Here is a 57,671-nt window from a genome sequence, read left to right as displayed (position 1 = left end):
GGACATGAATTAGCTCAATCAGGGAGCGAGTTGAATGGAGTCGAAGGTGGATTGGAACAAACTGGATCGATTCAGACAGGAGACGGATCGGTTCAAACCGAAATCGAGTTCAACCAAATAGAAAATAGTGAGGATCCTATAGCGGAAGCAATGATGTCAGCAGAATCTGTTGCACAAACGGGCTATACAGGAAGCGATGCTGGGATCATCAGTGAAATTGGCGATTATCCTGTAGAAGAGAACATTGTAGACGGAGTGGAAGATGTGGCTATGGAACTGGAGGGTAATACCATAGAAAGTATGAGTAGCGGCATAGAACGTGAAGGTGTTTCTTCTGGAGCAGCCGGTGATGTATATGGGAATACAACATTAGCAAGTAGAAGCGGTATAGGAACTGGACGAAATACAGAAATGGCAGCAGGTGCGGAAGGGGCAATACACAGTACCGAACTATCTGGTACCCAAAATGACATGTTTGAAGAACTGGGAGCCGGATTTGAAACGGAAGGGCTTGAATTATACGGAAATCAGGATTTATCAGATGCAGCTACCAATGCTTTAGAAGATGACGGTGATTTTGAGCAAATGCCGAGAGCCTCTTTCAATTATATGGACGCTGCAGCTACTACGGATTCCTCTGTGCAGAATGAAAATGCGGCATCAGAAGAAAAAGGATTTTTTGGTGGAGAATACTCCGAACAAAATGAAAACGGAAATCCTTCTATGGGAGGAGAGCTGCTATCCGGTGAACCGACATTTAAAGCAGAAAAGTCGGAAGAATTTTCTGCAGAAATGGAAGGGCTAGAGGAGCCAGAAGAACAGCCGGAGGGTCAAATGAATCCATTATCGGCCGGTTGCATACCTTCCGGAGATACGAAAGCACAGGAAGATGGACAAGCATCCCGCGGATCATGGGAGGTTCCTAAATCGCGCAGGGATCTGCCGAAGAATCAGGAACACAGAAGCACGAAGGATAGTAACAGGATGTATTAGGGGGTGAGAATATGCAGGAAAACGGGACAGATTCTTCCCCATTGGAGAACAGTGTGAATATTGCGGCCCATACTGCGCAGGCTGCCTATGCGGTCAGTGCAGCTGCGCAAGGAGGAATGGCGGCTGCCGGCGCAGCAACAGGAACAGCGTTGGCAGGTCCTTTAGGAACCGTGGTTGGCGCTTTGGTTTCCAGTAAGATATTTTGGAAAATCGTTGTCGGTATTTTTTTATTTCTTTTCCTCTGGATGTTTATTATTGCGAACTTGATAGGGATTATACTTACGTTTTTAGGATTTGCGGATGCAGATTCTTTTGCAAATGAAGCCCAGTCAGCACAAATGTCCAATCTAAGGGCAAGGGTGGAATTGGTCATGGAAAAGGAATCATATGCGAAGGAAATTCATGCACTTCTTGTAGGGGAGAGGGACAGGAATTTACAGGAAATCCAGGCAGATCAGGCAGCTCACTATGCAGAACATGAGCTGGTAGTAGTAGATGAGTATGAAACGAAGCTAAAACGCAATATCAGCCATTATCTGGCCGTTATGCTGGCAGAAAACTGTGATCGCGGGACGCTGGATTCTTTTCTTGGATATGAAAACAGCCTTGGGCTTGATATGTCGACAAATTTAAGCAGTCCGTATGATGCGTATTTTCATGAGGCGGCACGCACCTATAATGTTCCGGCTGCGCTATTGATTGCAATGGCGAAGGTAGAATCTGAATTTATCCCAAACGTGGTGTCAGGGGCAGGAGCAATCGGTATTATGCAGCTTATGCCGTCAACAGCGGCTGGATTGGGTGTTTCAGACCCTTATGATCCATACCAGAATATCATGGGAGGGGCAAAATATATTGCCCAGAATATTGAGCAGTTCAGGAATTATTCAAACGGACTGGAACTTGCCATTGCTGCTTATAATGCAGGACCAAATGCGGTAGTCGAATATGGGTATCAGATTCCACCTTATAAAGAAACACAGGATTATGTAAAAAAAGTACTGGGGTATGTAAGCATACAGGAACAACGGACAGTTCCTGCAGATACCGGAGAATCTTCCGAGACGGATGGTGAAGTACAACGGGCATATGAAATATTAAAAGAAGAGGTGGAGCAAAACCTTGACCGTCTGTTTTCCTGGTCGGTTACGGATGAAAAAGAAACAGAATCTGTCCAGACGATATACTACACCCAGACAGAAAATGGCCGGATGGAAATAGAAAAGGCAATTTACGACCAGCTTTTGGCTGAGGGTGGGAATGTCTGGGAAGAAAACCAGCCTGTGCAGGCAAAACGCGTGGAATATACCCTTGCCCTGATGCTGAATGCACAGCCAAACAACAGTGTGAATGGTTATCAGTACCGATTTGTCACAAATGAAGGAACCTTTAATCTGATTATCCGTGTATTGGAACTGATGCAGGATGGGATAGAAGCATTAAGAAATGGATTTTTCTCACTGTTCAGATGGACGGATTTTATAACCGGAGGAAGTGGGGCAGGAGATTCTTATTTTGGAAATATTGATGCTTCGGGAGATATCATCACGTATGATACGGTAGAGAACTGCCAGAGACGGGTTGTATATTACAATCAGGGAGAGGAACCCTGGGGAAGTATGCCTTATGGCACCAGTACAATTGGTGCGGCGGGGTGCGGTCCCACATCCATGGCAATTGTAATCTCTACTCTGACCGGACAGACAGTAAATCCGCAGATGACCTGTGCGTACTCCATTTCAAATGGTGAATATGTAAGTGGCGTAGGAACCGCACATTCTTTTCCGACCAATGCTGCCCATCACTGGGGACTTACCTGTGAACGTGTGGGAAAGGATCGGATGGGATATGTGGTACAGTCCTTAAAAGAGGGAAAGATGGTGGTAGAAATCTGTGAAGCGTACACGATCACTGGAAGCGGCAGCGGGCACTTTATTGTTTTGACTGGAGTAACCAGAGACGGATATATTACGATTGCCGATTGTGCCAGCCGTGAGCGTACAGGTAAGGTCTACAGCGTAGAGACGATCACTTCTTATGGACGGGATTTAGCAGAAGGGGCGTTTTGGATCATCGGGAAATAACAGGGAGGAAAGACATGCAGACAAAAAAGAGGTTTGGTTTTGGAATTTGGATGTTTATGGGGATATTGCTTCTGTTACCAGTTTCTGTAAAAGGGAAGGCTGGGGAACTGCCTGTCATTACCCAATGGCAGGATGGATATGCTTATCAGGATGATGGAACAAAGATTACCGGAACGTGGGCGTATGATTCAGTCAATCCTGCCGGAAAATATGTCCAGTTTGGGGAAGATGGTTCTGTAATCCAAAAAACAGATGACCAAAAGAGAGAAAAACTGGAAGAAAACTATACCGGTACAGAGCAAATACCTGCTGTGATCGCGATTCGTGCAGAAGTATTTGAAGATTTTCACGGCACAATTTCATTGGTACTGGAAGAGAAAAGTGGATTGCAGAAAAAAGTACAGCTGAGTGAACAGGACTTTTACAGTAAAAATGTTGCTGTAAACAGCGGAGAGTATTTGATTCAATCGGTAAAGGCCAGTGAAAATGGAGAGAACTATGTAACCAAATTTTCCGATCAGGCTGTTTTTATTCCGGCAAAAGATATCCGGGTAATGAAAGTTGTGGTACACAAAAAACTACAGGATACTAAACTGGGGGAGAAGCAGGAAACAACGAATTCCGAAAAGAAAGAGCGGGACGTATCGAAAGAAAAAATGACAGGAAAGGAGGAGCGTAAAATGCCAGAAACAGGTAAGAAAAAAATTGTATTTTTGTTTGGTGGTATTTGTGTGATTTGTGCAGCAGGAATTATATTACTGCGCAGAAAACAAAACAAATATGAATAAAAAAGCGATGCAGGAGGGGTAATATGTCAGGGAAAGAACATACAGACATTTATACCATACCGCCCAATTTTGCAAAAGAGGGAACGATTTTGTCAGGAAGAGTAGAAACTAGAAATGCTGTGGAAGCAGTACTTCTGGTTTTTTTATTGTTTCAACTCTTGATGGCGATGAAACTAAGTGTAAGAGGACGGATATATGCAGGAGTCATCCTGATTCTCCCCACTGCCATTTTTGCAGTAATTGGTGTTCAGGGTGAGAGCATTTTTTCGTTTGTTTTTCATTTCATCCAGTACCTTGTGAGACGCCGGGTTCTTACAGTCCCAAACGGCCAGTATCGGTTAAAGCGGAGCAGGAGAATTTTGAAAAAACAGAAAAAACAGCAACGCCGGGAACAAAAGAGAAAAAAGCAGGGAGGTGTCAGAAATCGGAAGCGAAGTCAAAGAATTGAAACGGAGATTGAAACAGGCGAAAAAAGACGAAAAAGAAGAACTGAGGAATTCAAGGAAAAAACACCGTGAGGAACGAAAACAGTACCAGATGAAGAGGAAAGAAGCGGAATGGAGGCGAAAGGAAGACGAAAAAAGGGAGTACCACAGAATCAAAGAACAGGAATTGGAAGTACGGATTCTGAAAAAGGAGCTGGTCCAGATACCGGAGCAGGATGAATCGCAAAAAGCTGAGAAACCTGCGGCAAAAAGGGAAAAAGTACAGGAAAGGACAAAAGAATTGGATCTTCTGCCACTTACCTGGGCGTCTTCTTATCTCCCGATACGTCAAATACAACATGGAATTATCCGGACTACAGATAACCGTTATGTGAAATTTGTAGAGGTTTTGCCAATCAATTTTTTGCTGCGTTCGCCAACGGAGCAGAGAAATATCATTTTTTCTTTTATGTCCTATTTGAAAATCGCGCCAGTAAAAATTCAATTTAAAGTGGTATCAAAAAAGGCAGATATTCAAGAATATCTGGAAAATATCTGGCAGGAAGCCGAAAAGGAGACGGATGAACGATGCCGTCTCCTTCAGGAGGACTATGCCCGGCTGATTCAGACATTGAGCGCCAAGGAAGCAATTACCAGACGTTTTTTCATGGTCTTTGAGTATCAATCTTATCATGGGAATAAGAATCCGGAAGAAAAAGATGTATTCCTGTATATGAAATCTGTTGTCCAGACAGCAAAGAAATATATGGCCTTATGTGGCAATGTGGTTTTGGAACATGAAAATGAAACCAGATTTCTGGCAGAAACACTTTACCAGATGTTAAATCGGCAGACAGCCAGAAGCATAAGCTTTGATGAACGAATTCGTAAAGTGCGGGATTATTATCTGGAAGAAAATGGAGAGGATAGTATAAAGCTAATTCCCATAACAGAGTTGATTGCACCGAAAACAATAGAATTTCGCAGCAGGAATTACACGGTAATTGACGGGGTATATCATACCTATCTGTTCATTCCATCGCAAAAATATCGGACCCGAGTTCCGGCAGGATGGCTGTCGCTGCTCATCAACGCCGGGGAAGGGATTGATGTGGATATTTTTGTATTCAAACAGGATAAGGTAAAAAGTATGGATCGTATTGGGAGGAGAATCCGGTTGAACCGTTCAAAGATTAAAGATACCTATGATACGAACAGTGATTTTGATAATCTGAGCGAATCCATTCGTTCGGGTTATTATTTAAAACGTGGGCTTGGAGGCAGTGAAGAGTTTTACTATATGAGTATTCTGATTACTGTTACCGGATATAGTGCAAAAGAGGTTGAGTGGAGAGCAAAAGAAATGACAAAGCTCTTAAACTCTCAGGATATTGGTACTTCAACCTGCATTTTCCGCGAAGAACAGGGATTTTTATCTTCCCTTCCGCTGCTTTTCCTGGATAAAAATATTTACGAGCGTTCCAAGAGAAATGTGCTGACCTCCGGTCTGGCAGCCTGTTATCCGTTTGCATCTTATGAGATGTCAGATAAAGACGGTATTATGATGGGAGTAAATAAAGCAAATAGCTCACTTGTGATCGTAGATATTTTTAATACGCAGATCTATAAAAATGCCAATATTGCTATTATGGGAACATCTGGAGCAGGCAAGACCTTTACGATGCAGCTTATGGCACTTCGAATGCGACGCAAAGGAATTCAGGTTTTTATCATTTCACCGGATAAGGGCCATGAATTTTCCAGAGCCTGTAGCAATATCGGAGGCACCTTTATCCAGATTTCTCCGGCGTCTTCAAACTGCATTAATGTTATGGAGATACGTCCAACAGATACGGCAACCAGTGATCTTTTAGATGGTTACACAGAACGTTCTGCACTTGCCCTGAAAATCCAGAGCCTTCATATTTTTTTTAGTCTTCTGATACCAGATATGACACATGAGGAAAAGCAGCTTTTGGATGAAGCGCTTGTAATTGCGTATATGGAAAAAGGAATCACGCATGACAACCAAAGCCTTGAAGATCCAGGTCATCCGGGGTGCTATCGCAGAATGCCGATCTTGGGGGATTTATACGAGGTGTTGCTAAGAAAGCAAGAATGCCGGAGAATGGCAAATATTTTAAACCGCCTGGTAAATGGTTCTGCCTCTAGCTTTAATCAGCAGACCAATGTGGATCTGAATAATAAATATGTGGTACTTGATATTTCAGAATTGTCCGGGGATCTTCTCATTGGGATGTTTGTTGCCCTTGATTTTGTATGGACAAAGGCCAAAGAGGATCGGACAGTGGAAAAAGCAATTTTTGTTGATGAGGCATGGAAACTTTTAGCATCTAATGAACTTGCTGGAGAATATTTACTGGAAATCTTTAAGGTAATCCGGGCATATGGCGGATCGGCAGTGTGTGCAACACAGGATTTGGTGGATTTCTTTGCATTAAAAGGTGGAAAGCTTGGGCGTGGGATTCTCAACAATGCAAAGACGAAGATTATTTTAAATATGGAAAATGCTGAGGCGGAGCGGATACGGGAGGAACTGGATCTGTCAGAAGCGGAACTGAACGCAATCGTCCATTTTGAAAGGGGAAATGGTCTGATCTCTACCAATAATAACAATCTGGTTGTGGAATTTAAAGCAAGTCAGTTAGAAAAAGATTTAATCACGACAGATAGGAGAGATTTGCAGGAACTAAAAAGCAGAATCCAAAAATTTGGTTCAGAGGCATATGGAAAAAGGGGGGATACGGAATAGAAGTTGTTGTATAAAACACCTTTTAGGACGCATAAGGAAAAAGATTTGTTTAGAAATGTCTTATACGTCCTAAAAGACGCAATATTGGTGTATAAAAATTAAAACGGAAAGGATGCAAAAACTGATGGAGAATAAGCAAAGAGCGGTAGAGCAGGAAACTAGAGAACTGATTCAAAAGTATAACGTGCTTTATAAAAGCCAGATTTATGCATATTTTGCAAAAGATGGACGGGAACGGTTTGTAGGAAAGGCATTAAGTGTGCTGGAGAAAGAACGGGAGATTATCGTCAATCCGGAAACAAAGCTGGTAGCACTTAGCGAAGCAGCACAAAACGTAAGGGATTATGGAACGCTTCGATGTGTCTGGGCACTTTTGGGAATCATGGATCAAAAGAAGGTAGAGCAACATTTTCTGGCAGACAAAGAGGAATATCCGATAAGGATTATTTTTGTGGGTGATGGTGAACTATATGATATTTTGTATGTTTCACAGGAGGAAATTAGTCTTATCAATAACCTGTTTGCAAGGAAACGGATAGAAGGCTGCGGGCATATTGTAGTCGTGGAAAATCTGGAAGATATACCGCAAATACAGATCCCAGATGTAGTAGGTTTTTGCACGGTGGATGAGGATGGGAAAATTGAATATTACCGAAAACAAACAGGAGAGTAATGTTCTTGGAAAACTGAAAAAACAGTTAGATGATGCACAAAAAACAGCTACAGAGGTAGAGCATCTTTTGGCAGATGCACGCAGTATCCTTTTTGCCTGTACGAGAAAACAGACAGGTTTAAAATACAGCAGTTTTGCGGATATGATTGTTGAAGCTTCCAAATGCGGAGAAAAATTGACGGAAAAGTTAAGACGTCTTTCTATGGAAGTTATGCTGAACCCAAAGCAGTATGAACAATACCAGGTAGACCTTGTAGAAATTCACGGAATTACTATTTTAGAAGAGAACGGGAATTTAAGAGTATCCCTTCCGATGTTGATTCCGCATAGAAAAGAAGCCTATACAGATTATATCTACAAACCGCTATATATAGCCTGTCAACACTGGTGTATGGAGCAAAAAGCTGCTGGCATGCTGATACCAACATATCAAGCTTGCATGGTATGCTTCGTGCATATTTATGATAGAGAATTACCTATTGGACGCGTGAGAGATCATGATAATTTTGAAGAAAAACATGTGCTGGATGTATTATCAAATTTTTTTTTACAATCGGACAGCGGACTTTATGTAGATACCTGTCATATCACCAGATTGGGAGAAGCTGATAAGACCCTTATTTATATTACAGATTCTGCCAGTATTTCTGGAAATATTGTGAATAAATCATCTATTTTCGCTATCGAAAAAGGCGGAGATTTTCCGGTACCAGTAATCGACATGGGAAAGCCACCATAAATAACTGTAAAATCAGGAAAAACAGTATAGATTAATCGAAGCGAGTACCCAAGTATGCATCGTATAGGGTACGGATGGGCGGTGTGATCAGAAAGGGGGGGCTATTGAGAAAGCGTGACAGTTTATTGCGTATGATTGCCGTATGTGGAGAGATGCCGGTACAGCTGGTCGGTAAGGTTGTTGAATCGGACTCTTATGCGGCGTCCTTGCTTACCGGATTAAAAAAGGATGGGTATATTTCGGTAAGAAATAAAGATGGGTACAGGGGATATGTGTTGCGTGAAAAGGGACGGAGGCATATGCTGGAGTATTGCAGGGAAGATACGGCGTATTTTCTTCAAGAAAGCCTTCAGACGGCACACGTAAAAAGTGAGCTGAAAAAAAGAGTACGTCTCCATAGAATGAGCGAGGTATGGATTTTCTTTTGGAAAATGGGAGTTCGCATTTTTCGGAGCCAAAAACCTGTATGGGGAAAGGGCATTGAAAAAAACGGAGTGGAAACAGCAGCATATTACGGAAGTACAGAATATAAAAATGGCTGTGATGCCATCAATGGCTCCAGGGCATGTGGGGTGTTGCTGTCCGGGAAATCTGCTTATGTAGTCTATAATACGATGGAGCAAAGAATGAAGTGGGCAAAGAAGCTGGAACGCTCTATGCGTATTTGGACTGAACGGGAACTTTTGAAGATAGGAATGTTTCAAAGGGCAGATGCGGTCATTCTTGGGCGAAACATGGACTTTTTAGAAGAATTGCTGGAAAGTGACGGTGGAATCCGAGGAGAATTGTTTCAGGTGGATGATATCTATGAGCGTTATTATTATATTCCTATGTGTGAAGATGCGCGGCTACAGGTATGTCTATTAACAGATACAGGGAAACAAAAGAAATGGCATCAGTTTCTTGGCAATATGATCGTTCAAAAGAAAGAACGAGAGTACGATCTTAGTGAGGGATATGATGCACATGGAAATCCAGTATATTTTTGTTATGAATTGGACATGCAGCAGCTGCTACGCATAAAAAAAGAAATGCTCTGGAACAGGACGGGAACCATTGTATGCTTCGATTATCAGGCAGAAGCGTTGAAGCAGTATTTGGGAGAGACTGTAACTATACAGGCGGTGATAACACAGAAAGCTGTACTGTTTTTACAGGAAAGTATGGAATAAATGCCATTGCTAACTGCGGAAAGGGGCTGGTGGCATGGAAGATATGTTCAAGACCGGAAGTCCAGCGGTAGATAAAATGAGCCATTTGCGTATCACGGGAAATATCATTCCGATGTCATGGTTTCAAACCATATTAAAAGCGACGGGTAAACCCAATTTGAATGCAATCATTATTTTGGCAGATATTGTGTATTGGTATCGTCCGGTGGAGGTACGTGACGAAATGACTGGACAATTGATTGGTTAAAAAAAGCGCTTCCGGTCAGATCTCCTTCAGCGAAGCTATCAGCAGATGGCAGATCAGTTTGGTTTTACAAAACGGGACGCAACCAATGCAGTGGTAGAATTGGAAAAATTGGGTGTGATAAAGCGGGTATTTCGAACCATTGAAAGAGGTGGACATCTGGTATCCAATGTACTGTTCTTAGAACTGCATGTAGACATTCTGGAACAACTGACCTATCCGGAAAATTTTGGTGAGGAAAGAAAAGCATGTAAGGGCTCTCCCCGATTTGAGGGAGAGGTATCCCCAAAATCGGGGAGAGGTATCTCTGATACAGGGTATATGGTGTCCCCAGAATCCGTGAGAGATGTCACTCAAAAAAGTGATACAAATACAGATACTACAAACATAGATTACAACAAAGATTTCCGTTTCGTTTCTTTCGAGACTGCAAAGGAACGGATACGGAAGCAGATTGATTATGAGGTTCTTAAATTTGATTATCCTTATGATAAACGGATTGAGGAAATTGTAGGCATTATGACGGATGTTATGACATCGACTGCACAGGTAATACGGGTTAACAAAGAAGATAAACCAGCAAGTATTGTGAAAGCACAGTTTGCAAAGCTTAGCAAGGAACATGTGGAATATGTGTTGGAGCGAATGGATGAGACACAAACCAAAGCCAGAAATATCCGTGCTGTACTGATCACTGCACTTTACAATTCTGTACATACCATGAGCAGTTATTATGGAAACCTGTATCAATATTATCAATCACTGGATTAAAAGGACTGACACAAAGGGGGAAGGAAAAAGCGAAAAAACAGAAATGGAAGATCATGGTTTTTGTAACAGGGATGCTGTTTTTGGCTGCCTATGTTGGGGGATTTATGAACCTTTTCCTGACAGAGGCAAAGGTAGATTTAAATCCATTAACCTGTATCAGACGAGGCATCTTGACAGTGGCAGGAAGAACTGGTGCGCTAGTTGTTATTGTGATTTTTGTCGTTTTGGCAGTACTCATTGTATTGCGTGGAACTGGAAATGATGAGCAGGATGAACGGAATTTTGAGATTTCCAGTCAAGGTACTTATGGAACTGCTGGCTTTATGAAAAAAGAAGAATTGGCCAAAATTCTACAGACGGATATGGATACAAAAAGTGTGACAGGAATCATTTTTGGAAAAGAGCCGGAAACAGGAGAGATTTTAAGTCTGCCTACGGATTCCAGGTTGAATAGAAATATAGCTGTCTGTGGTTCACAAGGCTCCATGAAATCCAGAGCATTTGCGCGAGTTATGGCGCTGCAGTGTGTGCGGCGTGAGGAAAGCATGTACATAACAGATCCGAAATCAGAACTGTATGAAGATTTGTGCGCATATTTAAAGGAGGAAGGCTACACAGTTAAGCAGTTAAATTTGATTCAATTAACTCATTCGGATGCATGGAATTGTCTGGCTGAAATTGACAACGGAGAATTGATTGATGTATTCTGTGATGTAGTGATCCGTAATACCACAGATAAGTTCGATCATTTTTATGATAATGTAGAAATGGATCTTCTAAAAGCATTATGTCTGTATGTTTATGAGGAATACCCGGAAGATAAAAAAACTTTTCCGGAAGCTTATAAGCTTTTGCTAAATAAAAGCGTGGAAGCACTGGACTCTATTTTCGAACGTCTGCCAACAAATCATCCGGCAAAAGGTCCGTATCAGTTGTTTTCCAAAGCAGAGAAGGTGAAAGGGAATGCTGTGTTGGGGCTTGGTACACGACTTCAAATTTTACAAAATAAATTGGTACAGCAGATTACCAGCCATACGGATATCGATTTAACATTGCCGGCGAGAGAAAAGTGTGCTTATTTTTGTATTACTTCAGATCAGGATTCTACATATGATATGCTTGCAACACTGTTCACGTCATTTCTAAGTATTAAATTGGTACGGTTTGCAGACCGAACAGAGGCAAGAAAGCTTCCAATTCCCATGAATTTTATTCTGGATGAATTTCCAAATATCGGAGTGGTTCCGGATTTTAAGAAGAAACTGGCAACCGCCAGGTCAAGGGGAATCGGTATGAGCATCCTTTATCAGAATATACCGCAGCTTCAGAATAGATACCCAGATAATCAGTGGGAAGAAATTCTTGGAGGCTGTGATTTTTCTATTTTTCTGGGCTGCAATGATATGACAACCGCTACTTATTTTAGTGATCGTACTGGGGAGACGACGGTATCTGTTTCTTCTGTTCGGAAAAATTATTATACAATTCGGGCAACGGATTATGTACCGGAATATTCAGAATCATCGTCTGTTGGTAAACGCCAGCTTCTTTTGCCGGATGAAATCCTGCGCTATCCGTTGGATATGGGGCTTTTGATTATCAGGGGGCAGAAGGTGATGCGCTTTCGTAAGATGGATTATACGGAACATGCGGATGCAGGAAAGCTTACCATGGAAAAGGTGGAGCAGCATATACCAAAATGGTATGAAGCTTGGAAATGGGAAAAAGATGTATTTTCTGTGAAAGAAGAACCAAAGGAAGCGTATGAAACACAACCAGAGCAGGTGATTTTGGATTTGGGTATGATGCCGCCAAAGCGAGAGAAGAAAGACGACAGAAAGAATGGCGTAGTTACAAAAGTAGAAGATCTGTTTGAAAAATAGGAAGGGGGAATATAGGAATGCTTGTTCCTACAATAGAAATAAGGGAAAATTCCCTGATCCGTTATAGTTTTAAGAGAATGCTTGAAAGGGAATTTGACCTTAGTATTCCGGAGGATGATGTTTCACGTCTGGAATTGGCAAAAAGCTGTATCGAGATTTATGAAACGGAGCAGGAATTTTATGAGAAAACCGGATGGAAGAGAGATAATCCGGAAGCTGCTGGTTTTCCATACCTCAAAGAGCAGAGGATATGCCGAAAAATCGAAGGCAAAATATGGTATTTCTCAGAGCTTCGGTATGAAGAAGGGTTAAAAGAAATGATGCAACCAAAATGCGACCAAAACACGATAGAATTGCATTTGCAGCGATATTGACTTTCAATTCGCTCCATTATACAATGGTATTCGTAAAAGAAAAGCACAAAGAAAGCAGCTTTTTTATAAGGTTGTTTTTTTGTGCTTTTTCTTTATTATAAAAAAAGATGGGAGGAAGTTTATGGAGGAAACTAAAAAAATATCCGGAGTAATAACGCCGGAAAAGAAAGTGCCAAGAGCGGTGGTTGATGGCATACTTACCATTGAGGTAGATTCAAAGGTGGAAAGCATGGAAGAGCAGGAGGATGCCAGGTGGCATCAGTTGTTAAATGCACACCGTACCAGAAAGATTTTAACGGGAGAGTTGGGAGGTGTAGAAAAGCTGGAAAGTGGCTGGGTTGTTGCGGTCACATATTTTAATGGATTTCGCATTATTATTCCCATGAATGAAATGATGATAAATCTAAGCGGGGATGGAAGAGAAAATGCTGATACATTAAATCGGCAGACCAGAATCGCAAATAACATGCTAGGATGTGAGATTGATTTTATTATCAAAGATCTGGATACGAAAACGAAAAGCGTTGTGGCATCACGAAAAGACGCTATGTTAAAAAAACGCCAGATGTTTTATTTCCCAGAGGAAGAAGGGGCGCAGCAGATGATTTATCCAGGGCGTCTGGCTCAGGCACGTGTGATTGCGGTGGCGCCGAAAGCTGTACGATTGGAGGTGTTTGGAGTAGAAGTATCTGTTCGGGCAAGAGATATGGCGTGGGAATGGATGATTGATGCTTCAGAAAAATTTCAAATAGGGGATTTGGTGCTGGTAACGGTACATGAAATTCATGGGGATTCTCCGGAAGATTTGGCAGTATCGGTGGATGCCAAAAGTGCTACGGCAAATGTCAATAAAGATAATTTGAAAAAGTGTCACAAACAGGGAAAATATGTGGGAACCATTACCGATGTTTATAAGGGCACATATTTCATCCGGCTGGATATTGGTGTAAATGCGGTAGCTCATTCCTGTAATATGCCGGCACTGCCTGCGAAAAAAGACAAGATAGGCTTTGTAGTTACCAGAATTAATGACAACTATGAAGTAGCAGAGGGAATCATTACAAGGTTGATCAAGCGCGGAATGTAAAAAATTTCAAAATACTGTTGTCACAGGAAAAGCGAATTTTATAAAATGCAGGTATTAAAGGAAGGGAGGATGTGTATGGCAAGAAAACATAAAGAAAGACAAAAGCCTGTGATCTGTCCGTATTGCCGAAGGACAGCCGTTCTTCGGTCGGCTTCTTACGTGTATGGAAAGGATACTCTGAATCCAAATTCCTATTTGTATGTCTGCAGCGGCTATCCTGAATGTGATGCTTATGTAGGGGTGCACGAAAAGAGTATGCGTCCCAAAGGCACCCTAGCAAACAGTGATTTACGGAATAAACGGATACAGGCTCATAGGGCACTGGATGCTTTGTGGAAAGAAGGCTATATGACCAGGCACAGCACCTATATCTGGCTGCAGAACCGGTTGAATCTCAGGGAAAGAGATATGCATATCGGAATGTTTTCCGAATATCTATGCGGAGAAACCATTCGGGAATGCACGGAATTTGTGAAACTGCACCAAAGATTAAGGAAAGGGGGACACAATTTTGAAACCAGGAAACAGAATTCAGCATAGAAGGGGTGGATAGCATTGCGATTACAAGCGACGGAAGATGATGTATACAGGCTGATGGATCTTCGGGAGCGGTACGACATTCTTGTGGCGCTTATAAGCGTAGCGGAAGGAATTTGCCTGTATCTTCTTTATCAGAAACAGTCCTGGGATAGGATTTATATATGCAGTGCACTGGCAGTAGTATTTTGTTTATTCATTCGGCAGATTATCCGTATGAGCCAGAAAATTATGGAAGCACAATACTGTTATCTGGAGTTGGATGAAGACAGCCTTGCAGTCTGCCAGCCGGAGAAAAACGGACATTATGAATCCTGCCGTATTTTCTATGATGAAATTGATAAAATCGTAGAAGGGGTTAGACGCGGGATACCGGAATTTTATGTGGTACTGATAGAACGACAGGAGGAACTGGAAAGCTTTATATTGTTGGATGAAGAAGAACAAAAGAGACGAATTTTCTGTGTCCGTTCTTTTGGGTTTGATAGAGAAAAATTCATACAGTTTTACCGGACTTTCTGCTGGAATGTGCCTGGACGGGTACGGATTATAGGAACAAAGCATCAAACTGTCTGGAGCATGCGAAAACCAAATGTGAGTTTCTGTCTTGGCGTAGCTTTGGCTCTTGGATATGTACTTCCTAAAATCATGGAAGTTATGGAACTATTTTAGGAGGAAAGGATTATGAAATGGTACACGGCAATCGGTGTGAAAAAAAACACCTATGATGGACGATTTTGTGTTCGAATCATGGAAGAAGAAAAAATTTTAACAGGTATGGAAACAGAAATATGGAGTGCTCTCTTATGGGCCTTCTGCGAAGAGCAAGAAATTCGAAATCGTGTGGAAAGCCTTTTACGGATTGCTTTTGGAGAAAATGCAAAAAAGCTGGAGGAAGTAGAAGTTTTGTATTGCCTGCGTCGGTTAGAGCGAAGAGGTTTAATCGCCGCTGTGGAAGGGGAGCAAGCCAAGACCGCAATTGACAGATTGATATGTTCTGGAATTATGACCTGTGTTTCTTATCATTTTATACAACGGATTCCTGTTTTTCTAAATAGTATGTCTATGGGGAAAGGATTGCGTTTTTCTATGCGGGCATTTAAAAAAGAAATATTGACACAACAGGAAGAAAAATTTTTAAAAATGTTGGAAACAGAAGGAAGTGTCCGAAAGCATCTGGAGCGCTTAGAAGGCAAAGGAAAAAAGCAGGAATTCTTAAAAAGCATTCGTATCCTGTATATCAGAAAACAGATTTTATTTAAAAATATTGAGGAGGTACCTATTAAATGTGAAATTCCAGAGGTCGGATAAGAAAGCGGTTGCAAGAAGACATTTTGAAAGTATGCAGAACATACCTACTATTTTTTTAGACAGGATACAAAAACTTGGTATCCTGTCTCTTTTTTTCCTGATTTCGGGTATATTTTTTGGAATTCGATGGCAAAACGCCGGATTTTTTGTATGGTCCGTTTTTTTAAGTGTAGCAGTTGGGATTCAGGCTTTGGTGGTCTTTCGGGATGCGGTAAAAGGCCGATATGAAATGGTAACAGGGATTGTGGAAGAAATAAAAAAAGGGATGCCGGGGCAGTTTCAAAATCTGAAAGTTTGCCAAAAGGACGGATCGTATACAGAACTTTTATTAAGTAAAAAGCTTTCAGTAGAACAGGGTAAGAGGTATCGGTTTTATTTCAGGGAAAAAAACAAGACCCTGCTAGGAATTCGACAAGTAGATGCAATGTTTGATACAGGTTCGTTCTTGGGATTGGAGAAAATTAGAGATAACCAGGAAATAAAAGATAGTATGGGGAGGTGAAAATAAAACGTCGGTATGCGGTTCAGAGACAGAAAGGTATGAGGAATAAAATCACAAAAACAGTAATCGGAATCTTAATATTAGTGACGGGCATAGCTATTTTCCTTTACCCAGATTACAGGGAATGGAGAAATCAAAGAGAAATCCAGCAGATTGCAGAACCGCTTTTTACAGAGGAAGGGGATGACAGGAAACTCCAAAGAAAAGAAAATGCTGAAGTAGGATCGGAAGCACAGGTGGGAGATAAAGAAATATCTACTTCCGGTTCTTTGGATTTTTTGAAAGCATTACAGGAATACAATACTCATTTATATTTAGAAGGCCAGGATATTACAGATGCATGGAATTTTAGACAAACACCAGTAAATATAAAAGAGTTGAATCATGGCTCCAGCGTGGTAGGGCATATTGAACTTCCGGATATTTCCGTATCGCTTCCGCTTGCTATCGGGGCGACAGAATCAAATATGAGTAGTGGAGCTGTTGTTTTAACAGAAACAAGCATGCCAGTAGGAGGGAGGAATACAAACTGTGTGATAGCGACTCATAGAGGCTGGAAAGGAAGTGCTTATTTCCGTGATATCGACCAGTTAAAAATTGGTTCCAAAATCCATATCCGAAATCTTTGGGAAAAACTGACTTATCAGGTAACTGGTACGGAAATTATCCATGCGAGCGAATGTGATATTTTGAATATTCAGGAAGGAAAAGATATGGTCACGCTTTTTTCCTGTTATCCTTATATGTCGCCCGGAACAGAGTACCGGTTAGTGATCTATTGTGAGAGGGAAGTAAAGGGAAACACAGAAAAGACTGTCACAAAAAAATTCAAGGAGCAAGGGGTAACCGTAAAAAAACTGGCCGAAAAAGAGCTTGCTGGAAAAGGTATTGTTTTGGAAAACCGATTTACGGAAACACTTGCCGAAAAAGAGGACTTGCTCCGAGTGTTTCTTCCGGTAATCTGCATTTTTGTTACCGTATTAATTATTATCCTTCGTCTGAAAAAGAAAAGGTAACTAATGAAAAAATATTTGGAAAGGAGCTTAAAGCTTATGAGAAAATTTGTGATAAATTTAAGTGCAGTATTATTAGCTGTGGCATGTGGGGCTTCTGGTGTATTATCCGTTTCTGCAGCACCAAATGATTTGATTGATACCGCAAGAAGTGCATCCGTTACAATTCATAAATATGATATGACTGCAGCAACAGAAGATGGGATTGACATTTATCAGTATACGGCAAATGGAAAACAAGATGCGCAAGCGGAAGCAACATTGAAAGATTATGTAATAGAAGGCGTTGAATTTACATATGCGAAAGTAGGAGACATCCATACGGAAAGTGTAAATGGAAACATAAAGGTGCTCTATGATATTCCTCCGGCATTGGAAGCCGCTATGAACCTCACTGATACAAGAGGGGATCATAAGCATACGTCAGATGAACTGAACCAAGCGATGGCAGATACTCTTACGGATAATACGGCTGGAAAGAATATTTTGGAAAATTATATTGTATCGGCTAGCGGTTCCACGCGCATGCCCCTTACAAAAGCAGATGGGACTACATCTGCCACCGGGCTTTCCGTAGGTCTTTATCTGTTTCTTGAAACGAAGGTTCCGGCAAATGTGCATACAACGGTAGATCCGTTTTTTGTTTCCCTTCCCATGACAGATCAAGATGGGAACAATTGGTTCTATGACGTCAATGTGTATCCCAAGAATCAGACCAATATTCCAGATTTGGATAAGATGGTACGGCAGCATGATGATGCAACGTTGTATGATAAGCCGGAGTATGGGGATATTGCCACCGGATCGCAAGGGGATGTGATGGATTATATTTTTGTCAGCCACCTGCCTAAGATCACATCAGAATCCACATATTTAACGCAGTACACGTTTGTAGACAAGATGGATAAAGGGCTTACCTATAATAAAGATGCTGCGATTTATTTTTATAATAACGAGGCAGATGCCAGAATGAATCATACGGCAAATGCGATTAAAACATGGGAACATGGAAGTTCTGCGTTTGAGGAAACCTATACTGGCAGTAACAGCGATTATAACCAAATGACGGTTTCTCCGACCCAGGAAGGGCTAAAAGAGATTGATCCGACACTTTCCCAGTGCTGGCTGGTCGTTTCTTATTCCGCAACCATAAATTCAGATGCCACTTCGGTTCTGGGAGATGCCGGTAATACCAATGACGTTACCCTTACCTGGAAACGAACCAGTATGGATTATATGGACACGCTGGAAGACCGCTGCCGCGTATATACCTTTGGTCTGCATATCAAGAAAGAGTTTACAGACACCAAAACAAAGGGAGATCCTACGAAGGTGCAGTTTGTCCTGAAAAATGAAACAGACGGCCATTATGTCGTTGCAAAAAAAGCAGAGGACGGATTGTATTATGTGACAGATGCAAGTAAGGGAGCAAAAGAAGAGGACGGCACCATATTCAGTCCGGATGGAACTGGAAAGCTGCTCATCAATGGTCTGGAAGCAAATACCTATCTATTAACGGAAATCCATACGTCTGCTGGATACTCCTTGTTAAAGGAGCCGATTACAATTGATATTAAATGTACGGTAGACGAGTTTGTTCCCTCACGTACCACACTTTACGATGCAAAAGATATTGCCGGTAATGCACATAAACATATGATTGAAACTGCCGGCGAGAGAGCAAGTGCTACGGTAGATGGTAAAAATACAGCTATGAGTGTGGATGGGGTGAAAGATGTGAATTCAACCAATGCACGTGTAGATATGACGGTTGTAAATACTTCTACATTTGAACTGCCGCAGACAGGCGGATATGGAACGATTCTCTTTACTCTTGCGGGCTGTTCCGTTGCGCTGGCAGGAGTTGTGATACTGGTAAAAAAATCTAAGAAAGAGGCTTGAGTTTGATGAAAAAACGGAGCATCACAAAATTTTTGCTGGTGCTCCTGCTTTTCCTAAGCGCTGCTGGTTTGATTTTATATCCTTATGTTGCGAACTATGTATTTGAGCATCGGACAGATTCGTTGGTCCGGTTGGTGGAGAAGACAGCGGAAACGGTGGATGATTCCAAAAAGCAGTTACAGATGCAACGGGCTAAGCAATACAATGAAAGGCTTGCAAGCGGTTATGTGAGATTGTCCGACCCTTTCTCGGAAGAAGGAGATGAAAGTCTGGAGGAACATTATGATTCTATCCTTTGTATGACTGCAGATGGGGTTATGGGGTTTGTCAAAATTCCGTCAATTAATATTTCACTGCCAATCTATCACGGAACCTCGGAGCAGACGCTGGAGGCGGGCGCAGGGCATCTAAAAGAAAGCTCGTTTCCCATAGGTGGTGCCAGCACACACTGTGTAATTACAGGGCACACTGGGTTAAGCCATGCAAAGCTGTTTACAGATCTTGCAGAATTGAAAGTGGGAGACCTCTTTTTTTTAAGCGTTTGTGGAGAGACACTGGCTTATGAAGTGGATCAGATTAAAACTGTGTTTCCATCTGACTTAGAAGAACTTGCTATTATACCGGGAAAAGATTTGTGTACCTTAGTGACTTGTACCCCTTATGGTGTAAATTCCCATCGATTGCTGGTAAGAGGAAAACGAACAGAACGCACAGAGGATATGGCAAGCGAGGCATTTTCGTCACAACCAGTAGAATCAAAATGGATGCAGGAGTATAAAAGAGATGTCTTGATCAGTATTGGAATTTTTACGCTAGGAATTGTTATATTTATGGGAATTCGTTTTGTTTTTAAAAGTCGAAAAGGAGGACTACTTAAATGAAATGGAAATTGGAAAAATTTATTTCCGTTACCCTTCTGATGTCGCTGGTGTTGTCAGTAATATCGCCATCGACCTTAGCAGTTTATGCGACTGCGCCACAAGTGGAGAGTGAAGCGGAAAAAGAAACTGTTAAAATAGAAGAAGGTCTGATTTCGGAAACAGAAACCCAGAAAACAGAATGTATGGAACCGTTAGAAACAGAGGATTTCGAGCCAGAGCTGCCAAAAACAGAATTTTCGGAAATAGAACCAGGGAACGATTCTTTTACAGAGACTGGACAGACGGAAGAGAAAACAGAGCAAACACAGGAAATAGTAGGACAGGCAGAATCTCAGACACCGGAGAAGGAAACAGAGGAAATACCGGATATAGAGGGAGAGATCTCCGATGAAAAGGAAGAAGACACAGAATCATTAAAAGAAGAAATCGGAGAAACTCTTCAGAAAGAACCAGATATGGATGCGCCTGATAAGCAGGATTTCGATACGGAGTCAAACCATGAAGAGATACAGATGACAGAACTTGTTGAGATAACGCTTACACGGGAACTTTTGGAATCAAGTGATGAGGTGCCAGACCCAGAGGCGGCAGGTACCGTTCAAAATCTAAAGGTAGATGCGTTTAATCCTATGCAGGAGGATATGAAACTTCGGATTTATTTCTGGGATTACCAAGGAAGTGAAACGAATGGAAAAATGATACCAGAGGAGTTGCTTACAGAAGCTTGCAACGAAATAACGTTTCCAACCTGTAATGAGGATGGAAGTTTTCCAGTGATGATTACAAACCAAGAGGGCAATATTTGGAACGCTTCTGCTTATCTTTGTGAAACCAGAGAAGCAGAGAAGCTTACCGCTCGCTACATTGAAATGGATATTCCAAAAGGGGATATGCTTACCGGTACGTTTCCGTTGTTAAACGATCAGGCAGAAACGGTAGTGGCAAGTGCAATTGTTTCGCCGGAAAACGCAACGAATGTATTTGAAAAGTGCATCATTGGATGGAAGGAAAAAGTGGCAGAAGAATCCAAGGAGAATACGGAGCCTTCCGCTGCGCCGGAAAAATCGGATGAACTCCAAGAGCAGGAAGAAAAGGAAAAACTTCCGGAAGAAACGCAACAAAAAGAACCCACGCAGGAAGAAAAGGATATTCTATCAGAAATTGTACCCCAAAATCTTTGCATTGAAGATTTTTCCTCCAGAAGACTTCTCGTTATGACCGCAGATCCTCAAAACATCCTGTCGTCAGATGCTGTGATTGGAAGTTATGGAAATATTTATCTAATCGAGTATGAGACCGTAGAACGGTGCATGGCTGCATATGTGTACTATAAAGAAATCGTGGATGCAGTAGAACCAGATGCCTTTTTGGAAATTGCTTCTGATATATCGGACATGGAGATAGAAGAAATTCCAAAAGAAAATGCATACAATCCGGTAACAGCGCTTTCCGAGATGGAAGGCGCTGTTTTTCTGCCCGATGGGAAAAACAGGGTAATTGCACTTTTGGATACCGGCGCTTCTGCATCTGAAAATGTGATTGGCAGAGTATCCTTAATTGATGATGTCTTGGAAGGACATGCTCATGGGAACGAGATGGTTTCTGCGATGACTGGAGCAAACCCCAATGCGGAGATTTTATCTATAAGAGTGATGGGAAATGATGGGAGAGGTACGGTTTCCGCAATTGTTGCAGGAATGGAATATGCAATAGAACAGGGTGCTTCAATTATCAATCTGTCTTTATCCTCAAAAAGGAACCTGATGAATGCAGTTTTGGAGGCGGAAATCCAAAAAGCAATATCCATGGGTATTATTGTTGTAGGCGCAGCAGGAAATAACGGAGCAGATGCTATAGACTATATGCCTGGATCGGTTACAGAAGCAGTGATCGTCGGCTCCTGCAATGAAAAAGGCGTTCGTGTTTCTTCTTCTAATTATGGGGCAACCGTAGACTACAATGTGGTTGCAGGTACGACATCTGAAGCTGCGGCAAAGTTTAGCGGACAGGTATCTATGACAGGATTGGAAGGCATTCCGTTAAATAAAGGTCTGGTGTATACAACTGATTATGTAGCAGCTCCGCCTAAGACGGAAGAAATGGAAATGTCTAAAACCGAAGAGAGTGATCTCATGGAGGAAGAAAGTTCTGATATGGCTGGTATGGAAGAAGATGGTCCATATCCTGGAAAAGGTTCTACTGTTTCTGAGACACACAAAATTTGGGTCAGAGATACCGAATTTGATTTTGCAGGATATAATCCATATCAGGAAGATGAGAGGGTATCTGTTTCCTGCGCAGATGAGATACCGGAGCATACCATAGCGGTAGGAGAAAGATTTCAGGTTCCCTATATCTGTACGCGTAAAGATGTGGAGAATTATAGCTGGAATTTGTTTGTAACTTTTGAATATACGGATGATCGAAGCCTTGCAACACAAGGCTCTGCTTTGTTGGAGAATCTGATGCCATCTTCTGTAACACAGGACAGAAATGAAGGGTATGGTGGTATTGTTCCAAAATATCGGGGTGAAACGGTTTCAGGAAGGGAGTTTACGGTTTTAAAAGATGACTCGGAGTTTGATATTTACGGACTTTTGATTGATTACAACCCGGAAACATTTAAAGTAAATAATCTGGCAGATGATGGTGGGTTTGACGTAGCCAAAGAAGGAACCTATACGGTTACTTATGAGATGTCATATTTTCTTTATCCGGAATATACCTGGTATGTTGCCAATTCTGTAACCGTTGTTGCAAAAGAAAATTTGGAACCGGGCATTTATTTGACATCTACAGAATCCACGATTTTGTTTCGAAGAGAAACAGACAGCCATTTCAGTGGATATGGGGATCTGGTAAAAGTAGGAACGGAGGATCTCTTTACTATAACGTGTATTGATCCGGAGTATGATGTGAAGCTTACTTCTTCCTCCAAAGAAATGACAACAGATTGTTGTATGATTTCCGATAATGGAGACGGTTCCAGAAATCTACGTGTGGAACTGCCAAAGGATTTAAATGAAGCGGTCATATTTTCTATGTACCGACCGGATTATCAATCTGCTAAGTTTTTTACTGGAGGCGGCTGGGCAAGCGGGGATGACTTTCAGCTGGAAGAGCTTTCCATTAGTCAATTGTCGGATACAGATATGGAGCATTTGGAAGACATCGCACTTGGAAAAACAGAAAAAGATGGTGATGCATACTTGGAAACTGCGGCCACATGGTCAACGGTAGATAGTAAAAAAATTAAAGGACAGGTTACAACAGGGGATGCAAATACCACAAACCATTCGTATGTTTCAGGAAGTGTAGGTGGATGCAATACTGGTACGGCACAGATTTCTCAAAAACGTAGCGAAATTGATGCTTGGATTACGGAACAGGGGTATGATATTGATCCTGAGAAACTGACAAATTTTAATGTCAACTGTGCTAGCGGGCATGACTATCTGGGATTGTGGCCACATAGCTCATATGATGTGACGTTTCGGTGTTATATTCAGAAGCGAGGAGAAGATTACCGTTTGAAAATTATCTGTAGTTTGCATCCGGGAAGCGACCAGCATGGAAATTATCAGGGATTTTATGGGTCCAAAACTTATTCTTCTTTGACAAATGGGGCAAAATTAAGAGTTTATAAGAGATTTGCTTATCCAGAATTTATGGAAATAAATCCGGATAAATATGGCTATTTGAAGACAACTTTTGCCATTTATCCAGAATCTGCCTATAATCCGACGACAAAAGTACTGGATACATCGGTTACACCAGAAGGTACTATCATTTTAAATGAAAAAGAAGATGATACCGTTTATGGGGATTCCGATATTTTAGATCCAGGGACATATTACGTCATAGAGACAAGACGTATTGCAGGATGTACACAAAATACAGATATTTATGGGCCAGTGGTAATTACAGAAAAAGACAGCGGTGTAGTAAAGCTTCATGAAAAGGTAAATAATGCAGATTATGATTCCATGGCATCCAATAACTGGATTTATAATTATCCGATGTATTTTAATGGAAAGCTTTTGACAAAAGTAGATGATTCTGGATTGCCGGTAGAGGGAGCTATCTATAAGGTAGAGTATAGTACAGAAGGCAGTGACGCATTTTCACCGAAAAGAACTTGGTATTTTAAAACGGATAAAAATGGCGTTTTATCTTATGATCATGCACATTATGTAGAGTCGTTTACGGATCAGGGAAAGACATATCAGAGTGATGCGATTATTGAAAATCCCAAAAAGACGGTTCCTATGTTACCGTTTGGTTTTGTGCGTATCAAGGAAGTTAAACCGCCATCCGATGTTTATGAGTTAGATCTGAATACGTATATGGTGGAGTTGGTTGCACAAAAAGATGCAGCAGGAGCTTATACCATACGGAAATTGGCTGTAAAGGGAGATATTCCTACTTCGGTAGATTCTTTGCGTTACTGGAAATTGAAAGTGGAAAAGGCATCGAAAGCGAGTCCAGAAATTTTAAATTTGAAGCCCTATAGTCTGGCAAATGCAACTTTTGGCGTATTTGCTGATTCGGCATGTACCAAACGGGTGCAGCTTTATTCGGATCAGAAGCTAACAGAAAAAGTTGCAGACAATGTGCTTCGGACAAATGAAGAAGGAAAGACGCCAGTCTATTATCTGAAGGCAGGAGTAGGAACGTCTACTTATTATGTTAAGGAATTGACGGCTCCTGCTGGACATCAGGTGGCAGAAAAGACGGTTTCCGTAACGGTTACAATGCCTGCGGATGCATTAAAACAAAAAACGGCTTCCTTTACAGAAGGATTTAGTGAACCTTATGACTTTATGGAACTGGATGCATTGGTAGAAAAATTGTCCATGCATGGAAAACCGATTCCAGGTGTAGTCTTTAAAGTTTGCTATTACGATGATTCTACGGCAAATGCTGGACAGTTAAAGAAAACCTGGTATTTGAAATCAGATACAAAAGGAAAAGTATATATGGATCCTAAGCATGTCTATCAGGAAGATGCAGCAATGAAGAGTGATACTTTTTATACGGATCCATCTTCTGGAAAAATTATCCTTCCGATAGGGGGTTATGTGACAATACAGGAAGTAAAAGCACCGGCAAACTACCAGATTGATGATACCATTCATGGATTTGCTACCAAGAAACAGAAGTTGACCGTGAAGCGGCTTTACAATGAACTGGTGCCAGGAAAAATTCGTATAAAGAAATATGATAAAACGGGAACAAACCCATTAGCAGGCGTGGAGTTTGAAATAAAATTTGTAAAAGCGGCAGAAACGGATACAGGATTGGCCAAGCCATATAAACGGCTGTTAAAGGAAGGGGAAACGAAACGCTTTCAGACAGATAAAAAAGGTGAAATCGCTTTTGAAAATCTGGATCATGGAACGTATGAAATCACAGAGGTAAAGACAGTACCGGGACAGACCTTATTAAAAGATAAAATCACAGTTAAGCTTCCGATTACCATGACAAAAGCAGAGGCAGAAAAATATGGAAATGTGGATTTCAAAAGTGCCAAGGAGGATTCCGGTTACACGGGAAAATGGTTCTTTTATGACTGTCTGTATGAGATTACCAACGAGCCGCAGTTTATCCTTCCGCAGACGGGAGGATTTGGTGGATGGAGTTATGGATTCATTGGAGTTGCACTGCTTGCTTTGGCAGGTGGCATTCTCCTGTTTACAAGAAAGAAATCAACCGCTTAATGGATTTGCTTACAGGAAATAAGCATATTTGTTTCTTTCAAGTGATTTAAAAGGAGGTCTTATGCATCAGATTCGTGCGCCATGCGCAGCAGGAAAGCAGAAATCATTACATTAAAATAGCAAAAAACTATACATGCAGAATTACCAAGTAAAGGAGATAGACATTATGGAAAACAGAGTAAAAGGAACTGTAAAATGGTTCAGTGCAGGCAGAGGCTATGGTTTTATTACAGATAAAGAAGGAGTGGATTATTTTGTACACTTCTCACAGATCCAGCAGGAGGGATTTAAAAAACTTTCTTCCGGGCAGTCTGTGGAGTTTACCGTTGGTGAGGATGGAAACGGACGGAAACTGGCAAGAGAGATTACACCATTGGAGAAAAGAGAAGTAAAAAAAGAATAGACAGGTGGGAGTGCCGGAAATAAACGGTTTCAAAATATAGATTTGAGATAGGTCATAACGGCGGTTCGGAAACCGGAAAAAGAGAATCAATACACTATTATATATCCATTTATTCCTAAAACGGTAGGAAATAGAGCTTTCAACCGGGTGAGGATGGAGTTAAAAAACCCCTTGCCCGGATTGATCCTTATAGTGTTACTATTTCTTTCTGAAAATAGAAACTGACACAATATATAGATTAAAATATTTGACATTTACAATATATTGTGTTAGTCTGAAAGTGAATTAAAACTTTTGCTGTCTATGATAAAGACAGGAGTTTTCATTTTGTTCCGGACATTCCGGAAGCATAATTTTTGGGGCAAGTACCCGAAATTGGAAAAGAAAATAAAATGTGCAGGAAGATACAAAGGAAGAATGATTCTTTTGTGTCTTTTTTTGTGCGGAAAAAGAGAGGAGGAACCATTTTATTTTATTAAAGAAACTAAACATACAAATGATGTAAAGGAGGAGCCTATGATAATGGTCGAATGGGAACGCGCAAATGAACTGGAACTTGAGACACTTCTGGAAATGGCAGAAGACGGATATTGTTTTTGCGTTGGTGACGGAAGAATATGCAGCATCGGAATCGCTTTAGGTACGCCGGCCTGACGGGAAGGGAGGCTTTATGTACTATAAAGATGATTTTGAAAAAGTTTTTGAAGACGAAGTAAAGTTTCATGAATATCTGGGGGAGGTGGAAGATCGTTCAGATTGGATACGGGTGCCAAGTCAGAGCATTACCGTATTGTCGGCAACAGAAAATGCAGACGAATGTACAGCAGTGGAAGGTGCAGATATGGAAGCACTGCTGCAGGATACCAAGAAGCATACTTCTCTTTTACTGAAAACTCCAGGGTGTGTATATCTGCTCGGAACAACGGCACTGAAAACTTTAAAAGGACGTGCTAGAATCGAAGGGAGTGCCCTTTCGGATGTCAAAACAGATGTTTTTGCAGACATATTAAATAAGTGCCTCAAGGTTGCAAAGGGAAAAGCACTGCTCCGGTTTTGTGAAGGAAAGGTGAGGGCAGTATTGTCCGGGGATGAAAAAGATTATTCCATCCTTTCCATGCCGGAAATCTATATGGTTTCTTCTGCTTATGTAAATGGGGATTATGAAAATGCCCGTTTTGTAATGGGATATGCAGATCATACCAGAACAAGTGCTGTATGGGAGTTGGAGGATGCTAAACTGACAAAAGTATATCAGGAATTGATGAAACAATATGGGAAGAATGCTCCCGAAAAGTTGTTTGCCGAGGTCCGTATTACCACGTCAGATGTGGGAGCCTCCGGGGCAAATATCTTTTATTCTCTGAAAAGTCCCGGTCAGGTGCTTATTTTGGGAGAAGCCATGAAAGTACGCCATAAAGACTGCAAAACAATCCGAGATTTTGAGGATAATATGGAATTGGTATTCGATTATTATCGGGAAGTTCTTCGGGATGTGATGCGGCTTTGCAGCATCCACATCAATTATCCCATTAATACCATGGCAGGAATTATGAGCAAAGCAGGATTTGGTAAAAAGTTGGTTGCAGAGACTGTAGAGAGCTATAAAGCAGTAGCTGGAGAAGAGCCCTGCAGTGCATATGAGGTTTATTGCGGCATTTGTGAGGTATTGTCCATTGCAAGACAGGAAGGTGAAACAGAAAGCGGGCTCTTGCGGCTGGAAGAAAAGATTGCAAAGTGTATCTCCAAACGGTGGCATGATTTTGACCTGCCGGGCGATATTAAATATTAAAATGCAGGGAGGCCTGGAGATGAAACAACTTTTACCAGACTGGATTACAAAAGAGACACAGACGTTCTTTTCTTGGCTTACGGGGAAAATACAAGCCTATCCGGGATTGAGGAAAACAGAAATAGAAAAGTGCACATTGATCTATGGAAATTTCTCTTTTGAACAGCAAGGTAAGATGCAAGAGCCGAATCTGTATGGGGTATTCCGGAAAACGGATGATACACTCTATGAAGTAAATGCTTTACTTTACCATATCGCAGGGATTTCAACCGTGTTTTCTTTTCCTGGAAAGGATGATATACAAAGGAAACTGGAGTGTAAGGTATCAGCAAAAGGAAGAATTATTATTAAAAATTTCTGGGATGAGCTGGTAATTTCCTGTGGATACACGGTAAAAGACTTAATTCCGGTCATCGACCGGGAGCAGATCCTTACAGCGGCGGAGAAATACCAAAAACGGGGAAAACGGTCACTGGATATAGTGTATGTACCGTATTTTACATTCACTTCCCAGAAACATCTCTTTTCTGATGCGGAATTTCTGCAGTATTTAAATTATGAGGATTCATATGTGGATAAAACCGCATGGGAATGGATCAAAAAAGACCTTCCGCAAATTTCTCAAAAACGCATTTACTATGGTTGTGTCAGAGAGGAAATGAGGCGCATGGAATCGAATATGTGCAAAACAGGACGCATTCAGGGAACACAGAAAATCGCATGAATACAAGAAATGGAGGAAACGAATGAAGAAATACAGTTATTTAAACTTGAACCAGAAGATGATTAAAATAAGGAAGAAACTTCCGGCATTGATCCGTAAACGTTACAGTGAAGAAGTGGATTATGATTTTGTAAAGCTGGATGACATCAACCAGTTTCTGACGCCGGCTTTAAATAAATATGGTGTGGATTTTGACATTATCCGGGAGATCGCAACACAGACGGATGAATCCGGCAGACCTGTTTTTCTTGTTCGGGATGGAAATATCTGGAGGTACGAAGCAGATCTGGAAATCTGCTGGATTAATGCAGATCATCCGGAAGAGAAGCTCACTTCGGTCATTCATCTGGTGGGGAGCAATGATGTGGCAGATAAAGCAAAAGGGACTGCGATAACCTATGGCCTGAAATATTATCTGCTCAATAAATTCAACATTTCGCAAAATGGAGAGGAAGATCCGGATATGCACGGGAAAAAGGAAGCCTCCACGAAAAAGGAAGAGGCTTCTAAAAAGCCAGAGAGAGCCAAACAGACAGAAAATCCGAAAGTGGAAAAGCGCTCACAAAAGGAAAATCAGGTGAAACCTGCAAAAACAGAGAGCGTAGCTGTTCGAGCCTTTGTTCCGGAGGATGATCTGGATGACCGGCCGGAAGAGATAGAAACTGTAAAAAATCCACAAGTCCGTAATGGGAATGCTGTATCACTGGCTGGAAAGGCGCAGGAAGAAAAAGCGGTCAATCAAAAGAAAGAAGAGGCGGAACCAGATACCGCTTTGCCAGAGGAAGAACCCTTTGATGCGGATATTGAAGCAGAAGAGGAGTTTACGGTAGAAGAGGAAACGAACAGTGACGGGTTCCGAATGGTAACAGCGAAAGACGAAGTTCCTTTTTCTGAGGCGGAAACGTTTGAAGCAGAGGTACCATCCGTTGATCAGGAAGTGGAAAAGGCCAAATCCAAGATTTGTGATTTTGGACCGTATATGGGGCACCCGCTGGGAGATATGGCAAAAACACCGAAAGGCTGGGCAACACTGAAATGGATTGCAAACAGCTATCGAGGAGGGAATAAAGAAATGAAGGAAGCTGCCAGAGTCTTGGTGGAGGCAGAGGTTTATGCGGCAGCATAGAGACTGGAAGCGCACTTAGGTGCGCTTCTTTTTATAGAAAGGAACAATTATGGCCTATGCGGAATTATTTACTATAGCAGATGTAGCGGATCTTTTCGGCATTCACCGGCTGGGAAACCGACGGGATGAATTCCGTGTTGTCTGCCCTTTTTGCGGTGATACCAGAGGAAAATGTAGTTTTTGTGTCTGTAAAGACGGAGAAGTGAAAAACGTCTATCATTGTTTCCACTGTGGGGCTTCTGGAAATATGCTTACCCTGTATGCGGAACTGAAAGGCTTGTACGGAATCGACCAGTATAAAGAAGCGTACCGCCAGATTCGAAGCGAGCTGAAAAGAGAGACTCCTTTTATTCGGCAAACGGAATACAGGAAAGAAGAGAAAGCCCTGGACCACGCACAGGATCTTTATTATTTGGATGAAGTGTATCGTAGGATGCTTGCCATGCTTGATCTCAAAGAAAAGCATCGTGCGGATTTGTTAAAGAGGGGATTGTCTGAAGCGGCAGTGGAGCGGATGAAACGTGTGGGCTATCGGAGTACACAAAGCAGTGATTCCGAAAGGATTGCCAGAAAGCTGCTTTTGGAAGGGTATCACCTAAAAGGCGTGCCAGGTTTTTACGTCAACAGAAACGGGGACTGGGAAACCGCATTTTATCCAGCCAATTCCGGCTATCTTTGTCCGGTTTATTCGGCAGAAGGGATGCTGTGTGGGTTTCAGATCCGTTTGGATCATCCTAAAGATAAAAGAAAATATGTCTGGTTTACCAGCAGCGGTTTAAAAGGAGGAACTTCCAGTAAAAGTCTGGCAAGCCTTTCCGGAACCTTTTCCGGGTCTACGATCCGGGTGACAGAGGGAATCTTAAAAGCGGAGATCGCATACCAGATGACCGGACAGGCATATATCGGGGTTCCGGGCGTTTCCAATTATAAAGGACTGCAGGGGATTCTGGAAATGCTGAAGAAAAAGGGCTTGCGGACAGTCCTGGAATGCTACGATATGGATAAGATGCTTTCTTTGACGTGTCGGCAGGATTACAATGACACGTGCAAAAGCTGTGAAGAAAGAGCGGGCTATGTTTATGGCGTGGAATGTCCGAAAAAGAGACAGAAACGGGATATGATCCGCAGCGGATGTCTGAAGCTTTATGAAATCTGTGAAGAACTGGGACTGCAATACCGGCGGCTCACCTGGGATACGGATCAAAACGGCATATGGAGGGGAAATTATAAAGGAATTGATGACTGGATGCTCTGCCTGGAGAAAAACCGAAAGGCAGCAAAAAGTGCGTGAGATTTTACAGGAAATATAAACTATGCTATAATTCATTTAATGGAAAGCATACGGTAAAACAGAACAGATTTTCTTGTAGGGCAGATTCACACATGGTAAAATAGTAAGAGAGAATAGATGGAGGTGCAGTAGCTTATGGGAGTTTATTTGAACAGTAAAACTGCATATACCTTATACAAAAGCGAGACAGAAAAAAATTTTTTTGTAGATAAATCTAAAATACTGGAGGAATTATTTCCTCTGGTTCAGACTGGAAATAATCATATCTGTATTACCAGACCAAGGCGGTTTGGAAAAACAGTAACGGCAAATATGATTTCTGCCTTTTTTTCCGATGCCTGTGATGCAAGGGATATTTTTGATCCTCTGCTGATTTCCCAAACAGTGGATTATGATAAATTTCTCAATCAATTCCCAGTGATCCATATTTCATTTAATGAGCTTGGAAGCAGATGCAGTTCTTATAGAGATTATATTGATCGAATTGAAAATAGGCTACTGCGTGATTTCAAAAGGGAATACAGGAAACTGGACCTGGAAGGGATTGATAATGCAGCGGATGCTCTTTTGGAGTTGTATTCACAGGATGAAACGGCAAGGTTTATTTTTGTTCTGGATGAATGGGACTTTATTTTTCATCAGGACTTTATCACAGAGCAGGATAAGAAAGAATATCTGATGTTTCTTCGGAACCTTTTAAAAGACCGGCCTTATGTTCGGCTTGCCTATATGACAGGTATCCTTCCAATTGCGAAATACAGCAGTGGATCGGAATTAAATATGTTCAGTGAATTTACCATGGCATCGGAGGAGCGGTTTTCTGAGTATTTTGGCTTTACAGATCAGGAGGTGGATGCTTTATTTGCCCGTTACGAGAAAATGGGGATTGAATCTGCACAAGTAACCAGAGAAGGACTGAAAAAATGGTATGACGGATATCATACCAAGGGCGGAGAACGGTTATATAATCCCCGTTCTGTAGTCATGTCCTTATCCAATAATAATCTGGGAAATTACTGGACCAGCTCCGGACCGTATGACGAGATCTTTTATTACATTAAAAATAATGTAGATGCGGTAAAAGACGATCTGGCACTAATGGTATCCGGGCAGTCGATACCTGCAAAAATCTGGGAATATGCAGCAACCTCGCAGGAGTTAAAGACAAAAGAACAGATTTTTTCCGCTATGGTGGTTTATGGATTTTTGAGCTATGAAGACGGGGAAGTATTTATTCCGAATAAGGAATTAATGGATCAGTTTTCCGATATGCTAAAGCGGGAAGAGTCCTTGGGATATGTGTATCGCCTGGCAAAGGCGTCGGAAAAGATGCTGGAGGCAACCCTTAGGGGAGATACCGAAACCATGGAACAGATCCTGGAAGAAACCCACGAGATAGAAACTCCAATTCTCTCCTATAACCATGAAACAGAATTAAGCGCAGTGGTGAATCTGACTTATTTAGCTGCGAGAGATTATTATCGGGTGGAACGGGAAGAAAAAGCAGGCAAAGGATTTGTAGATTTTATTTTTTATCCGGAGATGCCTTCCGTAAAAACCGGGATGATTTTGGAATTGAAGGTAAATCACTCTCCGGAAGAGGCGATTGACCAAATCAGAGAGAAAAACTATCTGGTTCGTTTTACCGGAAAGAAAGCCAAAAACGAGAAAAAGATTGAGCGGATTTTGCTGGTGGGTATTGGATACGACAAACAGACGAAAAAGCACAGGTGTAAAATAGAAGAACAAAAACTGGTTTAAAACAGAAACCACAGCTGTCAGCAAAATGAAATCTCTCTGAAAGCAAAAATGTTGACAGAGAGATTTCATAAGAAGGGGTGTGATGTCATGAGTGAAGAAAAAAAACGACTTCCGGTAGGCGTGGAAAACTTTGAGCAGCTTATAAAGGATGGCTATTATTACGTAGATAAGACAGGACTGATCTCGGAACTGCTTACTAACGGCGGGATAGTAAATTTATTGACCAGACCAAGACGTTTTGGGAAAACCTTAACGATGAGTATGCTGGAATATTTCTTTTCGATTGAGGGGGATCCGGGCATATTTGATGGTTTGGGAATTTTAAAAGATTCGAAGCTGTGCGATGAATATATGGGAAAATATCCCGTGATCTCTGTTTCCTTAAAAGGAATTAATGCAGCTACTTATGAGGGCGCTTTTGATTTTGCTGTGCAGATTATGAAAACTGCAGCTGGCAGCATGCAGTTTCTTCTCGACAGTGAAGTTTTGAGTGACTATGACAAGTCGGAATATAAAGCACTTTTGGACAGCAGCATGAGTGAGGCTGTTTTTTGCGGCGGGTTAAGAAGGCTGTCGGAATTGTTGGAAAAGCATTATGGTACAAAAGTGATTTTATTGATTGATGAGTATGATGTTCCGTTAGCAAAAGCCTTTGCAAATGGATACTATGACCAGATGGTATTTCTGATTCGCAATCTGTTGGAACAGGCGTTAAAAACAAACAGCAGTCTGAAGCTTGCAGTGCTTACTGGATGTATGCGCATCTCGAAAGAAAGTATCTTTACAGGACTTAATAACTTTACAACCTTTACGATTGCAGATGTCGATTTTGATGAATATTTTGGATTTACAGATCAGGAGGTACGTGACCTTTTAACGTATTATGAATGTACGGATAAGTATGAAAGTATCAAAGAATGGTATGATGGATACCGCTTCGGAAACGTGGATGTATATTGTCCGTGGGATGTGGTTTCCTATCTTCGAAGTCTGCGCACAAACAGGGAAGCAATTCCTCAGAATTACTGGATCAATACAAGCAGCAACGCAGAAGTGAAGGAATTTATCCGGCAGTCGAAAAATCTGACCACAAAGCGGGAGATTGAGCGTTTGATGGCCGGGGAGAGTATCACAAAAACCATTCATCCGGAACTGACTTATAAGGAAATGTATGAGTCTATCGAGAATATCTGGAGCGTATTATTTTCAACTGGGTATTTAACGCAGTCCGGTCAGGTGGATGCGAGAAAGTTCAAGCTGCGGATACCGAATTTGGAAATCCGGGATATTTTTAAAACCCAGATTATGGAGTATTTCAAAGAAAGTGTTGCAAAAGACGGGGATACGTTGGGCAGATTTTGTGAGGCACTGAAAAATGGAGAGGAAAAGAAGGTTGAAGATATTTTTGAAAGTTACCTGAAAAAGACCATCAGTATACGGGACACCTTTGTAAGAAAGGAAATGAAAGAGAACTTTTATCATGGTATTCTGCTTGGAATTTTGGGCATCAAAGAAGAATGGGGGATATTTTCTAATCAGGAAACTGGAGAAGGCTACAGTGACATTCTGATCGAAATGGAAAACAGTGAGACAGCAATTCTGATCGAGGTGAAATACGCAGGTGACGGAAACCTTGACGCTGCCTGTGAAAGAGCTTTAAAGCAGGTAGAGACAAGAAAGTACGACGAGGAGCTACGGGAAAACGGAGTGAATGAGATTTTAAAGTATGGGATTGCATGTTATATGAAACGCTGCAAAGTAAAAGTACAAAGAAACGGAGTGATATAGTGACAAAGGTATTTAATGTTACGGGACCGTGTATACCAAAAAAACATTATATGGCTGATATGACAAGGCGTATTCGGCAAATCCAAAAGTTGGTAGATGCCGGATCGTATTTTACGATAAACAGAGCAAGACAGTATGGAAAAACCACAACGCTGGCCGCTCTGGATAAAGGACTTTCAAAGGATTATTTTGTACTCTGGCTGGACTTTCAGGATCTTGGAAGTATGGCTTTCCAGGATGAGGCGACTTTTTCTAAGGCTTTTTTGGAATTGCTTTTGCAGGAAATGCAGCGGCGCAATGCAGAAAAAACGCCGGATATGGCCGCGATTATGAAGGAGATGTACCATGCGGCAGAAACGTATACAACGGAAATGAACCTGATGGTCTTATCCAGATTTCTGCAGCGTGTCTGTAAGTGCAGCGAAAAGCCTGTCATCCTGATGATTGACGAAGTAGACAGCGCTTCTAATAATCAGGTGTTTTTGGATTTTCTTGCCCAGCTGCGCAGCTATTACCTGCAAAGAGATACCAAAGGAATCGTCACCTTCCAGTCCGTTATCCTGGCAGGGGTATATGACATTAAAAATCTGAAACGTAAAATCCGGAAGCCGGACGATCATAAAACGAACAGCCCGTGGAATATAGCGGCAGACTTTGACGTGGATATGAGTTTGTCCGAAGAAGAAATAGAAGGAATGCTCAGGGAATACGAAAAAGATCATGATACCGGTATGGATACCGGAAAAATGGCTGCGCTTTTGTATGCGTATACCTCGGGCTATCCGTATCTGGTGTCCAGACTTTGTAAGCTGTTGGATGAAAAAATCGGAGACGGAACCAAAACGAACAGTGCGTGGAATAAAGAAGGTTTTTTGGCGGCAGTACGGATGCTGCTGCTGGAAAATAATACACTGTTTGAGTCCCTGATTGGTAAACTTACCGATTATCCGGATCTGGAGCAGATGTTAAAAGAGCTGTTGTTTTTTGGAAAGCCGATCACGTATAATCCAACAAATCCGGTGATTTCCCTTGCAGAAATGTTCGGGTTTGTAAAAAATGCAGATGGCAGGGTGATTCCGGCAAACCGTATTTTTGATACGCTGCTTTATAATCATTTTCTTTCCCAGGAGGAGCTTCGGTCTTCGGATATGTATAAAGCTTCCCTGTTGGACAAAAATCTGTTTATTCGTGATGGGCATTTAGATATGAGGCGGGTTTTGGAAAAATTTGTAGAGCATTTCCACGAGTTGTACGGAAATCAGAAAGATAGTTTTCTGGAAGAGGAGGGTCGGCGCTATTTTCTTCTTTATCTGCGCCCCATCATCAATGGAACCGGAAACTACTATGTGGAAGCGCGTACCCGAAGCCTTGGAAGAACCGATATTATCGTGGATTATCGGGGAGAACAGTTTGTTGTGGAAACAAAAATCTGGCGGGGCAATGAATACCATTCCCGTGGCGAGCATCAGATAGCAGAATATCTGGAAGATTATGGATTGCAGACCGGGTATCTGCTTAGCTTTAATTTTAATCAGAAAAAGCAGATTGGAGTCCGGGAAATGGAAATAGAAGGCAGGAAGATTATAGAGGCTGTTGTTTAAACGAAAGTGCTGTTTAACGAACAGAAAAATCGGACAATCGAAAATATACAAGCGCCGTGTTACGGAATACAGAGAGCCGCCAGCAATGGCGGTTTTCTTCTTTTAAAATAGCGGGGTAGTCAGACAAAAGGGAAGCTGGAGAGGACAGCTTCTTTTTTGTTTGCCTATCATTGGCGTAGGAAAGGAGGGAAGACATGCAGATCCGGGATAAACCGAAAAAATCAAAACCAGAAAACAAAGCAGGCTATGAAAGGAGAACGAACATTTGGAAAAGAATCACAGAAAAAGATGGATTGCGGGTGCACTGGCTGTTGCTATGTGCTGCACTACGCTCTTTGGCTCAGGCGCTTTTACAAAAGCAGCCGGGACCGGTACCGCCTATGAGATACAGGAAACGGAAAAAACGGACAACACGGAGCTTTTTTCGGAGGTAGAAGTTATGCCAAAGCTGGAGCTTACTCTGGCAGCCGGAACGCCTTTTGCGGTTGAGACAGATTTTACGGATTTAAAGCTTCCGGAAGGGGAAACGGCAGAGCTAAAAATAGCAGCTATGCAAGATGGGAGTGCGTTTGATGTAAATGTTCCCGGAATTTATAAGTGTGTCTATCAAGTCACACAAAAGACAGGGGAAACGTATCTGCTTGCCAGAAATATCATAGTCACATCAAGGGAAGCAGAAACATCAAAAGAGCAGCAAAACAGCAGTCAGGAAACAAGCACAGAAGAGACAGAACCAGCGACAGAAAAGGCGACTGGGATAGTGTCAGGAACGGAAGCCGGTGTTTTTCAGGAAGAATCTTCAGATGCCAAGGAACCGGAGGACACTCCTTCAGATGAGGAAAGGATAGAAGTACCGGACGAAATATCGAAAGGGTCCATGCAGATATTCAAAGAAGGAGAAGTTTTGAGCGGGGCACAGGCAACAGAAGGCGGCGTGACGTTTCGATATACGAAACAACCGCAAAAAGACGCTGTTTATCATGTTTATGCAGAGACAGAGGTAAAAGGCACTGATGGGAGATTGATTTATAAAAAAGGCGAGCTTGTCAAAGAAGCGCTGGTTACCGGGGAGGAGGGCAGCACAGAGCTTTTGGAGCTTCCTTTTGGCACATACCGGGTAATAGAAGAAAAAGCTCCAGATAATTTTATCTGCATGGGAGAAGCAAAAGTGATTACGCTTGCAGATGGAAAAGAGGAAGGACAGGTTTCTTTTACAAATGAAAGACAAAAAGCGGAAGTTTCTGTAGCCGGGGAGGATAAAGAGACAAAAAACACACTTGCAGGAGGAATTTACGGATTATACGCGGCACAGGACATAACTGCTTCCGATGGTTCCGTGGTTGTAAAAAAGGATACCCGGCTGGAAACGGTTACAGCGAATGAAGAGGGAAAAGTAGTCTTTCAGTCAGACCTTCCCATCCGGCAGTCTTACTATATAAAAGAAGAAAAAGCCCCTGATGGATATTTCCGCAATACCAAAGATGTTTATTCGTTTTCGTTTTCCTATACCAATGACAGGGAAGCAAAGCTATTTTTTACCCATATATTTTCCCATGAACGGGTGGATGCGGCCATTTTGTTGACAAAGGAAGATGTCGAAACGAAAAATGTACCACAGGGGGATGCGAAATTTCAAGGAGCGGAATATGGCATATTCGCAAGAGAAGATATTGTCCACCCAGATCAGAAATCCGGTGTGCTTTACCAGGCCGGGGAACAGGTAGCCACCATGACCGTAGATGAAATGGGAAATGCAGAAGCAAAGGACCTTTATCTGGGAAAATATTATGTCAAAGAACTGACACCGCCGGAAGGGTATTTACCCGATCCCAAGGAACACAATTTAAACTGTGGATATGAAGGGGATATGACGAAAACGGTGATCCGCACGACTATTTCCAAGACACAGGTAAAAAAGCAGCCTTTTCAGTTGATTAAAGTAGTAGATAACGAACAGACAGATCTTTTAAAAGGAGCTGGATTTTCTGCTTATTTGGAAAGCAGCCTTAAGAAAAATGAAGAGGGAACCTACGATTTTTCCAACGCTGTACCTGTTGTTTTGACGCCAGGTGGAAAGACCGAACTCATTACAGATGAACGTGGCTATGTCTGTTCTGTTGCGATACCGTATGGAAGCTATATCATACGGGAAACAACTGTTCCCCATAACCTGACTCCGGCAGAAGATTTCAAAATTGTGATTTCGGAAAACCAAACGGAACCGCAGGTTTGGAAGATACTTGTGAAATCGGAATTTCAGGCGAAACTAAAAATTGTTAAGTTGGATGAGGACACTAAGAAAAGCGTGCTTTTATCAGGCACAGAGTTTAAAATATATGATCTGAAGAATGAAAAATATGTGGAGCAGGTTACCTCTTATCCGTCTACGGTCGTCCATAAATCTTATTTTACGGATGAAACCGGCTGTCTGATCCTTCCGGATGCGTTGCCCTGCGGATCCTACCGCATTGAGGAAGTAACCGCGCCAGAGGGATATACGCTGAATCCGGAATATATAGAGGTCAAGGTAGACAGCAATACCGCCCATGAGACAGAAGAAATCAGCAGCGAAGCTGTCATTACCGTGCCTTATGCCAATCGTGCCACCAAAGGAAGGCTTGTTATAAAAACAGTGGGAGAATCCCTTGAAGCTTACAAGAAAACCTTTCATTATGCAAAAAAATCGTTACCCGGCGCTGCGTTTGATCTATATGCAGCTGAAACCATCTACACACCGGATCACCAGAAGGATGCACAGGGAAAACGGTGTGTGGAATATGAAAAAGATGTGCTGGTTGCTACGGCCGTAACAGATGAGAACGGGGAAGCAGTAGTAGAGGATCTGCCGCTTGGCACGTACCGTATTGAGGAAAAGAAAGCGCCGGAAGGCTTCGTATTAAAGAATCCTGCACAGGAAGTAACCTTTTCCTACGAAGGCCAGAATATGCCGGTGGTTGTGAAGGAAGCCCTTTTTGAAAATGAGCGGCAAAAAGTAGAGATCACCGTAGAAAAACGGGATGCAAAGACCAGCCATGTCCTATCTGGCGCAGTGTTTGGACTGTATAACCAGGAGCCGATCCGAGCAGGGGAGAATATTTTGGTAAAAGAAGATACGCTGTTAGAAAAAGTCACAAGCAACGAGCAGGGCAAGGCGGCATTTGAGACAGACCTGCCATTTGGTACTTATTATGTCAGGGAATTGAAACCGCCAAAAGGGTATGCTTCTTCTGACGAGATTTTGGAGTTTTCTGCAACATATCAGGGGCAGGAGATTCCGGTTATCAGCCTTTTTGCAGTAAAGAAGAATAAACCAACGCAGGTAGCGATTACAAAAACAGACCTTGTAACCGGGGCGGATCTGGACGGGGCATCTTTGCACGTGCTAGACGATACCGGTAAAACAGTGGATTCCTGGGTTTCTGTCAAGGGGAAACCGCATGTACTCAAAGGACTGAAAACAGGGAAAACATACACCCTGTGGGAAGAGACCGCACCATATGGGTATCTGCTTGCGGACCAGATTACTTTTACTGTTGCGGATACAGAAGAGATACAAAAAGTCACCATGACCGGTACGGTTCCGACTGCACAGCTACTTATTAACAAAAAAGGGGAATTCTTAGATAAAGTGACATTTTCCGAACATTCCAAAAATATAGTGGAGCATTTTTTTGAATATATCAGCGGCAGTTTACAGAACGTAACCTTTGAAGTTTATGCAGCTGAGACGATTAAAGCTGCAGATGGGGTAAGTCCGGATTATTATGGGGCAGACGAACTGATTGCCACGATCAAAACAAACAGGAGCGGAATTGCTTCTCTGGAGCAGCTTCCTCTTGGAAGGTATTATGTAAAAGAAGCGGCTACAGAATACGGGCATGTGCTGGATGAAAAACGAAGATATGTAGATTTGACTTATCGCGGTCAGGATACGCCAGTGGTTTTTTATGATGAAAACTGGCAGAACAGTCGTCAGCGGATACAGATTGAAATCCTGAAAAGGGAAAAGGGATCAGATTACAATCTTTCCGGTGCAGTGTTTGGACTTTTTACAAAGAAGGACATTCTCTCCCATACAGGAGCTGTACTATTAAAGGCAGATAGTTTGATTGAGCTAAAGACCACTGGGGAGGATGGAAAAATACGGTTTGTGGCAGATCTTCCGGTGGGAGGAAGCTATTATGTCAAGGAGCTTCAGGCCCCAGAAGGATTTGCAAATCGTGGAGAAACGCAGGAATTCGTATTTGCAGACCAGGGTGGAAATACTTCCTATTCTTTTGTATTTGAGGGGGAACCTACGGTAGTAGAAATCCATAAAATAGATCAGACGACAAAAAAAGCACTTCCGGGTGCTACTTTGGAAGTGCTGGATGTGGCTGGGAATGCAGTAGAGACATGGGTTTCTGAAAATAAGCCCCATGTGATACATGGACTGATGGCGGGAAAGACGTATAAGCTGGTAGAACAATCTCCGGTAAACGGTTATGCTACCGCAAAAAGTATGGAAATTGTGGTGGAAAACACGGCAGCTGTCCAGAAATATGTGATGGAGACAGATATGATAAAGGCAGAATTTTCTAAGACTGATCCGACAGGCTCCTGGGGAATATCGGGAGCAAAGCTGATGCTTCTTGATGAAGCGGGCAAAACCGTAGAAAGCTGGACATCTACAGGAAAAACGCACCAGATTGAAAAACTTCCGGTTGGAAGTTATATCCTTCATGAAAAGCAGGCGCCAAAAGGATACCTGCTGGCAGAAGATTTAAAATGCGAAGTTAAAGATATCGGCGAAACTCAGGTGGTAACTATGAAGGATTCCCGTCCCGTGGGACGATTGGTAATTAAGTGTACGGATAGCAACAGCAAACAAGCGCTTGCCGGCGTCACATTTGTTTTACGGGAAAAGAAATCAGGGAAAGAGGTGGGAACATTGGTAACAGATGCGACCGGCACGGCAAAGAGCAAGGCACTTCCAACGGCTGTTTACGAGGATGGAATTTATGTTGAAGATCTGGAATATGTGTTGAAGAAAACAAAAATGCCAAACGGATATGGTGTGGATGAGAAGGAGATTTCGGTTGTTTTTCCATATAAGGATTCCCAAACCAAAGAAATTATTGTTACGAAGGAGCTGACAAGCATAGAAGGATCTGAAAGTGAGAAGCAGCATGCTACAGACAGCGGTGCAAAGATATGGTTACCAGCAATGCTGGCTCTTTTTTACCTTGGTGGGATTATAGCAATTATTTGGTATCAGAAAAAGAAAAACTGATTGTAAAAGGACGGGGCTACTGCATTGGCAGTGGCCCTTTTTTTCGTTAGTAGGAGAAATGAACATTGAAGCGTTAAAAACAGTTATGATCATAGCGGTATTGCTAACGCCATTGAATTTTAGTGTTTGTGTGTTATTTGGAATAGGACGTATGTGTGAAAAAGGTATTCAAGTTTGAATATCTGGATGAAATGGAAAGCAAGAAATAGGAATTTATATTTAAAACTGGAAAGGCATTTTGTGTACATTACTTATGGAAATAAGCCTCAAATGTTTCAGAAGAGATATTACGTTTACCTGTGTTATAGATGGAACTCTTTTGAAGTGGTTTACCATTAAGATTTTAATGTGGTCCTATGTCAAGATTTAGTACAAGTTAAAATGAGGTTTTCCTCATCTTAACCTGCCATCTGCAATTCGCCCTGCTGAAGCCTACGATACAGCTCTTCATAATCATTTGGTGACATATAATCACAGTGACTATGAATTCGTTTCGTATTGTAGAATGCTTCTAAATATTCGAAAATCAAACGATATGCATGATCATAATCTCGAATCTTAAACCGATTCAGCCATTCTCTCTTAATCAGGGAGTGGAACGACTCAATACATGCATTATCCCATGGATATGCCTTTTTAGAATAACTACACTGCATGGTTGCGGTTACACGTTTGTATTCTTTTGATACATACTGGCTTCCGCGGTCTGAATGCAAAATTAAAGGTTTATCGATATTGCGTCTTGCTTTGGCTTTCTTTATTGTTTCAATCACGCAGGATACTTCCAATGTTTTGGAAAGTGTCCAGGCAATGATTTTTCTGGAATATAAGTCCATAATACTGGTCAGATAAACAAATCCGTCTATCGTCCAGATATATGTGATGTCAGAACACCAAACAGCATTTGGTCGTTCTGGATGAAACTGTTCATCAAGGATATTTTTTAATTCGCTGCTGAAGTCAGAATCTTTGGTCGTGATGGTCCATGGCTTGCTCCATTGAGCTTTGATGCCCATTTGTTTCATATACTTACCAACGGTACGCTCGGAGATGATTTCTCCTGATTTACGCAATTCCCTGGTAATTTTAGGGGCACCATAATTCTGTTTAGATTCATCATAAATATCTTTGATTTTAGCTTTTACGGCTTCACGTCTTTTTTCTGTATTAGAAGGAACACGTTTTAGCCATGCATGATAACCAGAACGAGAAACGCCAAGATGTTTCAACATTCCGGAGACAGAAACCCGGCGTTTTGCCTTATGGGCAGTTTCTGCCATCTCCTTAACTTCGAGATAAATGGCTTCCGTCATTTTCCCAGAATGTTGATTGCTTTTTTTAATACTTCAAGGGCATCCTGTGCATCTCGTAATTCTCGTTTTAATCGTGCGATTTCTTTTGCTTCATCAGAAGCATAGTTACCGGAACCACGGCTTTCAATATCACCTGTTTCACGCAGTTCTTTCTGCCAGCGTGATAATGTCTGCTGACTGATTCCTAAGTTTGTAGCACAGCCTTGCAGTCCTAAGTTCTTGTGATCATGATAATACTGGACTGCATCCAGCTTAAATTGTTTGTCATAGTGCTTTGCCATAATGAGTTCCTCCTTCAGTGCGGTACCTACATTGTACCATGATTTTTCTTATAAGGAATTCTCATTTTGACTTGTACTATTTATATTCTAGCACCAATGCTGATGTAAGAAGAAATGGCTATTTTATAAAGAAAAAGACAGTTTATGAAATAAAAAAGACGATTTATGAAATAGCTATATAGATTCAGGAAAATAATGTTAGGATGTTTATATTCAGATTTATTTGAAAAAATTTTTGATTTTATTAAAAAGAAGGAGGAGAGAACATTGTTTTTTAGAAAAATTTAAAGCTGGCACAAGAAAGGAGGTTTCATTCGTAATCAGAAGTGGAATTAATGGAATTTCTGTAATTATGTGAGGACAAATAGCAAATGAAAATTTTTTGATTTGCAAAGTTTCCAATGGGCTAATTGAACTTGCAAAGATTGTAGTGGAGTGTTACGGAGAAAAATGGAGAACGTATAGTACGATATAAAAGGAAAGTGCTGTACTTTTGATTTTGTGGGATTGGAAGAATAGACTTTAAAGAATTTGGTCAGAGATGAGTAATGGAAGAGAGAAAACTAAACGGCTGCATTTTTCAAAAATGAGATGGGAGAGAGTAATAATGAAGAAAAGAAAATGGGTATTACCAACAATAATAGTGATTATTGCGACTTTAATGTTAACTTTTGCAACAGTTAAGATTTACAATTTAATGTTTGGAGGTGGTTTAGGGATTACTACTACCGATCTTATGGATGCATTGAATGCCTGCAAGATTCCACTGATTATAGTGGGAGTGGTAATTGTTGCAGGGATTGTTGTAATAGTGTTAGCGAGTAAAATGGAAAAGATAAAGAGAAAACTGGTTCGGATTCAAGCTCCGATTGCAATGATTTTATCTGTTCTGATTGCTGCAAATTGGATTATGTTGGATATTGAATATTCTATATTTAATAGTATTTTTAGCGAAGAAACAAAAGTATCAGAAGAAACGTTGGAAACCGGGCGGAAAATAGCTGATCAGATTGCTTCAGAGGGAATTGTTTTATTGAAAAATGATGATAATGGATTGCCGATAAAAAAAGGAACAAAATTAAATTTATTTGGATGGTCGAGTGTTCGCCCACTTTATGGGGGAACCGGATCGGGTGCAACAAGCGAAGAAAAGTCTACAACATTGATACAGGGATTAGAGAATGCAGGATATGAAGTAAATACGGAACTGATTGATTTTTATGAAAAATTTCGTTCAGAAAGGCCAGTTGGGACAATACGTTTGAGAGAATTGGGCTCAAAAAAAGGTGATTGGACAATTCCGGAACCTACTATAGAAGAATATGAAGAAGCAGAAATTTTTAAAAAAGCAGTAGAATTTTCCGATACGGCGCTGATTGTTATCAGTCGTACTGGTGGAGAAGGGTTTGATGTGCCTCAAAGTTTGACAAAGACCGATGAGCACAATGTTCAATATGGAGAACTTGCCCAGTACTATACTTTTGGAACTCAAGAAGATGATTTGGATGCAAAAAAAAGTTATCTTGAATTAAGTAATCGAGAGAGTAAAATGGTAGAACGAGTTTGCAAAGAATTTGACAATGTGGTTGTGGTGGTGAATTCATCTAATGCGATGGAACTTGGATGGCTTGAAGATTATGAGAGTATTAAAGCAGCAGTGTTATGTGCTGCACCTGGAGAAGTAGGATTTGATTCATTAGGACGGGTACTCAATGGCGAAGTCAATCCTTCAGGACATCTGGCAGATACATATGTATATGATTTATTAAATACGCCTACTGTAAATAATTTTGGCGGTACATCTTATGATAATTATGCAGAAGTAACGGGCAGTGAAGAGAATGTAGCGAAATTCTTAAACTATTCCGAAGGTATTTATGTGGGATATAAGTTTTATGAAACAGCCGCTGAAGAAGGGTTAATAAATTATGAAGAAGTTGTGCAGTATCCTTTCGGATATGGAATGAGTTATACAACTTTTGAGTCGAAAATTGCAGATGTAAAAGACACAGGAGACGATATTACGCTTAGTATAGATGTGACAAATACAGGTGATACGGCAGGTAAGTATGTGGCGGAAATTTTTTATAATCCACCGTATACGAACGGAGGAATAGAAAAGGCATCTGCAAACTTGATTGAATTTGCAAAGACAGAATTGTTAGAACCAGGGGCATCTCAAACATTAGAGATTACATTTGCATATGAAGATATGTCTTCTTACGATTCGGAATGTATTAAGAGTGAAAATGGTGCATATGTGTTAGAAGCAGGAGAATATGAAATCAATCTTTGCTCAGATTCGCATACCATAATTGATACATATGTTACTGTTGTAGAAGAAGATATTATATATGATGAAGAACATGAGGGGGCGCGATCTTCCGATAAAGAAGTAGCACAGAATCATTTGGGATTTGCAGAAGGTGATGTGGAGTATTTAAGTCGAGCCGATGGGTTTGCAAATTATGAAAAAACGATAGCTGCTCCGACAGAGTTTAGTATGAATGAAGAAGCACTTGAGAATTATACAAGTTTTACTACGTTTAATGCAGCAGATTATGATGATGAAGATATCGAAATGCCGATAACTGGAGCAGATAACGGAGTCATGCTTTCGGACTTGACTGGAGTAGATTATGATGATCCCAAATGGGATGCGTTATTAGATCAGTTGACGGTAGATGAAATGGCTCAATTATCAGCTGATGGAGGATATCATACAATTGCGATTGAAAAAATCGGACTTTCAGCAACGGAAGACTGTGATGGGCCTACGGGTGTTCATAGCAATTACAATGCAGCTGCAGGTGTTGGATATCCGGGGCAGGTTATGTTAGCATGCACTTGGAATAAAGAATTGGCAAAAGAAAAAGGAATTCAGATAGCGAAAGAGTGTGCGGAAATTAATTGTGCAGGATGGTATGGCCCGGCTATGAATATCCATAGGAGTGCATTTGGTGGAAGAAATTTTGAATATTATTCCGAGGATGGATACCTGTCGGGCGTTATTTCGGCAGGAGAGGTAGCAGGTGCAACAGAAAATGGACTTATTTGTTATGTCAAACATTTCGCATTTAATGAACAGGATAACTATAGACAGAATGGTATTTGTACATGGACAAATGAGCAGGCTGCTAGAGAAATTTATCTTAAAGCATTTGAGTATCCGGTAAAAGCAGGGGCAATGGGTGTTATGACTTCAATGAATGCTATTGGAACTATTTGGAGTGGTGGTTCAGAAGCGTTATTGACTGATATCCTACGAAACGAGTGGGGATTTAATGGTTCTGTTATTACTGATGCGATGGCTGGAGGCTGGTATATGAATCAAAATTTAGCTATTCGTACCGGAGGTACAAAAATGTTAGCGTTCAGTATTACAGAAGATTTTTATATTGACCGCGATTCTGCAGGTACAGTTAATGCATTACGAAATGCAGCACATGGAACACTATATGCATTGGCAAATTCTAATGTAATGATGAGAACAGTAGAAACACCTAATTGGGTAATTGCTCTATATGTAGTAGATGTAGTTGTTATTCTTGCACTAGTGGCATGGGAAATAATTGCCTTTAACAGATATCGTAAAAATAAGAAAAAACAACAAGAAGGATAAAAAACGAATGTTATGATGAGGCAATTAACATGCTGGTTTGAATACGCACTATAAAATATGAAAAGGAAAAAGATGGTTGTCATTAGCCATCTTTTTCCTTTTCATGAAAAACTTAGAGAGGGCAGAAATGTCCTTGTAAGAGGCGCAAACTGTGATTTATCTTTCGGCGTTTGATTGGAAACAGTTATTTATTATGGTAGGATAGGCGGATGAAAAATTCAACCGCTACTCTATGAGAAAAGAATATTGCGGCATCTAAAACAGTTATGATATAGCGGTATTACTGATGAGATTAGGTGCGTGCGTCTGCATACTGTTTGGCATGTGGTGTATAGAATGAAAGAAAACCAAAAGCAGGAGGTCAAAGCAGAAGAAATGGGAGGATACAGGGAGAGAATGCAGAAAATAGAATGATAGTTTTATTGACAACTGCATATTATTTCAACGTAATTCAATGTGTAGCGGTCCATATCGTTTTGATAGATAAATTTGAAGTAAATTATAGAATCAAACACCACAAAGAATAGAAATGGTATTGCCAATGGTGGATATTGAGAAGGTATTGCAAAAACGCTTGAATCAGCTTATAATATAGCTATGCTGGAACTGGTATAAAAACACATATTAAATATGTAAGAAAATATAGAAGACTGTAGCTTCTATATCAGTGACAGTACCTTTCTTACGAAAATATAGAAAGGAGATACAAAAGATGCAGCAAAAAATACAGTGGCATCCTGCTTTCTGTAGTGCCATGGAACTTGAGTTCTTGGATGATTCTGAAAATCTGTTGTTTGACCGGGAGTATAACCTCAGCTCAAAACCATTGCAGATTGACCTGCTCATTGTGACGAAGAAGAAAGATCTTGTACTAAAAAGTATTATCGGAAAAATCTTCCGCAGCCATAATATCATGGAGTTTAAATCTCCACGTGATGGATTGGGAATCGATGATTATTTCAAAGCGTTGGCGTACGCCTGTTTGTACAAATCTTTTGGAACGTCTGACAATGCAATTTTGGTAGAGGATATCACGGTCACGTTAGTCCGTGACCTGAAGCCGAAAAAACTGCTTGCATGGTTTACAGAAAATGGCTATGCAGTAGAGAGACCTTATGGTGGGATCTACTACATCAGAAAAGAAGGGTTTTTCATAACGCAGGTGGTAGTAACGTCTGAGGTCAGCCGTGAAGAATCGCGATGGTTAAGCCGGCTGACAGAAAATCTCACGCAGCAGGATATGCGGACAATGGTGTCGGATATGCAAAAGACACAGGGGAAACATGAACGTGAGTGCGCAGACGCTGTTTTGGAAGTCGTTATGCGTGCAAATACTGAACTATTTCACACAGCAAAGGAGGAGGCAGATATGTGTAAAGCGTTAGAAGAACTGATGGCTCCTGAAATCGAGGCGATAAAACAAAAAATTCTTACAGAGGGACTTGCAGAAGGCCGAGCAGAAGGCCGAGCAGAAGGTCGCGAAGAAGGTCGAGCAGAAGGTCGCGAAGAAGGTCGTGCAGAAGGAGAAAGCAGGCTTAGCAGCTTGATAAATGTACTTCTGAAAGCGAGACGTTTTGCCGATGCTGAGAGAGTAACCGAAGATAAAGTTTATAGGCAGAAATTATACCAAGAGTATAATCTTTGAAATTCAAACTCAGCCTTGCGCTGTTTTCCACACAGCAAAGAATGAGACGGATATGTGTAGAGTATTAGATAAATGGCAAGATTCCTTTTCCGGTGAAGCATGGATTACAATGTCGTTAAGACGATCTGCTGTGACTTGTCGGTGGAAGGAAAAATATGTTCAGAAGTATCAAAATAATAAGGCTGCGCTGATAGTAAAAAAGGTCGGAGAAATCCGGCCTTTTTTATAAAGGACAAAAGAAAACTTTTCTGTGTGTATTAGGTATAATATAGATAGAATATTGCTATCTAATAGGCGCAAGGAGGTGTTGGCATGAATATTTGTCCATTTGTAGCAATTCGCCCAAATTGCAATAAGATTGATTGCAGAACTGGTTTTTCTTACTAAGAACGGCGCGGGAGATTTGGTCGTTATGGATATTGAAACTTATAATTGGAAAGAAAAAATGTTGAAGTTCCGTGAGGAATTCTTAGGAGTTGAGAAAGACAGAATAGTAGGCAGAGTCGGTTGTATCCCTGATGAATTGGACGTTGACCTTGATGAGGTGATTGTAGAGGTGTAGCCTATGGCAGAGAACAAGAGATACAAAGTCATTGTTTGTGACAGAGCCAAGAGGATGTTGGGAACACATATCTGCTTTATGGCACATGGCAACAAGGGGTAATTTATTATTGAAACAGTTATCGTCAAACAGTAAAGGCTTGAGCCTTGACAAATTTGCTTGATTTCAAGAGTAAACCAAGAGTCGGTTTACTTTTTTTTTAGTTGAGATAAAATGATGTTGAAAGGGGGAAGACGATGGATGCGAAAAAAACTGGTAGATATATTAGTGATAATAGAAAAAAGCATGGACTGTCACAAAAAGAACTGGCAGATAAATTAAATATTACTGATAAAGCTATAAGTAAATGGGAAAGAGGTCTGTCGTTTCCTGATATATCCTTACTTATTCCGCTTTCAGAAATATTGGAGATAACTCTGTATGATTTATTGACTGGAGGAAATAAAGATGAATAAAAGTGAAGCTGAATATGTGATTAAAGATACAATTGAATATGCTAGTAAGGAAATCGAAAAAAGTAAAAAGAAAGCTCGAAATGGTATAATTATTACAATATGTAGTTTTTTGTTTATTATTGTTGCTGCATATCTTTTTGGGGGAATGGAGATGCCAGTAAAATATACGGAAAATATTGTTTCTGTGACTATACCAGAAGATAAAGGTTTAGATATTTCAGTGAATTTAAAAAATTATAAATCTGCAAAATGTGTTTTGGTAAACCAAAGTAATGATACATATGATTTATATATTGGAATTACACAAACGTTTTATACAAAGATGGTTAAAAGTGATGAACACCTTATAAGGGCTGGAAATGGACTTATCATAGATTTTAACTCAGGAAAAGTAATTAAATCTATGCCGGGAAATGACTTTGCAGAGAAAATTATGCATGTATATTATATTGATAATTTGACCGATAAAATGATCAATATGGATAATAGTGAACTCGTTAATTATGATGAGAAAACACTTGTTTGGACAAGATAATTTAACATTGGAATATACAAAAAATATGAGGAAATAAATCGTGTTTTTTCAAAAAACCAGAGAAAATTTGATGGTTTATTGACATATGCCATAAACGATGTATAATGAAGACAGAGGTGGTGGTATGCCAAGACCAAGAAAGTGTAGGAAAGTATGTAATATACCTGAAATTCAGGAATTCCGCCCGGTAAGGGAAAAGTTATATTCGTCTGTTATTATCTTGTCGGTAGATGAGTATGAAACCATTCGCTTGATAGATAAAGAAGGGTTTTCTCAGGAAGAATGTAGTAAGTTTATGCAAATTGCAAGGACGACAGTTCAAACGATTTATGATTCCGCTCGAAAGAAGATGGCGGAGGCTCTTGTAAGTGGATATACATTAAAAATCGAAGGCGGAAGTTTTAGAGTATGTGATGGTAAGGATGAGCAATGTCGGTGTATGGGATGTCCCAAACATTATCGGAATCAGATTGGCATACAACGAGAGGTAGATGGTAAAATGAGGGTTGCGATTCCATTGGAGGACAACAAAACCGATGTCTGTAGTGTTTAGCAAGAGCACCGCATTTTCTTTTTCAGGATGGGAATATCGGAAGAATTGTGGAAAATCCGGCGGCAGAAATCCAAGGCGGAGCCGGGATACAGGCAGCTCAGTTTTTGGTAGATCAGGGAGTAGATGTGCTAATTACTGTGCGATGCGGACAAAATGCCGCAGATGTATTTGGAGCAGCTGGAATGAAAATATATAAATCAGAAGGAAAAGTAGCAACAAAAGTTCTGGAGGATTTTTATGCCGGTAGGTTGAAAAAATTGACACATTTTCATGATGGTTTTCAGGGAAACATGTAGAGTGAGTTGCAAATGGAGGTTTGCAGAAAAGAGGTTTATTATGAAGATAGCAATTCCTATGGAAGAAAAGAGTATTAATACTAATATTTGTGTGACTTTTGGACGTGCTTTGTTTTTTTTGATTTTTGATACAGATACAGAGGAAGAAAAATATATAGAGAATCCAGCGCTATCTGCTCAGGGCGGAGCTGGAATTAAAGCGGCACAAGCTGTTATTGATGCAGGTGTGGAAGCGGTGATTCTTCCAAGATTGGGACAAAATGCAGCGGAGGTTTTTCAGACTGGACAAATTGTATTATATAAAGCAGAATTTGGTTCTGCAAAGCATAATATTGAATTATTGAAAGAGTGTAAATTATCAAAATTAACAGAATTTCATTCTGGTTTTCATGGACGTGGAGGTAGATAATGAATATAGCAGTTTTAAGTGGAAAAGGTGGAACCGGGAAAACTTTCGTTTCCTGTAACCTGGCTTCTGCGATTGAGAAATCTGCTTATATTGATTGCGATGTTGAAGAACCAAATGGACATTTATTTTTTAAACCTACAGATGTTTGTTCTCAAAAGGTATGTGTGAAAATACCACAGATTTTAGCAGATAGATGTAATCACTGTCGCAAATGTGTTGATTTCTGTCATTTTAATGCTTTGGCATTCATCAAAGAGGAACCGATGCTGTTCCGTGGGGTCTGTCATTCTTGCGGAGGCTGCAAAATTGTATGTCCAAATCAGGCAGTTGTAGAAAAAGATTATTCAATAGGTGAGATTCGTACTGGTAAGCATCGTTCTATTATTGTAAAAACAGGAATTATGAACATAGGTGAAGAAAGCGGCGTTCCGATTATTCGAGAATTGATAAAGAATTTACCTTGTAAGAATAATATCATAGACTGTCCACCGGGAAGCGCTTGCACAGTGATGGAAAGTATCAAAGAAGCAGATTATTGTGTGATTGTTGCGGAGCCAAGTATTTTTGGAGTTCATAATTTTCAGATGGTTTACAAGCTTGTAAAAATATTAAAAAAACCATTTGGAATTGTGATCAATAAAGTGAATGATTTGAACAATCCGATGCAGGAATTATGTGAGAAACTTCAGTTGCCTGTTTTAGAACAGATTCCTTTTGCGTGTGAGATTGCAGCACAGAATGCAGCAGGAAATCTTGTATACGAAACGAACCAAAAGGCAAAAGAAATATTTGAACGATTATATGCCAAGATATCGGAGGTGGTAAAATGAAAAAACTTCTGATACTAAGTGGAAAGGGCGGGACAGGAAAAACAACAGTTGCAGCGTCAATGATTGAACTTTTTGCTGCAAAAGCATTTGCGGATTGTGATGTAGATGCACCGAATCTACACCTTGTTGAAAATAGGAATGTGTTACCGGATAGGAAAGACTTTCATGGTTCTCAAAAAGCTGTAATTGATAAGTTACGCTGTATGTTTTGCGGCGCATGTGCATCAAATTGTCGATTTGATGCCATAAAACTTGTGAAATCAAAATATATCGTAGATGAATTTGCATGTGAAGGATGTGGCGTTTGTGAGCAGATTTGTCCGGCAAAAGCGATACATCTGGAAGACGATATCGCTGGAGAATTGATGCTTTATAAAGAGGAGAGAACTTTTTCTACAGCGAAATTGAAAATGGGTAGAGGAAATTCCGGCAAACTTGTGACGGCAGTCAAACAGCAATTAGTAAAAAATTCGGAAGAAGAATTTGCTATCATTGATGGTTCACCTGGTATTGGATGCCCGGTAGTTGCTTCTATAAGCGGAGTGGATATGGTGTTAATTGTAGCAGAACCCTCACAATCAGGAATTTCAGATATGGAAAGAATACTGGATACGGTTTACCAGTTAGATGTTCCAGTAGCAGTTTGTATTAACAAATATGATATTTCATTGGAAAAGACAGAAGAAATTATCTCTTTCTGTGAAGAAAATGAAATTCCGTTTGTTGGGAAAATCCCATTGGATGAGACGGTAACGAAGGCTCAAAATAATGGAAGAAGTGTAATTCATATAGACTGTCCTGCGTCAAGGGCAATCCAAGGGATATATGAGCAAACAAAAAATTTATTAAATGTATAAAGGAGACTAGGCTATGAAAATCGCAGTATCTTGTAATGGAAATCAAATTTGGGCACATTTTGGACATTGTGAGAATTTTATGATTTATGAGACAGAAAATAGTGAGATTATTTCTGAGCAATCTGTTCCGAATCCAGGACATAAGCCCGGATTTCTTCCAAATTTTCTTGCTGATATGGGCGTAAATACTATTATCTCTGGTGGTATGGGCGGTGGAGCTGTTGATATTTTTAATGAGCGCAATGTAGAAGTAATTCTTGGCGCACAAGGAGATGCGAAAATGGCTGTGAAAGCATATCTTCGTGGTGAATTAAAATCCACAGGTTCTATTTGCCATGAACATGAACATGCAGATGACTGTGGTGAACATTAAATACTTAAAAAATTTCGATTCTGAGACAATAGGCGGGGTGGGATTCTTAGGAATCCTGCCCCATTGTTGTGTTTGAAAGTTTTTTTTGCTTTGTTATATAAAAGTGCCTGTTTTATTGCATAGCAAACAAACCTTCAAGTACCAGTTTAGTAAAATGAATGGGTTACCAGAAAAATACGAGTTTTGAGACGCTGGAAATTTCGAATTCCAGAGGATGTTCGTTTCAGGACTTTTAATTTTGTTGTTGAAGCCTTCGGTTGAAAAAATAATATCCCCACGGGGGGCTTACAGAGCAAAAAATTCAATGCTATAATAATGGCAATGTGCCTTTGAGAAAAGACAGCACTTTCTCAAAGCAGTAATCATCATTACAGGGGTATTAGTATTTATTATGCAGGGAAAACAGAGACTAAGCCACAGAAAACACAAACATTATTTTGTGATTTTCGGACTGTTGGTTTTAGTAATTATACTAGGTATTGGATGTTTATTTTTAGGATATTCTCATATGTCAGCGGGGGAGTGCATTTTGGCTTTGACCGGACAGGGCAGCGCTGCAAGTGTGCGGATCGTATGGAATATTCGTATTCCGAGAATATTAGCGGCTGTGATTGCCGGTGCCGGTTTGTCTGTTTCTGGTCTTATTATGCAGACAACTTTGAATAATTCTATGGCATCTCCTTCAACGTTAGGGGTGTCGAATGCGGCGGTGTTTGGCGCGAATCTTTCTATCATTGCTTTTGCAGGTGGATTCCTTTCTACTGGGAACAATCTTTCCAATTATGCGGTTGGAGTGAACCCGTATGCTACCAGTTTTATTGCGTTCTTATTTTCGACATTTTCAATCGTATTGATTTTAGGATTATGTACCGTGCGGTCCTTTTCTCCAAATGTAGTAGTATTATCCGGTATCGCTGTTGGTTCTGTCTGGACCGCAGCGACTACGCTTTTGCAGTTTTATGCGACAGACGTAGGACTTTCTGCCGCTGTGGTATGGAATTTCGGAGATTTGGGGAGAGCCACTTACCGGACGGATGCAATTATGTTTGCCGTAGTATTGTCGGGGATTCTGTTTTTTACGCTCACGTCATGGAAACTGAATGCATTGCTGAGCGGAGAGGCAACGGCAAAAACAATGGGAGTTAATGTGGAAGGTTTGAGATTTGTCTCTATGCTTTTGGCATCTATGATTACTGCGGTATGCGTATCTTTTCTTGGAATTATTGGATTCGTTGGTATTATTTGTCCGCATATCACGAAAAAACTGTTTGGTCAGGATCATCGTGTTACGATTCCAGTTTCTGCTTTGAGTGGCAGTTTATTGCTGCTGTTTTCGGATACTCTGTCCAGAAGTATGGGAAATGGAGCGGCTTTGCCGGTCGGTGCGATTACCTCTTTGTTAGGAGCCCCTTTTTTTGTGGCAATTATTTTTTCGGGAAAGGAAAATCGCTGATGCTGAGTGTAAATAATCTTAGTTTTCGTTATAGCCGTCAGGGGAAGATGGTACTGGATCATGTTAATTTAGAGCTGGAGCAAGGAGAGATCGGAATTTTGCTTGGGAAAAACGGTTCCGGAAAGACGACTTTATTTAAAAATATTCTTGGTATCCATACACCTTTAAAAGGAGAAATCTGTTTTGGAGATGAGGTGCTTACAAAAATGTCCCGGCGGGAACGGGCAAGGCGCATTGCTTATGTTCCCCAGGAAATTCATTTTGGCGCATTAACCGTATTTGATTCTATCCTTATGGGAAGGGTTTCTTATTTTGGCTACAAGGCGAGTGAAAATGATTATACTGCCGTAGAGAAAATTATCGCCGATATGCATCTTGAAGATTACGCAGACAGAAATGTAGATGAACTTTCAGGCGGCGAGCGGCAGAAAATAGCGATTGCACGTGCTATGGCGCAGAATCCTAAAATGATGGTTTTTGATGAGCCGACGGGCAATTTGGATATAGCAAATGAGCATTTAATTATTGAAGAAGCAAAAAAATTGGCAAAACAAAAGAAAATCAGTATTTTGAGTTCCCTGCATGATTTGAATCAGGCACTGCATTTTGGCGATAAATTTTTCTTTTTGAAAGACGGCGTTATAAAATATGCAGGTGGTAAGGACTGTGTCAATGAAGAAGTGATCAAAGATATTTTTGACATTGATGTCAGAATAGCTGAGATAGAAAATGAAAAAATTATTTTAGGAGGAAAAGGAAATGAAGATTAAAAAAATTACGGCATGTCTCCTGGCTTCTGTATTGACATTTGGCGTTTGCGGTATGTCTGCGCAATGTGAAGAAGTAGCTCAGGCAGAAGAAGCGACAGAGGTTACGATTACTGATATGATTGGCAGGAAAGTCACGGTGACACCCGGCAGCTATGAGCGAGTGGTATGTATTGGCGCAGGAGCACTGAGAATGTACAGCTATGTGGGAGATACAGAACTTTTGTGCGGAGTAGAGGACATTGATAATACTGCCTTAGAAGAGCGTCCGATGATGTTTGATTCTGTTGCCAGACCTTATGTACTGGTATATGGAGATACCTTTCAAAGGCTGCCGTCTTGCGGTGTGGGCGGACCAATGGCGCAAGCTGCTGAGGCAGAGAAAATTCTTGCTTGTGAACCGGATATTGTAATTTCTGAGTTTGAAGATGTTGAAAAAGAAGATGCGCTACAGGAGCAACTTGGTGTTCCTGTTATTACACTAAAAGCCGGACCCAAGGGGGTTTTTGACGAAGCTTTTGTCGGCTCGATGGAATTGCTCGGCACAGTTTTTGAGGCGGAGGAAAGAGCGCAGGAATTAGTGGACTTTGTTGCGTCTGAAGCAGAGGAGATTTCTTCGAGAACGGCAGAGATTAAAGAGGAAGAAAAACCGGGGGTATATATTTGCGGTTTGGGTAACTGGGGGACAACGGACCATTTGATGACAGCGGAACATTTTCCTTCTTTGGATATTGCAAATGTGAAAAATGTGCTTAATGACAGTGGCATGGACGGCATTCAGCCAATTGAAGAAGAAAAGTTTGTAGCGCTTGGGAATGAGATGGATATCATGATTATAGATGCGGCGGCAGTAAAAAATATTACTCCGTTGTATCAAGAAGATCCTGCAATGTTTGATACTTGCAAGGCTTGGCAAGATGGGGAGGTTTATCTGGAGATGGCGTATAATGCGTATTATACAAATTTCGAGATAGCCTTAATGAACAGTTGGTTTGTGGCGAAAACTGTTTATCCGGAAGCGTTTGAAGATATTGAACTGACTGAAAAGACAAATGAGATCACAAAGATGTTTCTTGGGCAGGAGCTCGCAGAAGAGATTTTCGCATGTCCGACTAGCTTTGGTGGATACCAGAAAATAGATACCGAAACATTTTTTGGATAAATTTTATCAAGCGCTGACAGAAATTTGTATAAACTGGAGAGTATATATGAAGAAGAGTGATGTAATCGAATTTTTCAATCATTGCGCTCCAACTTGGGATGCGGAGATCGTGAAAAATGATGAAATTATTCGAAAAATTTTGGACAATATTTCAGTGACAGCTAATATGAACATTTTGGATGTGGCATGCGGTACGGGCGTAATGATCCCTTATTATCTGGAAAGAAAGGTATCCTCTGTTATAGGCATTGATATTTCGCCGGAAATGGCAAAAATTGCGGAGGAAAAATATGCGGCAGAGGAAAGAGTGAGAATTGTCTGTGGGGATGTTGAGGAAGCTGAATTTGATTCTCAATTTGATGCGATTATTGTTTATAATGCCTTTCCACATTTTCCGGAACCACAGAATCTAATTAAGAAACTGGCTTCTTTATTGAAAAATGATGGACGGCTTACAATCGCTCACGGGGCAAGCCGAGAAGATATAGACAGACATCACAAAGGAGCCGCAAGTAAGGTATCTAATGGCTTGATAACGGCAGATAAATTGAAAACGTTATTCGATCCCTATTTTAAAGTGAATGTGGTGATTTCAGACAATCAAATGTATCAGGTGTCCGGTGTCAAACGGCAGGCATAAGAGATTGTTGATATTAAATACAAAAACATTGTATTTCGGGCATTTTTCTTTATAATCGTATGAAATACATCCGTAATTCATGGAACCAATCTGCAGAAATGGTGTGTTTCTGTAGATTGGTTCTTTTTGTTGTGTCACGGTAAAAATAAACCCCCTGCTATGCACAACATCATAAACTTAAGAGAATCTGCTTTGAGATGGGCAGATTCTTTTATTTATGATAAAATTTAGGCAGGGGTGTATATGAGGGGTACCTATATTGAAAGAATCCAAAAACTTTCTGAAAAACTG

General features: G+C 40.9%; 47 protein-coding genes and 2 pseudogenes (1 of these 49 running past the window's edge). 46 read left to right on the top strand and 3 right to left on the bottom strand.

Annotation, left to right across the window (positions count from 1 at the left end; genetic code table 11):
* The 31 genes from QOX44_RS12640 to QOX44_RS12495 form a co-directional block, all read left to right on the top strand.
* On the top strand, positions 1–993 hold the 3' end of the coding sequence (locus QOX44_RS12640; protein ID WP_283683475.1) for a hypothetical protein. Its footprint begins 1,344 nt before the window's first position; 993 of the gene's 2,337 nt are visible here — the last part of the coding sequence; its start codon lies beyond the left edge, outside the window; it ends in the stop codon at positions 991–993.
* 11 nt (positions 994–1,004) lie between these two features.
* The gene (locus QOX44_RS12635) at positions 1,005–3,077 is read left to right on the top strand and encodes a transglycosylase SLT domain-containing protein (RefSeq protein WP_283683474.1); all 2,073 of its coding nucleotides are present in this window, start codon (positions 1,005–1,007) and stop codon (positions 3,075–3,077) included.
* Positions 3,078–3,091: 14 nt separating this feature from the next.
* Positions 3,092–3,865 carry an LPXTG cell wall anchor domain-containing protein gene (locus QOX44_RS12630; protein ID WP_283683473.1) on the top strand — a complete coding sequence of 258 codons (774 nt, stop codon included), beginning with the start codon at positions 3,092–3,094 and terminating at the stop codon, positions 3,863–3,865.
* 359 nt (positions 3,866–4,224) lie between these two features.
* Positions 4,225–4,383: a hypothetical protein gene (locus QOX44_RS12625; protein WP_283683472.1), complete on the top strand. Its 159-nt coding sequence runs from the start codon at positions 4,225–4,227 to the stop codon at positions 4,381–4,383.
* A 19-nt stretch (positions 4,384–4,402) separates the two neighbouring features.
* A complete protein-coding gene (locus QOX44_RS12620; protein ID WP_283683471.1) occupies positions 4,403–7,063 on the top strand; it encodes a VirB4 family type IV secretion system protein in 2,661 nt (886 codons plus the stop codon).
* Between the two features lie 124 nt (positions 7,064–7,187).
* Complete coding sequence (locus QOX44_RS12615; RefSeq protein ID WP_283683470.1) at positions 7,188–7,736, top strand: DUF5697 family protein; 549 nt, start codon at positions 7,188–7,190, stop codon at positions 7,734–7,736.
* Positions 7,696–8,475 (top strand): DUF6100 family protein, encoded by a 780-nt coding sequence (locus tag QOX44_RS12610; RefSeq protein ID WP_283683469.1) that lies wholly within the window; start codon positions 7,696–7,698, stop codon positions 8,473–8,475. Before QOX44_RS12615 ends, QOX44_RS12610 begins: the two co-directional genes overlap by 41 nt.
* A gap of 83 nt (positions 8,476–8,558) precedes the next feature.
* A complete protein-coding gene (locus tag QOX44_RS12605; protein ID WP_283683468.1) occupies positions 8,559–9,647 on the top strand; it encodes a hypothetical protein in 1,089 nt (362 codons plus the stop codon).
* 34 nt (positions 9,648–9,681) lie between these two features.
* The gene (locus tag QOX44_RS18100) at positions 9,682–9,894 is read left to right on the top strand and encodes a hypothetical protein (RefSeq protein ID WP_331488399.1); all 213 of its coding nucleotides are present in this window, start codon (positions 9,682–9,684) and stop codon (positions 9,892–9,894) included.
* A gap of 45 nt (positions 9,895–9,939) precedes the next feature.
* Positions 9,940–10,662 (top strand): DUF6017 domain-containing protein, encoded by a 723-nt coding sequence (locus tag QOX44_RS12600; protein ID WP_331488398.1) that lies wholly within the window; start codon positions 9,940–9,942, stop codon positions 10,660–10,662.
* A gap of 53 nt (positions 10,663–10,715) precedes the next feature.
* The gene (locus QOX44_RS12595; protein ID WP_283683467.1) at positions 10,716–12,545 is read left to right on the top strand and encodes a VirD4-like conjugal transfer protein, CD1115 family; all 1,830 of its coding nucleotides are present in this window, start codon (positions 10,716–10,718) and stop codon (positions 12,543–12,545) included.
* A 17-nt stretch (positions 12,546–12,562) separates the two neighbouring features.
* The gene (locus QOX44_RS12590) at positions 12,563–12,919 is read left to right on the top strand and encodes a hypothetical protein (RefSeq protein WP_283683465.1); all 357 of its coding nucleotides are present in this window, start codon (positions 12,563–12,565) and stop codon (positions 12,917–12,919) included.
* 121 nt (positions 12,920–13,040) lie between these two features.
* Positions 13,041–14,006, top strand: coding sequence for an RNA-binding protein (locus tag QOX44_RS12585; RefSeq protein ID WP_283683463.1), 966 nt, complete (start codon positions 13,041–13,043; stop codon positions 14,004–14,006).
* A 45-nt stretch (positions 14,007–14,051) separates the two neighbouring features.
* Entirely contained in the window at positions 14,052–14,546 is a 495-nt protein-coding gene (locus QOX44_RS18240; protein ID WP_334305526.1) for a zinc-finger-containing protein, read from the top strand.
* A 15-nt stretch (positions 14,547–14,561) separates the two neighbouring features.
* Entirely contained in the window at positions 14,562–15,215 is a 654-nt protein-coding gene (locus tag QOX44_RS12575) for a hypothetical protein (protein WP_283683460.1), read from the top strand.
* 12 nt (positions 15,216–15,227) lie between these two features.
* Positions 15,228–15,854, top strand: a complete 627-nt coding sequence (locus tag QOX44_RS12570; protein WP_283683459.1) for a hypothetical protein — start codon at positions 15,228–15,230, stop codon at positions 15,852–15,854.
* Positions 15,832–16,356 (top strand): hypothetical protein, encoded by a 525-nt coding sequence (locus QOX44_RS12565; protein ID WP_283683458.1) that lies wholly within the window; start codon positions 15,832–15,834, stop codon positions 16,354–16,356. Before QOX44_RS12570 ends, QOX44_RS12565 begins: the two co-directional genes overlap by 23 nt.
* 38 nt (positions 16,357–16,394) lie before the next feature.
* The gene (locus QOX44_RS12560) at positions 16,395–17,372 is read left to right on the top strand and encodes a sortase (RefSeq protein WP_283683457.1); all 978 of its coding nucleotides are present in this window, start codon (positions 16,395–16,397) and stop codon (positions 17,370–17,372) included.
* A 36-nt stretch (positions 17,373–17,408) separates the two neighbouring features.
* Positions 17,409–19,271, top strand: a complete 1,863-nt coding sequence (locus QOX44_RS12555) for a SpaH/EbpB family LPXTG-anchored major pilin (protein WP_283683456.1) — start codon at positions 17,409–17,411, stop codon at positions 19,269–19,271.
* 5 nt (positions 19,272–19,276) lie between these two features.
* Positions 19,277–20,152 carry a class C sortase gene (locus QOX44_RS12550; protein WP_283683587.1) on the top strand — a complete coding sequence of 292 codons (876 nt, stop codon included), beginning with the start codon at positions 19,277–19,279 and terminating at the stop codon, positions 20,150–20,152.
* On the top strand, positions 20,149–25,872 hold the full coding sequence (locus QOX44_RS12545; protein WP_283683455.1) for a SpaA isopeptide-forming pilin-related protein: 5,724 nt from the start codon (positions 20,149–20,151) through the stop codon (positions 25,870–25,872). The genes QOX44_RS12550 and QOX44_RS12545 overlap by 4 nt, the downstream gene beginning before the upstream one ends.
* A 166-nt stretch (positions 25,873–26,038) precedes the next feature.
* On the top strand, positions 26,039–26,275 hold the full coding sequence (locus tag QOX44_RS12540; RefSeq protein WP_283683453.1) for a cold-shock protein: 237 nt from the start codon (positions 26,039–26,041) through the stop codon (positions 26,273–26,275).
* A 516-nt stretch (positions 26,276–26,791) separates the two neighbouring features.
* Positions 26,792–26,929, top strand: coding sequence for a hypothetical protein (locus tag QOX44_RS12535; RefSeq protein WP_283683452.1), 138 nt, complete (start codon positions 26,792–26,794; stop codon positions 26,927–26,929).
* Between the two features lie 16 nt (positions 26,930–26,945).
* Positions 26,946–28,064 (top strand): hypothetical protein, encoded by a 1,119-nt coding sequence (locus QOX44_RS12530; RefSeq protein ID WP_283683451.1) that lies wholly within the window; start codon positions 26,946–26,948, stop codon positions 28,062–28,064.
* Between the two features lie 19 nt (positions 28,065–28,083).
* A complete protein-coding gene (locus tag QOX44_RS12525) occupies positions 28,084–28,788 on the top strand; it encodes a hypothetical protein (protein ID WP_283683450.1) in 705 nt (234 codons plus the stop codon).
* 22 nt (positions 28,789–28,810) lie between these two features.
* On the top strand, positions 28,811–29,914 hold the full coding sequence (locus QOX44_RS12520) for an ERF family protein (protein WP_283683449.1): 1,104 nt from the start codon (positions 28,811–28,813) through the stop codon (positions 29,912–29,914).
* Positions 29,915–29,963: 49 nt separating this feature from the next.
* Positions 29,964–31,205: a CHC2 zinc finger domain-containing protein gene (locus QOX44_RS12515; RefSeq protein WP_283683447.1), complete on the top strand. Its 1,242-nt coding sequence runs from the start codon at positions 29,964–29,966 to the stop codon at positions 31,203–31,205.
* Positions 31,206–31,340: 135 nt separating this feature from the next.
* Positions 31,341–32,966, top strand: coding sequence for an AAA family ATPase (locus tag QOX44_RS12510; protein ID WP_283683446.1), 1,626 nt, complete (start codon positions 31,341–31,343; stop codon positions 32,964–32,966).
* Positions 32,967–33,053: 87 nt separating this feature from the next.
* The gene (locus QOX44_RS12505) at positions 33,054–34,754 is read left to right on the top strand and encodes an AAA family ATPase (RefSeq protein WP_283683445.1); all 1,701 of its coding nucleotides are present in this window, start codon (positions 33,054–33,056) and stop codon (positions 34,752–34,754) included.
* Positions 34,754–36,355, top strand: coding sequence for an AAA-like domain-containing protein (locus QOX44_RS12500; RefSeq protein WP_283683443.1), 1,602 nt, complete (start codon positions 34,754–34,756; stop codon positions 36,353–36,355). The genes QOX44_RS12505 and QOX44_RS12500 overlap by 1 nt, the downstream gene beginning before the upstream one ends.
* Positions 36,356–36,620: 265 nt before the next feature.
* On the top strand, positions 36,621–41,627 hold the full coding sequence (locus QOX44_RS12495; RefSeq protein ID WP_283683442.1) for an MSCRAMM family protein: 5,007 nt from the start codon (positions 36,621–36,623) through the stop codon (positions 41,625–41,627).
* Positions 41,628–42,025: 398 nt separating this feature from the next.
* On the opposite strand, the gene QOX44_RS12490 is transcribed toward QOX44_RS12495, so the two are convergent.
* Positions 42,026–42,940: an IS3 family transposase gene (locus tag QOX44_RS12490; RefSeq protein WP_283682379.1), complete on the bottom strand. Its 915-nt coding sequence runs from the start codon at positions 42,938–42,940 to the stop codon at positions 42,026–42,028.
* On the bottom strand, positions 42,937–43,221 hold the full coding sequence (locus QOX44_RS12485) for a transposase (protein WP_009261811.1): 285 nt from the start codon (positions 43,219–43,221) through the stop codon (positions 42,937–42,939). Before QOX44_RS12485 ends, QOX44_RS12490 begins: the two co-directional genes overlap by 4 nt.
* A 607-nt stretch (positions 43,222–43,828) precedes the next feature.
* Between QOX44_RS12485 and QOX44_RS12480 the strand changes: the two genes are divergently transcribed.
* From QOX44_RS12480 to QOX44_RS12430, 11 genes and pseudogenes are all read left to right on the top strand, one after another.
* Positions 43,829–46,843, top strand: a complete 3,015-nt coding sequence (locus tag QOX44_RS12480; RefSeq protein ID WP_283683441.1) for a glycoside hydrolase family 3 protein — start codon at positions 43,829–43,831, stop codon at positions 46,841–46,843.
* A gap of 712 nt (positions 46,844–47,555) precedes the next feature.
* Entirely contained in the window at positions 47,556–48,488 is a 933-nt protein-coding gene (locus QOX44_RS12475; RefSeq protein WP_283683440.1) for a hypothetical protein, read from the top strand.
* A 412-nt stretch (positions 48,489–48,900) separates the two neighbouring features.
* A complete protein-coding gene (locus QOX44_RS18095; protein ID WP_331488397.1) occupies positions 48,901–49,050 on the top strand; it encodes a hypothetical protein in 150 nt (49 codons plus the stop codon).
* A gap of 236 nt (positions 49,051–49,286) precedes the next feature.
* On the top strand, positions 49,287–49,505 hold the full coding sequence (locus QOX44_RS12465) for a helix-turn-helix domain-containing protein (protein ID WP_283683439.1): 219 nt from the start codon (positions 49,287–49,289) through the stop codon (positions 49,503–49,505).
* The gene (locus QOX44_RS12460) at positions 49,498–50,040 is read left to right on the top strand and encodes a hypothetical protein (RefSeq protein ID WP_283683438.1); all 543 of its coding nucleotides are present in this window, start codon (positions 49,498–49,500) and stop codon (positions 50,038–50,040) included. Before QOX44_RS12465 ends, QOX44_RS12460 begins: the two co-directional genes overlap by 8 nt.
* A 124-nt stretch (positions 50,041–50,164) precedes the next feature.
* Positions 50,165–50,593 carry a DUF134 domain-containing protein gene (locus tag QOX44_RS12455; RefSeq protein ID WP_283683437.1) on the top strand — a complete coding sequence of 143 codons (429 nt, stop codon included), beginning with the start codon at positions 50,165–50,167 and terminating at the stop codon, positions 50,591–50,593.
* A gap of 11 nt (positions 50,594–50,604) precedes the next feature.
* Positions 50,605–50,889, top strand: a pseudogene (locus tag QOX44_RS12450) (NifB/NifX family molybdenum-iron cluster-binding protein); the annotation flags it as partial.
* 40 nt (positions 50,890–50,929) lie between these two features.
* Positions 50,930–51,298: a NifB/NifX family molybdenum-iron cluster-binding protein gene (locus tag QOX44_RS12445; protein WP_283683436.1), complete on the top strand. Its 369-nt coding sequence runs from the start codon at positions 50,930–50,932 to the stop codon at positions 51,296–51,298.
* The gene (locus QOX44_RS12440) at positions 51,298–52,128 is read left to right on the top strand and encodes an ATP-binding protein (protein WP_283683435.1); all 831 of its coding nucleotides are present in this window, start codon (positions 51,298–51,300) and stop codon (positions 52,126–52,128) included. The genes QOX44_RS12445 and QOX44_RS12440 overlap by 1 nt, the downstream gene beginning before the upstream one ends.
* On the top strand, positions 52,125–52,985 hold the full coding sequence (locus QOX44_RS12435) for an ATP-binding protein (RefSeq protein WP_283683434.1): 861 nt from the start codon (positions 52,125–52,127) through the stop codon (positions 52,983–52,985). Before QOX44_RS12440 ends, QOX44_RS12435 begins: the two co-directional genes overlap by 4 nt.
* A 13-nt stretch (positions 52,986–52,998) precedes the next feature.
* Positions 52,999–53,358 carry a NifB/NifX family molybdenum-iron cluster-binding protein gene (locus tag QOX44_RS12430; protein ID WP_283683433.1) on the top strand — a complete coding sequence of 120 codons (360 nt, stop codon included), beginning with the start codon at positions 52,999–53,001 and terminating at the stop codon, positions 53,356–53,358.
* Positions 53,359–53,504: 146 nt separating this feature from the next.
* Here the strand turns inward: QOX44_RS12430 and QOX44_RS18325 are convergent.
* Positions 53,505–53,616 (bottom strand): annotated as a pseudogene (locus tag QOX44_RS18325) (transposase); the annotation flags it as partial.
* Positions 53,617–53,749: 133 nt separating this feature from the next.
* On the opposite strand from QOX44_RS18325, the gene QOX44_RS12425 reads away from it, so the two are divergent.
* Genes QOX44_RS12425 through QOX44_RS12410 form a run of 4 tightly spaced genes read left to right on the top strand, consistent with a single transcriptional unit; the run spans position 53,750 to position 57,380 of the window.
* Positions 53,750–54,811, top strand: a complete 1,062-nt coding sequence (locus QOX44_RS12425) for a FecCD family ABC transporter permease (protein ID WP_283683432.1) — start codon at positions 53,750–53,752, stop codon at positions 54,809–54,811.
* Positions 54,811–55,581 (top strand): ABC transporter ATP-binding protein, encoded by a 771-nt coding sequence (locus QOX44_RS12420; protein ID WP_331488396.1) that lies wholly within the window; start codon positions 54,811–54,813, stop codon positions 55,579–55,581. The genes QOX44_RS12425 and QOX44_RS12420 overlap by 1 nt, the downstream gene beginning before the upstream one ends.
* Positions 55,571–56,740: an ABC transporter substrate-binding protein gene (locus QOX44_RS12415; protein WP_283683431.1), complete on the top strand. Its 1,170-nt coding sequence runs from the start codon at positions 55,571–55,573 to the stop codon at positions 56,738–56,740. Before QOX44_RS12420 ends, QOX44_RS12415 begins: the two co-directional genes overlap by 11 nt.
* A 46-nt stretch (positions 56,741–56,786) precedes the next feature.
* On the top strand, positions 56,787–57,380 hold the full coding sequence (locus tag QOX44_RS12410) for a class I SAM-dependent methyltransferase (RefSeq protein ID WP_283683430.1): 594 nt from the start codon (positions 56,787–56,789) through the stop codon (positions 57,378–57,380).
* Positions 57,381–57,671: the final 291 nt, after the last annotated feature.

This window comes from Parablautia sp. Marseille-Q6255 (genome assembly GCF_951230155.1).
Classification (GTDB): domain Bacteria; phylum Bacillota; class Clostridia; order Lachnospirales; family Lachnospiraceae; genus Choladousia.
This window is presented reverse-complemented; position numbering and strand designations above follow the sequence as displayed.

Bases quoted from the DNA above. Each gene is read 5' to 3' on its own strand.
- QOX44_RS12630 (WP_283683473.1), top strand. From the start codon at position 3,092: ATGCAGACAAAAAAGAGGTTTGGTTTTGGAATTTGGATGTTTATGGGG.
- QOX44_RS12615 (WP_283683470.1), top strand. From the start codon at position 7,188: ATGGAGAATAAGCAAAGAGCGGTAGAGCAGGAAACTAGAGAACTGATT.
- QOX44_RS12455 (WP_283683437.1), top strand. From the start codon at position 50,165: ATGCCAAGACCAAGAAAGTGTAGGAAAGTATGTAATATACCTGAAATT.
- QOX44_RS12430 (WP_283683433.1), top strand. From the start codon at position 52,999: ATGAAAATCGCAGTATCTTGTAATGGAAATCAAATTTGGGCACATTTT.
- QOX44_RS12460 (WP_283683438.1), top strand. From the start codon at position 49,498: ATGAATAAAAGTGAAGCTGAATATGTGATTAAAGATACAATTGAATAT.
- QOX44_RS12610 (WP_283683469.1), top strand. From the start codon at position 7,696: ATGGGAAAATTGAATATTACCGAAAACAAACAGGAGAGTAATGTTCTT.
- QOX44_RS12505 (WP_283683445.1), top strand. From the start codon at position 33,054: ATGAGTGAAGAAAAAAAACGACTTCCGGTAGGCGTGGAAAACTTTGAG.
- QOX44_RS12520 (WP_283683449.1), top strand. From the start codon at position 28,811: ATGAAGAAATACAGTTATTTAAACTTGAACCAGAAGATGATTAAAATA.
- QOX44_RS12635 (WP_283683474.1), top strand. From the start codon at position 1,005: ATGCAGGAAAACGGGACAGATTCTTCCCCATTGGAGAACAGTGTGAAT.
- QOX44_RS12545 (WP_283683455.1), top strand. From the start codon at position 20,149: ATGAAATGGAAATTGGAAAAATTTATTTCCGTTACCCTTCTGATGTCG.
- QOX44_RS12530 (WP_283683451.1), top strand. From the start codon at position 26,946: ATGTACTATAAAGATGATTTTGAAAAAGTTTTTGAAGACGAAGTAAAG.
- QOX44_RS12620 (WP_283683471.1), top strand. From the start codon at position 4,403: ATGAAGAGGAAAGAAGCGGAATGGAGGCGAAAGGAAGACGAAAAAAGG.
- QOX44_RS12440 (WP_283683435.1), top strand. From the start codon at position 51,298: ATGAATATAGCAGTTTTAAGTGGAAAAGGTGGAACCGGGAAAACTTTC.
- QOX44_RS12480 (WP_283683441.1), top strand. From the start codon at position 43,829: ATGAAGAAAAGAAAATGGGTATTACCAACAATAATAGTGATTATTGCG.
- QOX44_RS12560 (WP_283683457.1), top strand. From the start codon at position 16,395: ATGAGGAATAAAATCACAAAAACAGTAATCGGAATCTTAATATTAGTG.
- QOX44_RS12435 (WP_283683434.1), top strand. From the start codon at position 52,125: ATGAAAAAACTTCTGATACTAAGTGGAAAGGGCGGGACAGGAAAAACA.
- QOX44_RS12570 (WP_283683459.1), top strand. From the start codon at position 15,228: ATGAAATGGTACACGGCAATCGGTGTGAAAAAAAACACCTATGATGGA.
- QOX44_RS12525 (WP_283683450.1), top strand. From the start codon at position 28,084: ATGAAACAACTTTTACCAGACTGGATTACAAAAGAGACACAGACGTTC.
- QOX44_RS12475 (WP_283683440.1), top strand. From the start codon at position 47,556: ATGCAGCAAAAAATACAGTGGCATCCTGCTTTCTGTAGTGCCATGGAA.
- QOX44_RS12445 (WP_283683436.1), top strand. From the start codon at position 50,930: ATGAAGATAGCAATTCCTATGGAAGAAAAGAGTATTAATACTAATATT.
- QOX44_RS12600 (WP_331488398.1), top strand. From the start codon at position 9,940: ATGGCAGATCAGTTTGGTTTTACAAAACGGGACGCAACCAATGCAGTG.
- QOX44_RS12595 (WP_283683467.1), top strand. From the start codon at position 10,716: ATGGTTTTTGTAACAGGGATGCTGTTTTTGGCTGCCTATGTTGGGGGA.
- QOX44_RS12555 (WP_283683456.1), top strand. From the start codon at position 17,409: ATGAGAAAATTTGTGATAAATTTAAGTGCAGTATTATTAGCTGTGGCA.
- QOX44_RS12590 (WP_283683465.1), top strand. From the start codon at position 12,563: ATGCTTGTTCCTACAATAGAAATAAGGGAAAATTCCCTGATCCGTTAT.
- QOX44_RS12410 (WP_283683430.1), top strand. From the start codon at position 56,787: ATGAAGAAGAGTGATGTAATCGAATTTTTCAATCATTGCGCTCCAACT.
- QOX44_RS12490 (WP_283682379.1), bottom strand. From the start codon at position 42,940: ATGACGGAAGCCATTTATCTCGAAGTTAAGGAGATGGCAGAAACTGCC.
- QOX44_RS12540 (WP_283683453.1), top strand. From the start codon at position 26,039: ATGGAAAACAGAGTAAAAGGAACTGTAAAATGGTTCAGTGCAGGCAGA.
- QOX44_RS12415 (WP_283683431.1), top strand. From the start codon at position 55,571: ATGAAGATTAAAAAAATTACGGCATGTCTCCTGGCTTCTGTATTGACA.
- QOX44_RS18100 (WP_331488399.1), top strand. From the start codon at position 9,682: ATGGAAGATATGTTCAAGACCGGAAGTCCAGCGGTAGATAAAATGAGC.
- QOX44_RS12485 (WP_009261811.1), bottom strand. From the start codon at position 43,221: ATGGCAAAGCACTATGACAAACAATTTAAGCTGGATGCAGTCCAGTAT.
- QOX44_RS12465 (WP_283683439.1), top strand. From the start codon at position 49,287: ATGGATGCGAAAAAAACTGGTAGATATATTAGTGATAATAGAAAAAAG.
- QOX44_RS12420 (WP_331488396.1), top strand. From the start codon at position 54,811: ATGCTGAGTGTAAATAATCTTAGTTTTCGTTATAGCCGTCAGGGGAAG.
- QOX44_RS12515 (WP_283683447.1), top strand. From the start codon at position 29,964: ATGGCCTATGCGGAATTATTTACTATAGCAGATGTAGCGGATCTTTTC.
- QOX44_RS12585 (WP_283683463.1), top strand. From the start codon at position 13,041: ATGGAGGAAACTAAAAAAATATCCGGAGTAATAACGCCGGAAAAGAAA.
- QOX44_RS12425 (WP_283683432.1), top strand. From the start codon at position 53,750: ATGCAGGGAAAACAGAGACTAAGCCACAGAAAACACAAACATTATTTT.
- QOX44_RS12535 (WP_283683452.1), top strand. From the start codon at position 26,792: ATGATAATGGTCGAATGGGAACGCGCAAATGAACTGGAACTTGAGACA.
- QOX44_RS18095 (WP_331488397.1), top strand. From the start codon at position 48,901: ATGGATATTGAAACTTATAATTGGAAAGAAAAAATGTTGAAGTTCCGT.
- QOX44_RS12550 (WP_283683587.1), top strand. From the start codon at position 19,277: ATGAAAAAACGGAGCATCACAAAATTTTTGCTGGTGCTCCTGCTTTTC.
- QOX44_RS12510 (WP_283683446.1), top strand. From the start codon at position 31,341: ATGGGAGTTTATTTGAACAGTAAAACTGCATATACCTTATACAAAAGC.
- QOX44_RS18240 (WP_334305526.1), top strand. From the start codon at position 14,052: ATGCAGGTATTAAAGGAAGGGAGGATGTGTATGGCAAGAAAACATAAA.